The sequence below is a fragment of the Aeromonas sp. 82P genome, from assembly GCF_051919365.1.
GTDB lineage: Bacteria > Pseudomonadota > Gammaproteobacteria > Enterobacterales > Aeromonadaceae > Aeromonas > Aeromonas veronii.
Map to the genome: position 1 here is coordinate 2429831 of NZ_JBQBEV010000001.1, position 57671 is coordinate 2487501.

Annotated in this window: 44 protein-coding genes, 1 tRNA gene and 3 pseudogenes (2 of these 48 running past the window's edge); 13 read left to right on the forward strand and 35 right to left on the reverse strand. The window is 58.4% G+C overall.

The genetic code is table 11. The annotated features are described in order from the left end of the window. The 15 genes from selB to ACTG2S_RS11210 form a co-directional block, all read right to left on the reverse strand. Positions 1 to 1211: the 5' portion of a selenocysteine-specific translation elongation factor gene (gene selB / locus ACTG2S_RS11140; protein WP_274161554.1), read on the reverse strand. 673 nt of this gene lie to the left of the window's left edge; the window shows 1211 of its 1884 coding nt (coding positions 1-1211); it begins with the start codon at positions 1209 to 1211; its stop codon lies off the left edge, out of view. A gap of 4 nt (positions 1212 to 1215) precedes the next feature. Then, positions 1216 to 2694 carry an L-seryl-tRNA(Sec) selenium transferase gene (gene selA / locus ACTG2S_RS11145; protein ID WP_274161553.1) on the reverse strand — a complete coding sequence of 493 codons (1479 nt, stop codon included), beginning with the start codon at positions 2692 to 2694 and terminating at the stop codon, positions 1216 to 1218. Between the two features lie 314 nt (positions 2695 to 3008). After that, a tRNA-Sec gene (locus tag ACTG2S_RS11150) sits at positions 3009 to 3100 on the reverse strand. 213 nt (positions 3101 to 3313) lie between these two features. After that, a complete protein-coding gene (hycI, locus tag ACTG2S_RS11155) occupies positions 3314 to 3805 on the reverse strand; it encodes a hydrogenase maturation peptidase HycI (RefSeq protein ID WP_274161552.1) in 492 nt (163 codons plus the stop codon). Further along, positions 3805 to 4218, reverse strand: coding sequence for a formate hydrogenlyase maturation HycH family protein (locus ACTG2S_RS11160; protein WP_108613205.1), 414 nt, complete (start codon positions 4216 to 4218; stop codon positions 3805 to 3807). The genes hycI and ACTG2S_RS11160 overlap by 1 nt, the downstream gene beginning before the upstream one ends. After that, entirely contained in the window at positions 4211 to 5026 is an 816-nt protein-coding gene (locus ACTG2S_RS11165; protein WP_274161551.1) for an NADH-quinone oxidoreductase subunit B family protein, read from the reverse strand. Before ACTG2S_RS11165 ends, ACTG2S_RS11160 begins: the two co-directional genes overlap by 8 nt. Beyond that, the gene (locus tag ACTG2S_RS11170) at positions 5023 to 5571 is read right to left on the reverse strand and encodes a formate hydrogenlyase complex iron-sulfur subunit (protein WP_439982518.1); all 549 of its coding nucleotides are present in this window, start codon (positions 5569 to 5571) and stop codon (positions 5023 to 5025) included. Before ACTG2S_RS11170 ends, ACTG2S_RS11165 begins: the two co-directional genes overlap by 4 nt. A 9-nt stretch (positions 5572 to 5580) precedes the next feature. Further along, positions 5581 to 7299: a hydrogenase large subunit gene (locus ACTG2S_RS11175; RefSeq protein ID WP_439982519.1), complete on the reverse strand. Its 1719-nt coding sequence runs from the start codon at positions 7297 to 7299 to the stop codon at positions 5581 to 5583. 80 nt (positions 7300 to 7379) lie between these two features. Further along, positions 7380 to 8333, reverse strand: a complete 954-nt coding sequence (locus ACTG2S_RS11180; protein ID WP_439982520.1) for a respiratory chain complex I subunit 1 family protein — start codon at positions 8331 to 8333, stop codon at positions 7380 to 7382. A gap of 1 nt (position 8334) precedes the next feature. Continuing rightward, positions 8335 to 10206 carry a hydrogenase 4 subunit B gene (gene hyfB, locus ACTG2S_RS11185; protein WP_439982522.1) on the reverse strand — a complete coding sequence of 624 codons (1872 nt, stop codon included), beginning with the start codon at positions 10204 to 10206 and terminating at the stop codon, positions 8335 to 8337. Further along, entirely contained in the window at positions 10206 to 10871 is a 666-nt protein-coding gene (locus ACTG2S_RS11190; protein ID WP_439982523.1) for a 4Fe-4S dicluster domain-containing protein, read from the reverse strand. Before ACTG2S_RS11190 ends, hyfB begins: the two co-directional genes overlap by 1 nt. Before the next feature lie 597 nt (positions 10872 to 11468). Next, positions 11469 to 13337 (reverse strand): low affinity potassium transporter Kup, encoded by a 1869-nt coding sequence (gene kup, locus ACTG2S_RS11195; protein WP_104014706.1) that lies wholly within the window; start codon positions 13335 to 13337, stop codon positions 11469 to 11471. A gap of 576 nt (positions 13338 to 13913) precedes the next feature. Beyond that, complete coding sequence (locus ACTG2S_RS11200; RefSeq protein ID WP_376901103.1) at positions 13914 to 15650, reverse strand: ATP-dependent nuclease; 1737 nt, start codon at positions 15648 to 15650, stop codon at positions 13914 to 13916. Positions 15651 to 15762: 112 nt separating this feature from the next. After that, positions 15763 to 16797, reverse strand: coding sequence for a restriction endonuclease (locus ACTG2S_RS11205; RefSeq protein WP_376901102.1), 1035 nt, complete (start codon positions 16795 to 16797; stop codon positions 15763 to 15765). A gap of 233 nt (positions 16798 to 17030) precedes the next feature. Further along, positions 17031 to 17177: a hypothetical protein gene (locus tag ACTG2S_RS11210; RefSeq protein ID WP_376901101.1), complete on the reverse strand. Its 147-nt coding sequence runs from the start codon at positions 17175 to 17177 to the stop codon at positions 17031 to 17033. 157 nt (positions 17178 to 17334) lie between these two features. Between ACTG2S_RS11210 and ACTG2S_RS11215 the strand changes: the two genes are divergently transcribed. From ACTG2S_RS11215 to fdhD, 5 genes are all read left to right on the forward strand, one after another. Further along, complete coding sequence (locus tag ACTG2S_RS11215) at positions 17335 to 17934, forward strand: 4Fe-4S dicluster domain-containing protein (RefSeq protein ID WP_005333302.1); 600 nt, start codon at positions 17335 to 17337, stop codon at positions 17932 to 17934. A gap of 46 nt (positions 17935 to 17980) precedes the next feature. Further along, on the forward strand, positions 17981 to 20125 hold the full coding sequence (fdhF, locus tag ACTG2S_RS11220; RefSeq protein WP_080771385.1) for a formate dehydrogenase subunit alpha: 2145 nt from the start codon (positions 17981 to 17983) through the stop codon (positions 20123 to 20125). 253 nt (positions 20126 to 20378) lie between these two features. Continuing rightward, positions 20379 to 20621, forward strand: a complete 243-nt coding sequence (locus ACTG2S_RS11225; protein ID WP_234881962.1) for a hypothetical protein — start codon at positions 20379 to 20381, stop codon at positions 20619 to 20621. A gap of 429 nt (positions 20622 to 21050) precedes the next feature. After that, the gene (locus ACTG2S_RS11230) at positions 21051 to 23183 is read left to right on the forward strand and encodes a sigma 54-interacting transcriptional regulator (protein ID WP_439982524.1); all 2133 of its coding nucleotides are present in this window, start codon (positions 21051 to 21053) and stop codon (positions 23181 to 23183) included. Then, a complete protein-coding gene (gene fdhD, locus ACTG2S_RS11235) occupies positions 23180 to 24013 on the forward strand; it encodes a formate dehydrogenase accessory sulfurtransferase FdhD (protein ID WP_274161859.1) in 834 nt (277 codons plus the stop codon). Before ACTG2S_RS11230 ends, fdhD begins: the two co-directional genes overlap by 4 nt. A 101-nt stretch (positions 24014 to 24114) precedes the next feature. On the opposite strand, the gene asd is transcribed toward fdhD, so the two are convergent. The 4 genes from asd to ACTG2S_RS11255 all read right to left on the reverse strand — a co-directional run bounded on the left by asd (position 24115) and on the right by ACTG2S_RS11255 (position 28735). After that, positions 24115 to 25227 (reverse strand): aspartate-semialdehyde dehydrogenase, encoded by a 1113-nt coding sequence (asd, locus tag ACTG2S_RS11240; protein WP_005345266.1) that lies wholly within the window; start codon positions 25225 to 25227, stop codon positions 24115 to 24117. Between the two features lie 361 nt (positions 25228 to 25588). Next, positions 25589 to 26896 carry a D-amino acid dehydrogenase gene (locus ACTG2S_RS11245; RefSeq protein ID WP_337993052.1) on the reverse strand — a complete coding sequence of 436 codons (1308 nt, stop codon included), beginning with the start codon at positions 26894 to 26896 and terminating at the stop codon, positions 25589 to 25591. A 154-nt stretch (positions 26897 to 27050) separates the two neighbouring features. Next, the gene (locus ACTG2S_RS11250) at positions 27051 to 28571 is read right to left on the reverse strand and encodes a cryptochrome/photolyase family protein (protein WP_274161862.1); all 1521 of its coding nucleotides are present in this window, start codon (positions 28569 to 28571) and stop codon (positions 27051 to 27053) included. Further along, complete coding sequence (locus ACTG2S_RS11255; RefSeq protein ID WP_074042620.1) at positions 28571 to 28735, reverse strand: DUF2256 domain-containing protein; 165 nt, start codon at positions 28733 to 28735, stop codon at positions 28571 to 28573. The genes ACTG2S_RS11250 and ACTG2S_RS11255 overlap by 1 nt, the downstream gene beginning before the upstream one ends. 460 nt (positions 28736 to 29195) lie before the next feature. Here ACTG2S_RS11255 and ACTG2S_RS11260 point away from each other — a divergent pair, with 460 nt between their 5' ends. Next, positions 29196 to 30581 (forward strand): tryptophanase, encoded by a 1386-nt coding sequence (locus tag ACTG2S_RS11260; protein WP_274161863.1) that lies wholly within the window; start codon positions 29196 to 29198, stop codon positions 30579 to 30581. A gap of 134 nt (positions 30582 to 30715) precedes the next feature. On the opposite strand, the gene cdd is transcribed toward ACTG2S_RS11260, so the two are convergent. The 3 genes from cdd to ACTG2S_RS11275 form a co-directional block, all read right to left on the reverse strand. Next, positions 30716 to 31600, reverse strand: coding sequence for a cytidine deaminase (gene cdd / locus ACTG2S_RS11265; protein WP_005333283.1), 885 nt, complete (start codon positions 31598 to 31600; stop codon positions 30716 to 30718). Positions 31601 to 31797: 197 nt separating this feature from the next. Then, positions 31798 to 32484, reverse strand: coding sequence for an LrgB family protein (locus ACTG2S_RS11270; protein ID WP_274161864.1), 687 nt, complete (start codon positions 32482 to 32484; stop codon positions 31798 to 31800). Continuing rightward, positions 32481 to 32837, reverse strand: a complete 357-nt coding sequence (locus tag ACTG2S_RS11275; protein ID WP_005333279.1) for a CidA/LrgA family protein — start codon at positions 32835 to 32837, stop codon at positions 32481 to 32483. Before ACTG2S_RS11275 ends, ACTG2S_RS11270 begins: the two co-directional genes overlap by 4 nt. A gap of 160 nt (positions 32838 to 32997) precedes the next feature. Here ACTG2S_RS11275 and ACTG2S_RS11280 point away from each other — a divergent pair, with 160 nt between their 5' ends. Next, positions 32998 to 34707, forward strand: coding sequence for a glycoside hydrolase family 36 protein (locus ACTG2S_RS11280; RefSeq protein WP_274161865.1), 1710 nt, complete (start codon positions 32998 to 33000; stop codon positions 34705 to 34707). 78 nt (positions 34708 to 34785) lie between these two features. Here ACTG2S_RS11280 and ACTG2S_RS11285 read toward each other — a convergent pair whose 3' ends face one another. The 3 genes and pseudogenes from ACTG2S_RS11285 to ACTG2S_RS11295 form a co-directional block, all read right to left on the reverse strand. Next, the gene (locus ACTG2S_RS11285; RefSeq protein WP_005360277.1) at positions 34786 to 35286 is read right to left on the reverse strand and encodes a hypothetical protein; all 501 of its coding nucleotides are present in this window, start codon (positions 35284 to 35286) and stop codon (positions 34786 to 34788) included. A 155-nt stretch (positions 35287 to 35441) separates the two neighbouring features. Continuing rightward, positions 35442 to 36867: pseudogene (gene sbcB, locus ACTG2S_RS11290) on the reverse strand (exodeoxyribonuclease I). Positions 36868 to 37187: 320 nt separating this feature from the next. Next, a pseudogene (locus ACTG2S_RS11295) lies at positions 37188 to 38037 on the reverse strand (IS5 family transposase). A 201-nt stretch (positions 38038 to 38238) separates the two neighbouring features. Between ACTG2S_RS11295 and ACTG2S_RS11300 the strand changes: the two are divergent. The 5 genes from ACTG2S_RS11300 to rplY all read left to right on the forward strand — a co-directional run bounded on the left by ACTG2S_RS11300 (position 38239) and on the right by rplY (position 45601). Then, the gene (locus tag ACTG2S_RS11300; protein WP_274161511.1) at positions 38239 to 39516 is read left to right on the forward strand and encodes an HD-GYP domain-containing protein; all 1278 of its coding nucleotides are present in this window, start codon (positions 38239 to 38241) and stop codon (positions 39514 to 39516) included. Positions 39517 to 39636: 120 nt separating this feature from the next. After that, a complete protein-coding gene (locus ACTG2S_RS11305; protein WP_021230185.1) occupies positions 39637 to 40059 on the forward strand; it encodes a CBS domain-containing protein in 423 nt (140 codons plus the stop codon). 240 nt (positions 40060 to 40299) lie between these two features. Beyond that, positions 40300 to 44214: an ATP-dependent RNA helicase HrpA gene (hrpA, locus tag ACTG2S_RS11310; protein ID WP_274161512.1), complete on the forward strand. Its 3915-nt coding sequence runs from the start codon at positions 40300 to 40302 to the stop codon at positions 44212 to 44214. Positions 44215 to 44309: 95 nt separating this feature from the next. Then, positions 44310 to 45197: a hypothetical protein gene (locus ACTG2S_RS11315; protein ID WP_274161513.1), complete on the forward strand. Its 888-nt coding sequence runs from the start codon at positions 44310 to 44312 to the stop codon at positions 45195 to 45197. A gap of 116 nt (positions 45198 to 45313) precedes the next feature. Beyond that, positions 45314 to 45601, forward strand: a complete 288-nt coding sequence (gene rplY / locus ACTG2S_RS11320) for a 50S ribosomal protein L25 (RefSeq protein WP_005333252.1) — start codon at positions 45314 to 45316, stop codon at positions 45599 to 45601. A 106-nt stretch (positions 45602 to 45707) separates the two neighbouring features. On the opposite strand, the gene ACTG2S_RS11325 is transcribed toward rplY, so the two are convergent. Further along, positions 45708 to 46100, reverse strand: a complete 393-nt coding sequence (locus tag ACTG2S_RS11325) for a MerR family transcriptional regulator (RefSeq protein WP_005360322.1) — start codon at positions 46098 to 46100, stop codon at positions 45708 to 45710. 122 nt (positions 46101 to 46222) lie between these two features. Here ACTG2S_RS11325 and ACTG2S_RS11330 point away from each other — a divergent pair, with 122 nt between their 5' ends. After that, positions 46223 to 47398, forward strand: coding sequence for a thiolase family protein (locus ACTG2S_RS11330; protein ID WP_274161514.1), 1176 nt, complete (start codon positions 46223 to 46225; stop codon positions 47396 to 47398). Here the strand turns inward: ACTG2S_RS11330 and ACTG2S_RS11335 are convergent. From ACTG2S_RS11335 to ACTG2S_RS11375, 9 genes and pseudogenes are all read right to left on the reverse strand, one after another. Then, complete coding sequence (locus ACTG2S_RS11335; protein WP_005333249.1) at positions 47395 to 48618, reverse strand: EAL and HDOD domain-containing protein; 1224 nt, start codon at positions 48616 to 48618, stop codon at positions 47395 to 47397. The genes ACTG2S_RS11330 and ACTG2S_RS11335 overlap by 4 nt on opposite strands. A gap of 115 nt (positions 48619 to 48733) precedes the next feature. After that, on the reverse strand, positions 48734 to 49978 hold the full coding sequence (locus ACTG2S_RS11340; RefSeq protein WP_274161515.1) for an OmpP1/FadL family transporter: 1245 nt from the start codon (positions 49976 to 49978) through the stop codon (positions 48734 to 48736). Between the two features lie 252 nt (positions 49979 to 50230). Continuing rightward, entirely contained in the window at positions 50231 to 51547 is a 1317-nt protein-coding gene (locus tag ACTG2S_RS11345) for an outer membrane protein transport protein (RefSeq protein ID WP_201946388.1), read from the reverse strand. Between the two features lie 402 nt (positions 51548 to 51949). Next, a complete protein-coding gene (locus ACTG2S_RS11350) occupies positions 51950 to 52726 on the reverse strand; it encodes a DUF3379 domain-containing protein (RefSeq protein WP_439982529.1) in 777 nt (258 codons plus the stop codon). Then, positions 52719 to 53318, reverse strand: a pseudogene (locus tag ACTG2S_RS11355) (sigma-70 family RNA polymerase sigma factor). The gene ACTG2S_RS11350 and the pseudogene ACTG2S_RS11355 overlap by 8 nt, the downstream one beginning before the upstream one ends. Before the next feature lie 13 nt (positions 53319 to 53331). After that, on the reverse strand, positions 53332 to 54843 hold the full coding sequence (locus ACTG2S_RS11360) for a hypothetical protein (RefSeq protein WP_322112680.1): 1512 nt from the start codon (positions 54841 to 54843) through the stop codon (positions 53332 to 53334). Positions 54844 to 54863: 20 nt separating this feature from the next. Then, complete coding sequence (locus ACTG2S_RS11365) at positions 54864 to 56315, reverse strand: VWA domain-containing protein (RefSeq protein ID WP_439982532.1); 1452 nt, start codon at positions 56313 to 56315, stop codon at positions 54864 to 54866. Beyond that, positions 56306 to 57298 carry a VWA domain-containing protein gene (locus ACTG2S_RS11370; RefSeq protein WP_274161517.1) on the reverse strand — a complete coding sequence of 331 codons (993 nt, stop codon included), beginning with the start codon at positions 57296 to 57298 and terminating at the stop codon, positions 56306 to 56308. The genes ACTG2S_RS11365 and ACTG2S_RS11370 overlap by 10 nt, the downstream gene beginning before the upstream one ends. Beyond that, positions 57295 to 57671, reverse strand: the 3' portion of a protein-coding gene (locus tag ACTG2S_RS11375; protein ID WP_274161518.1) for a DUF4381 domain-containing protein. 163 nt of this gene lie beyond the right edge of the window; the window shows 377 of its 540 coding nt (coding positions 164-540); its start codon lies off the right edge, out of view; the stop codon is at positions 57295 to 57297. Before ACTG2S_RS11375 ends, ACTG2S_RS11370 begins: the two co-directional genes overlap by 4 nt.

Below are 57671 nucleotides of genomic sequence, written 5' to 3' on the forward strand. Positions count from 1 at the left end.
GTGACCTGCTCTGGCTGCTGGTCAAAGCGGCTGGCCAGCACATAGCCGTTGAGCCCCAGTTGTAGGGTGGCCGGGTTGTAGTGTTCGAGCTCATCTGGCAGCTCACCCAGTAGGGCGTGCAGCGCCTTGCGTCTGGCGGGATGGATGTCGCCGCACCAGACGATGCGGGCGCCGTGCAGCAGTTCGCTGCTGCCGTGGCGAATGATGGCGAGCGGTTGGCCAAAGAAGCAGGGGATGGGGCTGGCAAAGATCAGCCGTGCCAGCCGGGTATCCTTGATGGGCACGAAACGGGCGCGGCCATGCCAGCTGCCAAGGGCCACCTCCACTTCCTGCGTGCGTAGCGCCTTGCTGCTCAGACTTTCGGCGTTGAGTCGCACAATCAGGTGAGTTGCCGCCTCACACTGGCCGACAGTGCTGGTAAGGCAGTGACCGCGGGCCACCTCCTTGTGAGGCACTTTTTTCAGGCCCACCGCCACCCGACAGACGGCGCCAATCTCGTCGACGCTCTGGTGATAGGCCTGCAGGGAGCGAACCTGCACCTCCCGATCGGCGGGGTAGAGGCGCAGCTTGTCCCCCACCTTGAGGCAGCCCTGCTGCAAGGTGCCGGTAAGCACGGTGCCGGTGCCATTGGCGGTAAAGACCCGGTCTACATAGAGGCGCGGGGCGGCCTGTTCGCGGAGAGCATGATGCTCGGCCATATCCCCCAACTGGCGCACGATGGCGGTGTGCAGGGCAGCCATATTGGCGCCGGTTTTGGCGCTGACGCTGACGATGTCGGGCACCATGCCGCTCTCGTCCATTACCCGCTCCAGCAGGCTCTCCTCCAACAGCAAAAGCTCGTCGGGGGAGACCAGATCGCACTTGTTGATGCAGACCAGGAGGCGCGGCACCCCCATCGCCTTGAGCAGGCGCAGGTGATCGCCGGTCATCGGCATCCACCCCTCGTCGGCGGCAATCACCAGCAGCACCAGATCCAGACTCCAGAGCCCCGCCACCATGTTGCGGATATAGCGCTCGTGGCCGGGCACGTCGATGACGCCGATGGTGTTGCCCTGACCGTCGTCGAAGTGGGCAAAGCCGAGATCCTGGGTCATGCCGATGGCCTGCTCGTGGGCGCGGGCGGTGGTGATGCCGGTAAGGGCCTTGATCAGCAGGGTCTTGCCGTGATCCACGTGGCCGGCAAGGCCGATAACGGCGCGATAGGGGGTCATGGGATCAGGGCTCCTCGGTCGCATTTGTTGCATTGAACGGGGTGGGCAGCAGCAATTCCCTGAGTTGGGCGATCAGCAGCTCCATCTCGGTCGGCAGCAGAGTGGCCATATTGAGCAGTACCTTCTGCTGGCGCACGGTGGCGATGACAGGGACGGGCAGTTCGCGCAGAGCATCGAGCAGCTGCTGGGCCGGACGCGGGTCGGTGCACTCGAGCGCGGGCGCCGGGTAGAACTCGTCCGGCAATGTGCCGCCACCTACCACCAGCTGGGCGGGGACCGGCACAAAGCAGCCGGGCAGGGCGGCCATCAGCTGATGGGCTCTCGCCTGCATGGCGGCCGGGTTGCTCAAGGTGCGCTGTGCAATGCCCTCACCGATGGGAGATTTGTTGAGTTTGTGGATGAGCAGGCGTTCGAGCAGGGAGTAGACGATACGGCTCGGGCGGAAGGTGCGCATCATGGGGTGCTTTTCCAGCCGCTTGATAAGATCGCTACGGCCGCTGATGATGCCCGATTGCGGGCCCCCCAAGAGCTTGTCGCCTGAGTAGCAGACCAGATCCGCCCCCGCCTTGATGTACTGACGCACCGAGGTTTCATCCGGCGCAAACTCTTCGCATGTCAAGCCGGAGCCCTGATCCACCGCCAGCACTACATGTTCGGGCAGGGCGCGGGCCACCTCGCCGATATCGGGGGATTCGGTAAAGCCGCGAATGGCGAAATTGGATCTGTGCACCATCAGCACCAGCGCGGTCTGATCGGTGATGGCATCGAGGTAATCTTTGGCGGTAGTGATATTGGTGGTGCCCACCTCCACCAGTTTGGCGCCGGAGAGCGCCAGAATGTCGGGAATGCGAAAGCCGCCGCCAATCTGGATCTGCTCGCCGCGGGAGACAATCACCTCGCGCCCCTTGGCCACTTCTTGCAGTAGCAAAAAGAGCGAGGCGGCGTTGTTGTTGACCACCAGCGAATCCTCGGCCTGGGTGAGGCAACGGAGCAGGGGAGCGATCAGCCCCTTGCGTCCGCCGCGCTTGCCGGTGGCGAGATCCAGCTCCAGATTGTTGTAGCCGGTGTTGAGGTCACGCACCTCGTCCCACAGCTCGTGACTTAATGGCGAGCGCCCCAAATTGGTATGCACCAGGGTGCCGGTGGCGTTGATCACCCGGGTTTGACGCTGGCGCAACTGCTGTCGGCAGCGTTTGGCAATCAGCGCCTCGATCTGCTCGGGGGCGACGCCATGCTGGCGAAAATCTTCGCTCTGGCGCAGCTCGCTCAGGGTCTCGCGCACCGCCTGAGTCACCAGCGGGCGGCTCAGCGTCTCGATAAACCCGGCGAGAAAGGGTTGCTGCAGCAGCTGTTCCACTTGGGGCAGACGGCGCGTTTGTTGCTGGCTGGGCAGTTGCTGTGAATCTGGCTGTGAATCGTCGGCAGCCGTACCTGATGCGGGCTGGCGATGGGGGATGGCTGGCGCGTGAGACGAGTTCGGCATGGGATTACCAGTGCAGTGCGTGGGTTCTGGATGCGCACCGGTTTGCCGATAGAGAGGCCGAGCTGACGGGTTATGGCAGTGCTGGCGATTTGCGGATGACTGCAAACTGGGTGCATCAATGAGCGGGTATAAATTAATGCTGCATCGATGCTGATAAATTAATTTTTGGCCAGCGAGATAACCTGAGTTCGGATTATATTGGCAAGCGGCAAGCACCTTTTTTAAGGTATTACTTCAAACATATTGAACAAGCGATGAAAATAATATTCAGGCCGACAAACTCAGCGAGAGAGTATTTGTTCAATAGGTAAATTTGGCGGAAGAGGCAGGAATCGAACCTGCCAGAGCCTTCTCGGCTCACATCGGTTTTGAAGACCGAGGAGGCCACCAGACCCCATCAACTTCCGTAACGGTCGCCATTTTGTGGCAAATTTCTGTGACTGGCAACGCTTTTTTTGTCATAAAAAATCGAGAGTTATCGGTTTTTTGAAAAAATCAAAGAACCTTGTTTTATATCAAGTTCAGCACAATTAGCCCGATGTTTTTAATTTAACATCGGGCCTCGATCACATTGCCGGAACCGTCGGTCAATAACGGTCGTTAACAACTCGATAAATAATCACCTCTTGGAATTGTCAATATTCCACTGATCCAGTTTATCTATTAACAGACTGGTATCCTTGGCGGCATCAAGGTGCTGATAAAGATAATCCATCGCCTCGCTCACCATCTCGGTCATCGGGAAAGAGAACGCCACGATGGCCGGTTGTACCCCGACAAAGATCACCTCGGGGACAAAGGTCTTGAGCTCGTCGATCAGGAAATTGAGCGGCATATTGTGGGTCGAGAAGATAAACATCTCGGCGATGGTCTCGGGGGGGATCACCTGCAGGGTTCCCGCCTTCTCGCCGATCTCGGCGGCATCCACCAGCACCACCCGCTCCGGTTGCAGCTCCCGCACCTTGTAGACCACATTTTCCGGCGCGATACCGCCGTCGATATGGATCCAGCCGGGCAGGGGGGCGGCTTGCAGTTTGTCGGCAAGATAGGGGCCGGCACCGTCGTCCCCCATCATGGCATTGCCCACGGTCAACACGAGATTGCAGCCCATCAGCGGCTCCTTACCATCAGGTACATATGGGGGTCGTTAAAGAGGGCGGTGAGCTGATCCATAAAGGTGTTGGTCCAGCCCAGCTCCTGCTCATCGAGCACGCCTTCGGCTTTGCGCAGTCGGTCGAAGGCGCAGGCCAGCATATGGCAGTGCTCGCGATAGATGGTGATCTCGCCAAAGGTGAGAAATCCCTCCATCTTGCGGCGCGCTTCACTTCCCTCTGGCAGCTTGGCTACCCAGTCGCGATAACCGATCAGCGAGCAGACCAGGTCTGCTCGCAGGCAATCGACGATGCCGAGGTGGTGGCCGATGGCGAGGCTGTAGTACATCACCTCTTTAGCTTCCTCGGGGACGTCGAACTGCTCGTCGACGAACTTGCGCGACAGGCGATAGAAGAAAACCTCGTCAGCCATGCACCGCCTCTCCCTTGCCGGCCGCCCGGTTGAGGCAGGCGTTTGCGAGGTTGTTGACGATCTCCGAGAGGCGCGGATCGTCGTGCTGATCGAGGTAGCTCTGGATGCGCAGATCCACATCCTGCTGGGTCGCCCCTTCGAGCAGGGCCATGAACTCGTCGGCGATGATCCGCCCCTGACGGTAACCGGCCATGCGGCGCGCTTCGCGTTCGATCATCACCCGAATTTCGTTGGGGATGCCGGTGTGGCGCAGCTCGACCCGCTCACCCTGTTGCACCTCGTGGCTGGTAGCTTTGAGTTTTTGTTCCAGCAGACCGAGCGCCACCGCAAAGCCGTAGATGGTGGCGGCGGGAGTAGGCGGGCAGCCGGGGATATAGACATCCACCGGCACGATCTTGTCGGTGCCGCCCCAGACGCAGTAGAGGTCGTGGAAGATGCCACCGTCACAGCCACAGGCACCGTAGGCGATGCAGATCTTGGGATCGGGCGCCGCCTCGTAGGCGCGCAGGGCGGGTACCCGCATCGCCCGCGTCACCGCGCCGGTAAAGAGCAGGATGTCGGCGTGGCGGGGGGAGGCGACCACCTTGATGCCGAAACGCTCGGCATCGAACAGCGGGGTGATGGTGGCGAAGATCTCGATCTCGCAGGCGTTGCAGCCGCCGCAATCGACCCGATAGACATAGGCCGAGCGGCGAATGTCTTTGAGCAGGGTCTTCTTGAGTTTGGTGATCTCGGGATCCTGTGCCAGCGGCACGGCGCGGGTATGGGCATGGCCGACAACCGGTTCTATGCCTTTGATCTTGCTCATAACATCCACTCCTGTTGTGTGGCTATCGGTGTGATCAGGGCCGAGTCAGGCTGGCTCAGCATGCTCTGTTTTCGTTTGCAGTCGGGGCAGTGGTGCAGCCGCTCCGGGGTGGCCAGCGGTGTGCCCGCCTGCTTGAGGGTATCCTCCACCAGCGCCACCAGCTTGCTTGGGGCAAAGTAGGTGCCGCACAGGGTGCAGGGGGCCAGCGCGAAGCGGGCCTCCTCATAGAGATCCGCCTTGTTGGTTACCGCCAGTTCGAACTCGGGGGAGAGGGCGATGGCGCGGGTCGGGCAGACCTCCTCGCAGCGGCCGCAGAAGATGCAGCGCGCCATGGAGATCTCCCAGCGCCGTTCACCGGTCTCCATGTCCACTTCCATTACCAGCGCATTGGCCGGGCAGGCCTTGGTGCAGGCGGCGCAGGCGATGCACTGATCCGCCTGATATTTCGGTTTGCCGCGAAAATCCCGATTCACCTCGTAAGGGGCGAAGGGGTACTTGGCGGTCGGGGTGCCAGCCTTGAGGATGGTCTTGAACAGCTTGATCATGATGACCCCTTATTTCAGCGGAGAGTTTTTGCGATCGATGCCGTAGCGCTCGATCTCCTTGTAGGAGACCACGGTGGATTTGCCCTTCTTGGGGTCGACCAGGGTGACCCGGTCGGTACAGGAGTAGCAGGGATCCAGACTGCCGATGATGAGCGGCGCGTCTGCCACGGTATTGCCGCGCAGCATGTAACGCAGGGCAGGCCAGTTGGCGTAGGTGGCGGCGCGGCAGCGCCAGCGGAACAGCTTCTGGTTATCTCCCGTCATGCTCCAGTGGACGTTCTCGCCGCGGGGCGCCTCGGTAAAGCCCAGCGCAAACTTGCCCGGCTGGTAGGTGAAGCCTTCGGTGAGCAGTGGCCCTTCCGGCAGGTGCTCCAGGCCGAACTCAATCATGTCGAGGGAGTCGTAGAGCTCGTGGATGCGCACCAGCACCCGGGATTGCACGTCGCAACCCGCCTTGGTCTGGATCTCCATCGGCAGCTCGCGGTAGCCGGCAAAGTCGTGGACCCGGCGCACGTCCCGCTTGAAGCCACTCGCCCGCACCATGGGGCCGACGCAGCTGAAATCGCGGGCAATTTGCGGCTCGAGCTTGCCGATACCGATGAGGCGGGAGGAGATGTTGGCGGTATCCAGCAGCATGGCCACCAGGGGTTTGAGCTCATCACGGAGCTCCCGCACCAGCTGGGCACCCTTGATGCGATCTTCCTTGAAGATATCGCGGCGTACCCCGCCAATCAGGTTGAGGCCGTAGGTCTTGCGGGCGCCGGTGAGCAGCTCGGCCAGGGTCATGGATTTCTCCCGCACCCGGAAGAACTGCATAAAGCCGGTGTCGAAACCGGTGAAGTGGCTCGACAGGCCGATGTTGAGGATATGGCTGTGCAGGCGCTCCACCTCCAGCAGCACGGCGCGGATCATCTTGGCCCGCTCCGGCACCGGAATACCCATGGCGTTCTCTACCGAGGTGGTGTAGGCGACGCTGTGGGTAAAACCGCAGATGCCGCAGACCCGGTCGGTCAGAAACGCCACTTCGTTATAGCCCATGCGGGTTTCCGCCAGCTTCTCCATGCCCCGATGGACATAGAAGAGGCGGTAGTCGGCATCGATGATGTCTTCCCCATCGACGAACAGACGAAAGTGGCCCGGTTCATCCGAGGTGATGTGCAGCGGGCCGACCGGCACGATGCGGTTGGCATCATAGCCGAGTTCGTTGACGAAGGGGTAGGTCTCGGTGTCAGTGGTGGGCATAGGGCGCTGGCGATAATCCATGGCGTCCTTGCGTAGCGGGTGGATATCCTCCGGCCAGTCGTCAGGCAGCACCAGACGGCGTTCGTCCGGCAGGCCGATGGCGCGCAGGCCGTACATGTCGCGGATCTCCCGCTCGCCCCACACCGCCGCCGGAATGGTCGGGGTGATGGAGGGGTACTCCTGGGTATCGGCATCCACCAGCACCTTGACGGTGATCCAGCACTTGGTGTCGCCCTCCATGGAGAAGACGTGGTAGACGGCGAAGTGGCCGTTGAGGCTGCGCTCGTCATTGGCAAAGGAGAGCGGAAGCCAGCCCCCCAGCTGATGGAAGATCAGGCTGGCAGTTTCGACCAGACTGGTGGGCTTGACGGTGATGGTGGCCTGATCGGCGGTTTGCCACTCCTCGTCGACGATGGCGTGGGGCAGTTGTGCTCGCACCTGCTGGATGTAGTCGCAGCCGATGCGATCCGAAATGGCGATGGTCATGCAGTTCTCACTTTAATGTTCGGGAATGAGCATTCACAAATGATGAAATCGGAAAAAGTTGCTGTGCTGGCGGGCATGGTTCAGATCCCGACCAGATAGGCGAGCAGCGCCAGCAGGGCCAGCCCCAAGCCGTAGCGGGTGAGCCTGTGGGTGCGCACGAACTGGGTACGGGCCATGGCGTTTTCGATGATGCCGGCCAGCAAAAAGGCCACCAGCAGCTTGCAGACGAGGATCAGCGCTGCGCCGATGAGCGCAGGCAGACTCCAGTTGGCCGCCTTGCCAAAGGGGAGGAAAATCACCAGAAAGAGCTGCACCACCACCAGTTGCTTGAGGCCGATGGAGAGCTTGAGCAGGGCGAGGCCCGCACCGGAATACTCGGTAAGCGGCCCCTCCTGCAGCTCCTGCTCGGCTTCGGCGCAGTCAAAGGGCAGCTTGCCCATCTCGACAAACACCGCGAAGGCGCAGGCGGCACCGGCCAGCAGGGTGGCGATGGGGGCGGCCAGTGGCTGGGTCGCCACATAGCTGCTGATATTGCCCAGATCCGAGCTGCCCACCATCATCGCCATGATGAAGCAGGCGAGCACCAGAATGGGTTCCACCAGAATGCCGAGGGTCAGTTCGCGGCGGGCACCGATCCCTGCAAACATGCTGCCGCTGTCGAGCCCCGAGAGGGAGAAGAAGAAGCGGAAGATGGCGAACAGATAGATGTCGGTGATGAGATCTCCGGCGATGGGGAAGGGGGACTCGTGAGTCAGGGTCGGCAGCGCCATCCCTACCAGCAAGAGGGCGGCGATGAGCAGCGCAGGCATCAGGTTGAAGATGATGCCGGCAGGCTCGGGGGCCACCTCCTGACGGCGCAGGAGCTTGGCAATATCCCGGTAATCTTGCAGCAGGCCCGGCCCTTGGCGGGAGTGCATCTTGGCCCGCAGCACCCGGTTAAAACCGGTGGCGAGCGGCGCCAGCGCCAGCATGGCAATGGCCTGGGTCAGGGCGAGGGCAACCATGCCCCAGCTCGGCATTTCAAGAACAGGCATATCAGACTCCTACAGCCATCAGGATAAAGAGCGCCAGCACAACGCCGTGCAGCAGCCAGCCGGTCGTCCCGCTGGTATCGCTCAGCCCGTGCAGGGCGCTGGCCAGATCGAGCTGCGGCTGCTTGCGATAGAGCGGCGCGCAGAGTTGGCGCAAGGTGTGGGTGACACCGCCAGAGGTGAGGCTCATGCGCTCCTCATAGGCGTAACCACAGGCCCACGGGGTGCCAGCGTGACGACGACCCAGCTTGGGCCCCTTGAAGATGGCCAGTACCAGCAGCGGAATGAGGAACAGACCCAGCAAGGTGATGGCGATAACGGGCGGGGAGAGGATCGCTTGTGAGCTGTCGAGCGGCAGCAGGGTGGCGCCAGTGGCCACGTTCATTTGGCCGCTTACCAAGGCTTGGCCATAGCTGGCGATATGGGGGGCAATCCAGGGGGCGCCCAGACCCAGCACCAGACAGACAGCAGCCAGCAGCAGGGTGCCTGCCACCATGGCGCCCGGCACTTCGCGGGCGTGGCTAGCTTTTTCGCTGCGCGGGGCGCCGCAGAAGCAGATGCCATACACCTTGACGAAACACATCACCGCCATGGCACCGGTCACCGCCAGCATCACCACCGCGAGCGGCGCAACGACAGAGGTGCCGAGCTTGGTCATGGAGAGCAGGGATTGGTAGATAAACCACTCGCTGACAAAGCCGTTGAGCGGCGGCAGCGCCGAGATGGCCATGGCACCGATGAGGAACGCCAGCGCAGTCCAGGGCATCAGCTTGGCCAGCCCACCCATCTTGTCCATGTCACGGGTGTGCAGGCGGAACATCACAGAGCCGGTGCCCATAAAGAGCAGGCTCTTGAAGATGGCGTGGTTGAGCAGGTGATAGAGGGCGCCGAGCAGCCCCAGCACCACCAGCGCTGGCTGCTGGCTGGCGATGCCGAGCATGCCGATCCCCATCCCCATCAGGATGATGCCGATGTTCTCCACCGTGTGGTAGGCGAGCAGCCGCTTGAGGTCGTGCTCGGCCAGCGCAAACAGCACCCCGAGCACCGCTGAACAGGCACCAAAGATCAGCACCACATAGCCCCACCAGAGCTGGCTGGCGCCGAGAAAATCGATGCTGACTCGCAAGATGCCAAAGAGACCCAGCTTCACCATCACACCTGACATCAGCGCCGAGATATGGGACGGCGCAACGGGCTCGGCCACCGGCAGCCAGCCGTGCAGCGGCACGAAACCGGCGCGCAGGCCAAAGCCGCAGAAGCTGAGCAGGAACACCAGCGAGGCCAATGCGCCCGCCAGATGGTGCTCGCGCAGCGCGGCAAACTCCAGCGAGCCGCTTTCGCGGCAGAGCAGCCAGAAGGCGACAAGCACCAGCGCCATGCCGATATGGTTCATCACCAAGTAGAGACGGCTCTGTTTGGCAGCATCCGGGTTGGTTTTGACCAGCCAGTAGGTGGTGAGGGTCACCAGCTCGTAGCAGAGCAAGAAACCGAGTGCGTTGTCGGCCAGCACCATGCCCACCATGGCAAAGAGGAAGAGGTTCATCAGCGCGCCGATGGCCACATCCCCCTTGCCCTGATATTCGCGGATATAGGCAAAGGAGTAGAGGGCGACGGCGACGCCGACGGTGCTAATCACCAGCAGCATCAGCGCGGCCAGCATGTCGAGATGAACCGAGCCCAGCAGCCAGAGCTGGCCGTCGACGGGGGCGCCCTGGGCAAAGATCTGGATGGCGGCGACCAGACCCGCGAGCGAGCCCAGCAGGGCAAAACCGCTGTTGAGACGGTTGGCCAATGCGGGCAGCTTTTGCAGCAGCAAACCGGCGGCAGCGCCCAGCAAAAAGAGCAGGAGCGTGGCCATAACAAGGGGGGACAACATCAGCGGGCTCCCTCTGTGGTGGATAAATCGGAGGCAGGGAGCATCGTGGCAGGCGCCGAGAAGGCGGAGGCCCCTTGCGGGTTGGTGTCGGCCGCTTGCTGGCGACGGATACGGGCGGCGCGTTCGGTGTCGCCGTCATTGACCAGCTTCAGTGCCTGGGAGGGGCAGGCACCGACACAGGCCGGACCGTCGGTGCGGAACTCGCACAGGTCGCACTTGACCGCGATGCTGCGCACCCCCGGCTCCCAGCTCAGCAGATCCTCACCAAAGCAGCGCAGGCCGGCTGAGGTGGAGGGGTTGCTGGAGCGGATGGAGCAGGGGATATAGGTGTCGTAACTGGTGGCCACGGCCACCGGACGGCTGCCGCCGCTCTGGATAGCGCCAAAGGGGCAGGCCACGGCGCAGAGATTGCAGCCGATGCAGAGCGACTCGTTGAGTTGCACGCAATCGCCGGTCTGGCGAATTGCCTCGACCGGGCACACCTTGATGCAGGGGGCATCGTCACAGTGACGGCACTGAACCGGCATGGTCGCCTGCTCGTGTCGCATAACGGTTAAACGGGGGGCTTGCTGCAAACCTTGCGCCTTGTGTACCTCGCTGCAGGCCGCCATACAGGTGCCACAGCCGATACAAAGCTTGGGGTCAGCGATAACGAAGCGGTTCATAGCCTACCTTGTCGTGTCGCGAACGGAGAAAGTAGGGGCAGGTTGGCAAGATACGGGCCAGATTGGTTTTTGCAGCGAAATTGGTTTTAAGTGGCTGTTTTTAAATAAATAAAAATCCTCATGTAGTTGAGTGAACGCGCTGATGTGGCTGTCGAACTGTGACGTTCGTCACTTGTGACGAAGCCGCTGGGAGGGTTCGTCACCTTGGAAAACGCAGCATAAGTAGGGTGCAATGAACGCAGTGAATTGCACCTCTCCGACATATGTTCGTGGTGCACGGCGCTGCGCTTGTTGCACCCTACGGTGGGATGTCTGAGGGGGCGATGTGGTTTGCTCCCTTCTCCCCTTGCGGGAGAAGGGCTGGGGATGAGGGGGGAGGTCAGCCATATGTTCGCGGTGCACGGCGCTGCGCTTGTTGCACCCTACGGTGGGATGTCTGTGGGGGGCTATGTGGTTTGCCCCCTTCTCCCCTCGCGGGAGAAGGGTTGGGGATGAGGGGGCCGGTAACTGAGTTAACGGAAACAAGAGAGGGAGGCCAATGCCTCCCTCTCTATTTGCTGAGGTTTTCTATGCCAATAAGAGGCCATCAACCCGCCATCAGATATCCACCTGGGAACCCAGCTCGATGACCCGGTTGGGCGGGATCTCGAATTGATCCGGGGCGCGCAGGGCGTTGCGCTGCAGCAGCATAAAGAGCTTGCCGCGCAGATAGAGATACCAGGGGCGGTCTTTCATGATGAGTGACTCGTGGGCCATAAAGAACGAGGTCTCCATCATCCGGCAGCTCAGCCCCTCGGCGTTGCAGCGGTGGAAGATCTCCTCCACGTTCGGGGTCTCGCGCCAGCCATAGCTTGCCACCACCCGCCAGAAGGTGGGGGAGAGCTGCTCGATGCAGACCCGGCGCACATTGTGGACGTAGGGCACATCCTCCACCCGCAGGGTGAGCAGGATGATCCGCTCGTGCAGCACCTTGTTGTGCTTGAGGTTGTGCAGCAGCGCATGGGGGATCACGTTGACCACCCGCGACATATAGACCGCAGTACCGGCCACCCGGGTCGGCGGGGATTTTTCCAGCGAGGCGATCATCGGCTCAAGGGAGTTGCCGTGCTCGTTCAGGCGGCGAATAAGCTGGAAACGCTCGCTCTTCCAGCTGGTCATCACGGTGAACATCACCGCGCCCAGGGTGAGCGGCAGCCAGCCACCGGAGAAGATCTTGGCGAGGTTGGCGGCAAACAGCGGTACGTCGATACAGAGCAGTGCGGCAAACAGGATGGCCACCAGATACTTGTTCCAGTGCCAGCTGTTCTTGGCCACCGAGCAGGAGAGGATGGAGGTGAGCACCATGGTGCCGGTCACCGCGATGCCGTAGGCCGCCGCCAGATTGCTGGAGTGCTCGAAGCTCATGATGACGATTACCACCGAGATATAGAGCATCCAGTTGATGACCGGAATATAGATCTGGCCGGACTCCTGCTCGGAGGTGTGAACGATGCGAATGGGGGAGAGATAACCGAGCCGCACTGCCTGACGGGTCAGCGAAAAGACCCCGGAGATCACCGCCTGCGAGGCGATCACCGTCGCCATGGTTGCCAGCAGCAGCAGCGGCACCAGCGCCCATTTCGGCGCGAGCAGGAAGAAGGGGTTGGCAATGGCGGCGGGGTTACTCAGCAGCAGCGCCCCCTGACCGAAGTAGTTGAGTACCAGCGACGGCAACACCACGATAAACCAGGCGAGGCGAATTGGATTCTTGCCAAAGTGGCCCATATCCGCGTAGAGCGCCTCCACCCCGGTGATGGCCAGCACCACGGCGCCGAGGGCAAAGAAGGAGGTGGTCTGGTACTGGACAAAGAAGCGCACCGCCCAGATGGGGTTGAGCGCACCCAGCACCTCGGGGTTGTGGATGATGCCGCGCAGCCCCAGCACCGCCAGCGTCATAAACCAGATCAGCATGATGGGGGCAAACAGCTTGCCCACCATGGCGGTGCCATGTTTCTGGATGGCGAACAGCAGGGTCAGCACCAGCACCGAAAGAGTGACGATATAGGGGTCGAGGGCGGGGGTGAGAATGCTCAGACCCTCGATGGCCGACATCACCGACATCGCCGGGGTGATCACCACCTCGCCATAGAAGAAGCTGCCGCCAATCAGGCCGAGGATGATCAGCAGCGGCGTCCAGCGGGTGGAGGCGTTGCGGGTCGCCAGCGACATCAGGGTGAGAATGCCGCCCTCGCCGGCGTTGTCGGCCCGCATGACAAAGGAGAGGTACTTGACCGACACCACCAGGATCAGCAGCCAGAAGATCAGCGAGAGAAAGCCGAGAATGGAGGCTGGCTCGACGCCGAACCCGAATTGACCTGACAGGCACTCGCGCAAGGTATAGAGCGGGCTGGTGCCGATATCGCCATAGACTACGCCAATCGCCGCCAGCATGACGCCGGACATGGCTTGTTGTTTATCACAGTTCATGAGTTCATCTTGTCAGTTTGATGTTTACACGTTTGCCACAGCAGATCGCCCCGAACACATCAGGTATGTGTGGATACAACATCGGGGGGAAATCAAAGGATTGCGATGGGAAGGGAGCTAATCGGATATAAAGATGCGTTTCATGGGACACAGTCTGTTCATCTGTCGTTAAGCTTATAATGACACACACTCCGCGGGTTCATGCTCAGGTATAAATAATCAAAACGTCCTTTTGAGTAAGGTTATTAATTGGCCGTTGATTGAAATATTCCCCCGCTCTGCGGGCAACCGTTTGTTTTATCTGAGGAAGTGCTTTGGCCACTATTTTTTACCGGGTTGAGTGAAAAATAGACGATAAAGTAGTGACTAATTAATTGCTGGCAGGATGAGAAAGGGGAAGTTGTTGGATAGCAATAGAGTCTTTATTTGGAAGGGAAAAATGTAGGGTGCAATGAACGAAGTGAATTGCACCGCTAATTAAAAATGCAAGAGGTGCAATGCGCTGCGCTTATTGCACCCTACTATGCTTGTGATTATTTTATGTTTAATATTGAAATGGCCGATGGCTTAAAGGTGTTATCGTAGCCATTTTATCAATGCATCAACGCTATTAAAATCAGCACAAGAATTTTTTATTCCAATATCTGTGTTGTCGATGCTGGATTTAAATCTAGCCCATTCATTTTCATTTTTAGAACGAAGGCCAAGGTGTGATTCTATAGCTCCACGCTTCCAGAGCCAAATGTTTTTCTCTAATAGCCTATCGTGTAATGAATTAATGGCGCCATGAGAGCTTGGATCTTCCGCCATAATGGCGCAATGCTTTGCATTAGGTATTTCACCTTTCATTTCAATTTTCTTTTCACTCTGAAGTTTTTTCAATATTTCATTTAAGATGATTAGAGCTTCGTCATCACGGCTGATATGTCCGTTGTGAATTGCACCTTTAAATACATAGTCTAAATCCACTATACCTTTAGAAGGTAAGTCCATTTCATGCAATATTCGCATTGTTTTACCAATATTATCGACCGATCCTGTTTCAATTAACGCAATATTATGTTGGCCAAGTGTTTTATTTGTGATTTTTTGATATATAGAAGGCAGCAATCTTAATTCTGTCTTACCTTCGGTTAGAATAACTGCGTTTGCAAATAAAATTTGGGTGGATTGACTTAGGGAAAATAGATGGCCGGCTTGAGCTGCTGCATCTGGAACTGCAATGCTAAGGGCTTCACGTAGTGGTGTTCGGATATGCGTGCCTAATTCACCTGATTTTCTAACAAATAATGTATGCTGTGCACGATCAGCTGTAATCATTTGAGCTGAATGAGTGGTATAAATTACTTGATATCCATGCAAAGATAATTGATAGAGAGCCTCTCTAACCTGTTCAATAGCAAATGGATGTAAATAAAGTTCTGGTTCATCAATCAATAATAGAGTTGTTGTTGGGGAGTCTGAGCTTTGCTTAATCTCGGCAAGGTGTTGTATTAACGCCATCTGAACTGATCTTTGAGCACCATGGCCATATGATGCAATATCTCGTCCGTCTAATTTATTCTCATAGACTTTTACTGTCCCTGCGTTAAATATATCTTCAAAATCAGGAACGTCAAAATGTAGTTTTAAACTGATTCCAGGAAATAGATTTTCAATTTTGTCATTTATGGATTTATCAATTTCTGCTAATTCATCTAACCGTCTTTCCCCATCCGCACTCATCCTTCTTCTTATTGCATTTAAATTTCGATTAACGACTTTCGAATGTTGTTCATTAAGTGCAGAGCAAAATTCTTTTAAAAGTTTACCTATAGTTGAAGTGCTTTTTGCTTTTCCTGCATCTTCAGAAGCATTTTCCATTGCGCCAACTTTAATTGGCTCCGGAAATAGACATTTGATTGCATTCCATATTCCACGAGGATTGTTTTTAAACTCGCCTGACTCGAAATTGAAAATCTCCAATAATAAATCAGCTTTTTTTGTTGCACCAGTAGGCTGGGTTCTTTTTATTATAGCAACGCCATCTTGAATGTATGGCTGTAAAGATGCTCGATGCTCCTCACTGAGTCGTAGAATTATCTCTTCGGAGATGCCACATATTTTACCTTCAACAATAATATCTGTATCAATATTATTGTAATCCTCACTAGATAGTACTCTTTCTTTTACTAGCCATTCTAATGCAGAGAGAATATTTGATTTGCCAGCGTTATTATAACCTACCAATGGTGTATAGGGGGTCAATGTTATATCAAGGCTTTTACAAGATTTGTAGTTTGTAATCGAAAGTTTTTCAATATAATGAGACATTTATTCTTATCCTGAAATGATTTATGTGATAACGATGTTTAATTGCACAATAACTGCACATATGAATTTTTATTATGGTACCGTTGCTCGGCACTGTATCTATAGCTCTTAACTATCGAGGTAGCCTTAGTAGAAAATCATCTGCAATTTCAAAGAGAAGATCAGAAGGATCTTCGCCTTGCTCTTTCATTTTGAGCATCTCGCTTACCTTTTCATCATTTAATACAAGCATTAATTTACCATGTTCTCTCATTGCGCCCTGCATCATGGTAATCGCATTCTGATCTGCTCCGACTCGAGTGATAATAAATGCCACGCGTCTAAGTCCTCGTTCTAATAAGTACTTCTCTGTTGTAAGCACTTGTCCTTGCTTTATTTTCCCAGAATAGTTTTTAAACTCAAAAAGAACATATCGACTATCAAGGTGATCAATGACAAATTTCCAAAATTCAGTCGTAGGCTTTACACGACATACATAGTCATATCGATGAAGCCCATCATCCGTTCTTTTTTGAGAATGCCACCCATGAAGATCATTTGAAAACAGGTATCTAAGTATTTTGTCACATATTTTTTCATATGCAGACCAACTGGTCTTTCCTTTTTTTATAAGACCTAGTTCTTGTATTAGGGTAGTCCCTCTAGTATCTAATGCCTGTGGCTTGGTGAGGCTAAGGGAGTTAAGAGTAAGAGGTGATTTCGAATTCTTATTTACAGGTTTTACATCTAAAGATTCGTAAGGTGTGGATTCTAATATAGTACCTAACTCTTCGGCCAGAGATGGATTGTTTTTGCACCATGATTTTAAATCTACTCGGTCGATTAGAGTAATATTAAACTTATCTTGGATAATAACTCTTAGTTCTGATGGTATAATACAAGAAACAACTAGCATGCCTTTCTGGACTTGCGCAGAAGCACCATTTATAGCTAGCCGACTAGCTGCTGCATCAATAAGCGAGTATTGAGCTCGAGCAGTACGATAAAATTTTACTTCAATAGCCCAGTCTTCATTTTTATAGCGAGCTAACAAGTCAAAACCATTATCTCCCCTAACATCATTTTTTATAGCTATAAAATCATTTTCTTCTAAAATCTTTACAACTAGCTGTTCAAATAATTGCCACGTTCTTGTTGGTCGAATCATATGCTAAATATAACCTGTTTTAATTTTACTCTGGCGTTAAAAAATTGTGTGTGACAGCCAGTAACCCTAATCACTCTGTAAGCTAGTCACAGTCTGCTGTTCTGAGTTGAGGAGTACTTTGTGCTTCTGTATGGAAAAAACTCAACGGAGCTGGTTGCCAACTGAAGCATGCTATCCAATCGGGTAGGGGGTAAAAAGGGCAATCGGCGCATAATCTGTCCGAGATCAATAAATTAGTCATTGATTGGTTGTTGTTTGTTCGCTTGAGCTGAAAGGGCAGGGTGATAGCCTTTGTCAGCCGGTGTCGAGCTCGTCACTTTTGTCGTGTCGATCACACTTCCCACCCCGTCGTCACCCTCATCAGTATCGGTAAACAGCACGCTGCTCTTGCTGATTACTCCTTTATTTTCAGATGGTTGTGAATTTTTATCGCACCCTTGGCCCGTTTTGGTCTGATAAATGCTTTGTGGGGGGCTGGCCGCCTCTTTGCCTGTCGGCGGGCGGCCCGGTGTAACGAACCATTTAGGATCCCTCTCTATGAACAGCTTCGTGATTGCAGATCCCAGTCTCTGTATTGGGTGTCGTACCTGTGAGGTGGCCTGCGCCGTTTCACACCAGTCAGGGTCTTGCAGCGGGACCCTTGAGCGGGAGGGCGGCCTGCATCTTGCCATCGAGGATGGACATCTGGTCTCCAGGGACAGCTACTTTCAGCCGCGCCTGAAGGTGATCGTGGGCAGCAAGGTGACCACGCCGGTGCTCTGTCGCCAGTGTGAAGACAAGCCGTGCGCCATGGCCTGCCCGAACAATGCCATCGTCAGTGAGGATGGTTGCGTCAAGGTGTTGCAGGAGCGCTGCATCGGCTGCAAGTCCTGCGTAGTGGCCTGTCCTTACGGCGCCATGGCGGTGGTGCTCAAAGAGGTGGCACCCGCTGCCGATTCGCTCTTCAAGCGTCCGCAGACCAAGGCGCAGGCGCTCAAGTGCGATCTCTGCCGTCACCGCGAGGCGGGCCCGGCCTGTGTCGAGGTGTGTCCGACCCAGGCGCTGCGGCTGGTCACGCCGGAGCATCTTGAAACCCTGAACCGGCAGAAGCAGCTGGCCAGTGCCGAGGCACTGCTGGCGATGCCGGCGCGGGTGTGAGCGGGCTTGCCGAGCCGTTTTTCGTTAACAAACAAGAGTGTGAGTCATGAAAAAAGTCATTACCGTGTGCCCCTATTGCGGCACCGGTTGCAAAATCAACCTGCTGGTTGAAAACGACAAGGTGGTGGGGGCCGAAGGCGCCAACGGCCGGACCAACGAGGGGCAGCTCTGCCTCAAGGGCTATTACGGTTGGGATTTTTTGAACGACACCAACCTGCTGACCCCCCGTCTCAAGAGCCCGATGATCCGCCGCGAGCGCGGTGGCAAGTTCGAGGCGGTCTCCTGGGATGAGGCGATCGAGTTCGCCAGCAGCCGTCTCTCTGCCATCAAGGCGAAATATGGCCCGGACGCCATCATGACCACCGGCTCTGCCCGTGGCCCCGGCAATGAAGCCAACTATGTGATGCAGAAATTTGCCCGTGCAGTGATTGGGACGAACAACGTCGACCACTGCGCGAGGGTGTGACACGCACCCTCAGTCTCCGGTCTGGAGACAACTGTAGGCAACGGCGCCATGAGCAACGCCATTCCCGAAATTCAAGAGACCAAGTGCCTGCTGGTGTTTGGTTACAACGCTGCTGACTCTCACCCCATCGTCGCTCGCCATATCCTCAAGGCGAAGGCAAACGGGGCCAAGGTGATTGTGTGTGATCCCCGTATGGTGGAGACCGCCCGCATCGCCGATCAGTGGCTGCCGCTCAAAAACGGTTCCAACATGGCGCTGGTTAACGCCTTCGCCAACGTGTTGATCAATGAAGGGCTCTACAACAAGGCATTTGTCGCCAACTACACCGAAGGGTTCGAGACCTTCAAGGCGACAGTGGCCAAGTACACCCCGGAATATGTGGAGGGGATCACCGGCCTGAAAGCCGCCGATATCCGCGCCGCCATTCGCACCTACGCCGAGTCGCCTGCTTCCATGATCCTGTGGGGCATGGGGGTGACCCAGTACGGTCAGGCAGTGGACGTGGTCAAGGGGCTGGCGGGTCTGGCGCTGCTGACCGGCAACTTTGGTCGCCGCGGCACCGGCTGCGGGCCGGTACGTGGTCAGAACAACGTGCAGGGCACCTGTGATATGGGGATGCTGCCCCACCAGTTCCCGGGTTATCAGTCGGTGGCCGATCCCGCCATCAGCGCCAAGTTTGCCAAGGCGTGGGGCGTGGCGTCGCTCTCCCAGAAACCGGGATACCGCCTGACCGAGCTTGGCCACAAGGTGGAGGAGGGCAAGTGCAAGGCCTTCTACATCTTCGGTGAAGATCCGGCTCAGACCGAAGCTGACTTGGGTCAGTTCCGCCGCACTCTGGCGGGGATGGAGCTGGTGATCGTGCAGGATATCTTCATGACCCAGACTGCCGAGATGGCCGACGTCATTCTGCCCGCCACCAGCTGGGGCGAGCACGAAGGGGTCTACAGCTCGGCAGATCGCGGCTTCCAGCGCTTCTACAAGGCGGTGACGCCCCCTGAGAACGTGAAACCGGACTGGGCCATCTTCTCGTTGATGGCGACCGCCATGGGTTATCCCATGGAGTACCACAACACCGAAGAGATCTGGGACGAGATGCGTGCGCTCTGCCCGCTCTACGCCGGGGTCAGCTACGACAAGATGGCCGATCTCAAGAGCGTGCAGTGGCCCTGTCCGACCGAGGATCACCCGGGCACCAGCACCCTGTTCGAGGGGAATGTGTTCACCACCCCGAGCGGCAAGGGTCAGCTGATTGCCTCCGAGTGGCGGCCGCCGCTGGAGCAGCCCTGTGCCGAGTACCCGCTGGTGCTCTCCACCGTGCGCGAGGTGGGTCACTACTCCTGCCGCTCCATGACCGGCAACTGCTCGGCGCTGCAAACCCTGGCCGATGAGCCGGGTTATGTGCAGATCCACCCGAGCGATGCCAAAAAGCTTGGGGTGAAGGATCAGGCGCTGGTCTGGATCTCGTCGCGCCGTGGCAAGGTGATCACCCGGGCCAACTACAACGACCGGGTCAACGCCGGGGTGGTCTACATGACCTACCAGTGGTGGATCGGGGCCTGCAACGAGCTCACCATCGAGCACGTCGATCCCGTCTCCCACACGCCGGAGTACAAGTACTGCGCGGTGAAGATCGAGCGAATCGACAATCAGCCTGAGGCGGAAGTGTACGTCCAGACTGAATACAGCGCGCTCAAGGCGAAATTGCGCAGCGCAGCCAAAGGCTGACCCGCCCTAAAAAAGGACGTTCTGCACAAATAAGGGAACCCGACTCGGATTTATCGAGTCGGGCACCCTTTTATTACCCAAAAACAGGGGATAAATGATGCAACATGAAATTGGTCGCTTATTCGGAATTTTCTATATTGGTACCTATCTGGCGGCGATATTGCTGGGAATAGGTTGCTATATTTGGCGCGACGAGATGATATTTCTGCTCGGCTTCGGTTTTTTCGGCTGTTTTATGGCAGCAAGGCTTGCCATGAGCAGCGTATTTTCTGCCTTGAGTATTTCCAGTGCCTGGCTGATCGGGTTTATCTCCACAACCTTGATCAACGGCCTGCTGCTGGGGGTGATCACTCTGCTGGTCTACCTCACGCACCAGAGCGTCACCGCCGAGCTTGCCGACAACGCCAGCTGGCTGCTGATGGCCTTCCAGAGCCTGTCGGCCCTCTTTATCTTCGGTGGCCTGAAGTGCTGCCACAGCCGGATCATCACCTCATAAATTGCCGATAAATGGGCAGCAAACGCCATCTTGAAATCCGCAGCCAGTGAAGCAGCCAGCGAAGAGGAAAGGGCAGATCTGACAGTTGACGGCGGCCCACTTTTCGGGCGCCTTAATTGAGATCAAGAACTGATGAAATAACCGGTTAAATATGGCCATCAGATATATTAAATCGGATTGTAATGAAATTTGAGCTCATCTATGATGAGTCGCCATTCCAATATATCCCCCGATAACGATGTTACTTTTTGTTGTCGTTCGTTAATAACAACTCTGGAATTGCAACATGCGACAATTTTCGTCACCGCTTTTCTTATTGGCAGCCGCTTTTACGGGCTGCGGCTATTTATTTTGGTGACGGGTGCTTGTCGTGATGCGATGGCATGGACAGCCTGACTGGTGACTAAATCGATATAACGTGAGGCCGCAATGCTAAATGTGAGTGCCATCCCCCTGGACGAGATCTCTCCCATCTGGGACGACGGTTTCCTCCTGCTCTCCAAATCCCTCCTGTCGGCCGTGACGCTCGATGATTTTATCCACAAACTCAACAAGATAGATGCCAGCTTCGGCGGCGTAACCCGGGTCAACCTGATCCTCAACATGGGTGCGGACGAGGAGGCCATCTTCTACTTCATGGGACATTCCGGCCCAAAGCATCTGGTCTGCCCCAAGGCAGAGCTGCACCTCTCCCCCCGTCCTACCAAAGAGACCCCGGAACAGGCCATCATTCTCGCTGCCGCCCGCTTTGAGAATCGCTACCCGGCGCTGGATCGCGAAGGGGTCTACGGGGGGCTGCGCTCCTACTGCCAGCTCCCCATTACCACCGCCCGCAGCCATCTGGGTGGGGTCGAGTTTATCAACACCCAGCTCGACAGCTTCACCATGGAGACCCTCGCCAAGCTGACCCAGCTGGCGGCCATTATCGCCATTGCGCTGGAGAACGTGCTCGACAAGGAGCGCACCCTTGAGCAGGCGAACTCCCTGCGCCTTGAGCGCGACAGCTGCAAAATTCTGGTGGATGTGACCAACGCGGTAATCAAACTGGTGCGCATCGCCGAGCTGCCAAAGAGCCTGTTTACCATCCTGCACCACCACTTCGGCATCAGCAGCTTGTGTCTGGCGGAGTACAACGCCACCTCCGACAGCTTCAAGAGCTATCTGGTCAATCAGCACCAGAGCGAGCAGCCGGGGATCATCGATCACTCCTGTTTTGAAAAGAAGTGTCTGCAGGGGGCTCTTGGTCATAGCGAGCCGTTTTTCGTCTATCGCGAACATGGCCACGGCTGCAGCAATCGCTGCCGCTTTACCTCCCAGATCCTGCCCCCCGAGGCCGACAGCTCCTGCATTTTGCCGCTGCGCTATCGGGGCAACCTGCTGGGGGTGTTGATCCTCTCGCACCCCAACGCCGACTTTTTTGCCGATATCGATATCTCCTTGCTGGAGCAGGTGGCGGCGCGCACCGCCATTGCCATGAACAACGTGCAGGCGCAGCAGGAGATCTCTAACACCAACGGCGCCAAAGAGAAGACCATTCGCATCAACGAGCCGCAGATGCAGGGGGAGTTCCCCCACATCATCTACCAGAGCGCGGTGATGGAGAGTGTGCTGGAGAAGGTGCGGCTGGTGGCCGAGAGCGACAGCACCGTGCTGATCCTCGGCGAGACCGGCACCGGCAAGGAGCTGATCGCCCAGGCCATTCACGCCCTGAGTGCCCGCCACGACCACGAGATGGTGAAGGTGAACTGCGCCGCCATCCCGACCGGCCTTATCGAGAGCGATCTGTTTGGCCACGAAAAGGGGGCCTTTACCGGCGCCCTGACCCAGCGCATCGGCCGCTTCGAGCGGGCCCACAAGGGCACCCTGTTCCTCGACGAAGTGGGGGATATGCCGCTGGACTTGCAGCCGAAACTCTTGCGGGTATTGCAGGAGCACGAGCTGGAGCGGGTGGGCAACAGCAACCCCATCGCAGTGGATGTGCGGTTGGTGGCCGCCACCAACTGCGATTTGCTCTCCATGGTCAAGAACAAGCGCTTTCGAAGCGATCTCTACTACCGCCTCAACGTCTTTCCCATCGAGCTGCCGCCGCTGCGCGAGCGCCGCGAGGACATTCCGCTCTTGGTCAATTTCTTTATCAAGAAGATCGCCAAGCGGATGCGCCGCACCATCACCTCCATCCCCGCCGATGCCATGAAAATGCTGGTGTCACTCCCCTGGTACGGCAATATCCGCGAGCTGGAGAACGTCATCGAGCGCGCCGTGGTGATGACCCGCGGCCATGTGCTCAACCTCTCGCCCGATGAGCTGATGCCCCTCAAGGGTTACCACAAGATTGAGACCCTGGTGTATGACGAGCCCGCCACGCAGCTCTTTGCCGAGGAGGGGCCGACCGATGAGCGCGAGGCGATCATCGCCGCCCTGCGTGACTGCAACGGCATCGTGGCTGGCGAGCGGGGGGCGGCCAACCGCCTTGGTATGAAGCGCACCACCTTGCTTTCGAAAATGAAGCGGCTCGGCATTTCGGCCAGAGATCCCGAGATCATTGACGGGGTCGCACCATGAGAGAGCTACTTGAGCTGGAGGCGCAGAACGAACTGGCCCGCTGCGCCATCCACCGCGAGGTGGTGCACTACCGCGCCGATACACTGACCTGCGACAGCGAGATGGCGCTCCCCTCCGAGACGCCGGTGGCGCTGGTCTACAACGGCATCGCCCACAGCGTGATGATGTGCTCGGCCTCCGATCTGGAGGATTTTGCCATCGGCTTCTCGCTATCCGAGGGGATCATCGACAGCCTGCTCGATATCCACGACATCGAGCAGATTGATGGCTGTCAGGGGATTGAGCTGCATATCACGTTGGCCAATCGCTGCGTTTATCGCCTCAAAGAGAAGCGGCGCACGCTCGCGGGGCGCACCGGTTGCGGCATCTGCGGCAGCGAGAGTCTGGAGCAGGTGATCCGCACCCAGCCAAGCTTGCCCGACAGTCAGCGTCTGGCGGTGGGCCATATCGATAAGGTATTGAGCGCGCTGCGCCCGCTCCAGCTATTGGGTCAGCGCACCGGCGCCACCCATGCGGCTGTGCATCTGGACGGGGAGGGCAATATTCTCGCCATTCGCGAGGATGTGGGGCGCCATATCGCGCTGGACAAGCTGGTGGGTCATCTGTGCCGCACGGGTCGCCGTGATGGCGCCATTCTGGTGACCAGCCGCGCCAGCTTCGAGATGGTGCAAAAGTGCGCCAGCGCCGGGGTCGAGATCTTGCTCGCCATCTCGGCCGCCACAGAGCTTGCGGTCGAGCGGGCCGAGCAAACCGGGCTCACCCTGGTGGGCTTTTGCCGCCCCGGAAGGGCCGAGATCTACAGCGGCTGCCAGCGAATCCTGCTCAAGTAATGGCAAGGCCGTGAACCCGTTAAACGGGTCATAAAAACAGGCAATGAAAAAGGGCGGGGAGTGTGACTCCCCGCCCTTGTTGTATCTGCTTCTGTGGCGGGTTAACGCGCCAGCAGGATACGCAGCATGCGGCGCAGCGGCTCGGCGGCGCCCCACAGCAGCTGATCACCCACGGTAAAGGCGGCCAGATACTCAGGGCCCATATTGAGCTTGCGCAGACGACCCACCGGAATGCTGAGGGTGCCGGTAACGGCAGCCGGAGTCAGCTCGCGGGCGGTGATGTCGCGATCGTTGGGGATCACTTTTACCCAGTCGTTGTGGGCAGCCAGCAGCGCTTCGATCTCCGCCAGCGGCACATCCTTTTTCAGCTTGATGGTGAACGCCTGGCTGTGGCAGCGCAGGGCGCCGATCCGCACGCAGAGACCATCCACCGGAATGACGGCGTTTTCGATACCCAAAATCTTGTTGGTCTCGGCCTGACCCTTCCACTCTTCACGGCTCTGGCCGTTGTCGAGCTTGGTGTCGATCCAGGGGATAAGGCCACCGGCCAGCGGCACGCCGAAGTTGTCTACCGGCAGGGTGCCGGAGCGGGTCTTCTCGGTGATCTTGCGCTCGATGTCGAGGATGGCGGAGGCGGGGTCCGCCAGCTCGACCGCCACTTCGTCACGCAGCATCCCCATCTGGGTGACCAGCTCGCGCATATGGCGGGCACCGCCACCGGAGGCGGCCTGATAGGTGGCCACGCTCACCCACTCCACCAGATCGGCCTTGAACAGGCCGCCGAGGGCCAGCAGCATCAGGCTGACGGTGCAGTTGCCGCCGACGAAGGTCTTGATGCCATCGTTCAGGGCCTGCTCGATGACGTCGCCATTGACCGGATCGAGAATGATGACGGCGTCTTTCTCCATCCGCAGGGAGGAGGCGGCGTCAATCCAGTAACCCTGCCAGCCAGCGGCTTTCAGGCGCGGATAGACATCCTTGGTGTAGTCGCCGCCTTGGGCGGTGATGATGATATCCTGCTTGGCCAGCGCCTCGATATCGAAGGCGTCCTGCAGGGTACCGGCATCGACGCCGAAGTTGGGAGCGGCCTCACCGGCCTGGGAGGTGGTGAAGAATGTGGGTTGAATATGGGCGAAATCCTGCTCTTCCTGCATCCGGCTCATCAGAACCGATCCCACCATGCCACGCCAACCGACCAAACCTACTTTTTTCATATTGTCCTACCCTGGATTGCTGCTAAAGAAACTCGCGGTGACACCCGTAACCCCTTGTCTGGCGACGCCTGTTTACAAGCGGTTTACAGGCCATTTAAAAAATATGCGCTGCGAAAAATGCGTCTATCCACATTACGGATTGTGGCGGCTTGCGCAAGTCGAATTGCGCAATATTCTGTGCCGTTTGCTGCATTAACCGGCAGCCAGCGCACCGCTCAGGCAGACGGGGAGGGAGAAGGTCAATATCAGACGAAAAGGCCACCGTTTTTGGCGGTGGCCTGTCAATAAAGCGGTTGAGAACGTCCTCTGCTGTTGTCTGAGGGCGTAGTTGGCGAGTGAAACAGCCCGACAGCTTGGGCGCTTAGCCGTAACGGGCCAAAGTGAGCCCCTCATCGCTGATGGCGGGCTCGCTGCCGCTGATCAGATCGCACAGAAGCTGACCCGAACCGGCCGCCATGGTCCAGCCCAATGTGCCGTGGCCGGTATTGAGCCAGAGGCCGGGAATGGGGCTTGGCCCCACCAGCGGGGTGCCGTCCGGCGTCATGGGACGCAGGCCGGTCCAGAACTCGGCCTTGCTGATATCGCCCCCTGCGGGGAAGAGATCGCCGACCACCATGGCCAGGGTGTCGTGACGTCTGGGGTTGAGAGCGAGGTTGTAGCCCGACAGCTCCGCCATGCCGCCGACCCGGATCCGCTCGTCAAAGCGGGTGATGGCCACCTTGTAGGTTTCATCGAGCACGGTACTGCGCGGCGCGGCCTCGGCATTGATCATCGGCAGGGTGAGGGAGTAGCCCTTGACCGGATAGACAGGCAGCTCCAGCCCGAGCGGGCGCAGCAACGGCCGCAGAAAACCGGTGGCATAACTGCCAAGCGCACAGACGATGGCATCGGCGCGATAGCGCTGCTCGCCCGCCCGCACCGCCACGGCGCGGCCGCGGGCTTGCTCAATCTCGTCGATGTCGCAGTTGAAGACGAATTTGACCCCGAGCTTCTCGGCTTCAAGGGCCAGGGCCTTGGTGAAGCGGAAGCAGTCGCCGGTCTCGTCGCCGGGCAGACGCAGGCCGCCGACGATTTTGCCGCGCACCCGCGCCAGCGCAGGCTCTGCCGCTTCGCAGCCGCTGGCATCGAGCGACTGGTAGGGGACGCCATACTCCTCCAGTACCTCGATGTCGCGCTGACTGGCATCGAGCTGGGATTGGCTGCGAAACAGTTGCAGGGTGCCGAGCTGGCGCCCTTCGTAATCGATGTTCAGCTCGTCGCGCAGCAGCTTCATGCAGTCGCGGCTGTATTCGGCCAGACGCACCATGCGCCCCTTGTTGGTGGCATAGGCGGTCGGAGTACAGTTGGCGAGCATTCTGAGCATCCAGCGTAGCTGGAAGGGGTCGGCGGTGGGGCGCACGGTGAAGGGGGCATGCTTTTGCAGCATCCACTTGGCAGCCTTGAGCGGGATGCCGGGGGCCGCCCAGGGGGCTGCATAACCGGGTGATATCTGCCCGGCGTTGGCATGGCTGGTTTCAAGGGCGACGCCACCTTGTCGCTCCAGCAGGGTCACCTTGTGACCCGCCTTGGCCAGATACCAGGCGCTGGTTACCCCAATCACGCCGCCACCGAGAACCACTATCTCCATATCGTCTTTCCTTGACTGATCTCCTGATGTGGCCACCACCATAATCAGCCGCCACAGGATATTCAACCGCTCTACGCAGGATTGGGATCTCCGTCTGCTTGCCGGTCACAGGCTGGTGTTTGGTGCGATGACGAGCCTGATTGCCAGCGTAAATCGCTGCGCTGTTTTCAGGGCAGTGTCAGGGGACATGGCCCGCTTACAACTGCTCCAGCTTGATCAGGTAGTGCTCCGCTGTTGCCAGAATGGCCTGCTGCTGCGCTGCGGCTTGGCCATCCCAGTTGGCATAGGGGAGGGCGAGGCGGGGATTGCGGCCAAGTTTGTCCCGATTGCGCCAGAGAAAGTGCCAGTAGAGGCTGTTGAAGGGGCAACTTCCGTCGCCGTGGCGGGCTTTGACCTGATAGTGGCACCCCTTGCAGTAGTGGCCCATCCGTTCGAGATAGGCGCCGCTGCTGGCGTAGGGCTTGCTGCCCATCAGGCCGCCGTCGGCAAACTGGCTCATGCCGCGGGTGTTGGGCAGCTCCACCCACTCGATGGCATCCACATAGATACCGAGATACCAGGCATCCACCTCGTCAGGATGGATCCCCGCCAGCAGGGCAAAGTTGCCGGTCACCATTAGCCGCTGGATATGGTGGGCGTAACCGTGCTCAAGAGACTGGCGAATGGCGTGACGCACGCAGGCCATCCTGGTTTCGCCGCTCCAGAAGAAACCGGGCAGCGGCCGGTTGGCCTCGAGAAAATTGGCCTGCTTGTAGTCGGGCATCTTCTCCCAGTAGAGGGCGCGGACAAACTCGCGCCAGCCGAGGATCTGGCGAATAAACCCCTCTACCTGCGCCAATGTGATGGTGGCCTGATTGGCCTGCCAGTGGGATTCGGCGGTCCGAATCACCTCAAGCGGATGAAGCATCTTGCTGTTGAGGGAAAACGACAGACGGCTGTGAAACAGGCTCCAGCCCCGCTCGCTCAGGGCATCCTGATAGCGGCCAAAGTGGGGCAGGCAGTGGGTGAGAAAATGGGCGAGCAGCTCACGACTCTGGCGCCTTGTGATGGGCCAGGGCAGCCTGCTGGCATCTGCCTCGCCTATGGTACTGATCCCGTGGCGGGTCAGCATGGCGTCAATCTCGCTCACCTCGTTGGCAAAGGTGAGGGGGGCCGGGATAGGCTGGCGATCCGGCAGTTTGGCGCGGTTCTCGTCATCAAAATTCCAGCGCCCGCCAAGGGGTTGGCCGCGCTCATCGAGCAGCACTTGGTATTGCTTTCGCAGGGCGCGGTAGAAGAACTCCATCCGGCTGTGGGGGTAGCGCTGCCAGCCATCGCGGGGGGTGAGAAAATGTTCGCTCTCCACCTCGGTAGCAGGGATGGCAAGGCCCGCCGCCCAGCTTTTCAACTGGCTGGCGAGGCGCCACTCATCCGGGCTCTGCCAGGCAAAGCTGCTGGCCTGATGTGCTTCGAGCTGAGCCTCCAGCAAGCCGGGCAAGTCGGGCCAGCGGGTACTCTCATCCAGGGTCAGGTAACAGACGCGGTGGCCCGCTTGGGTGAGTGCCGCTGCGAAGGCGCGCATGGCGGCAAAGAAGGACAGCACCTTCTGGCGATGGTGGCGGCAGTAGTCGGTCTCCTGGCGCAGCTCCGCCATCAGGTAGCAGACCGCCGGATCTGGGGTGCGAAACCAGCTGTGAGCGGCGTTCAGCTGATCGCCGAGAATCAGGCGCAGCTCCATCAGGCTGGCTCCTCATTATGTTGATGGCTACGGAGACGAGCGTGGCGACAGCGTTCGCTGCAGTAGCGAACCTCCTCCCAACTGCGCGCCCACTTGCGCCGCCAACTGAAGGGGCGCTGGCAGACGGGGCAGATCTTCTCGGGCAGATGGGGTTTGCGATGCATGATGGCTTCCGGCCTTGGCTGATGGGGGATGTGGCGTGTGGGTAGGGAGAATAACGAAGCGGGGGCGCGGGCGGATCAACCTCGCTGCCGGTTTGCCGCGCAGATGCCCACTTTGTGAGCGGGCGCACAGCCCGTCGGTGCGCCCCTTGTTTGCCAATTAACCAGCCGTTAACGTGGCGAGGCTGCCCGTTGGCAGCATCCATCTATGGATCTTGTTGGCCACCGACTGTCTACAACCGATATGGAGGGGAGTGATGCCAATCATGACAGCTACGCCCCGGGCAGCTTGCCTGCTCGCCCACTGGTATACCCGGGATCCCATTCTCACCTTCGACTTTCCTCACCGCTGATTGGCGGCACCCGCCGTTTGAATTTGTCAGCCGGACGACCCTGATCGCCCCGGCCTCTTTGCCAATCCCGATTTCATACACACTGGCCTAGCGCCGGTGAGGAGTCTTTTATGCGTCGTATACCCGAGCCGTTTCGTATCAAGATGGTCGAGCCCATCAAACAGACCACTGGCGACGAACGCCGTGCCGCCCTAGAGGCCGCTGGCTGGAACCCCTTCCTGCTGCTGGCCGAGGATGTCTACATCGATCTGCTGACCGACAGTGGCACAGGTGCCATGTCCGATCGCCAGTGGGCCGGCATCATGATGGGGGACGAAGCCTATGCGGGCAGCCGCAACTTCGTCGAGCTGGAGCGCACGGTGCGCGACATTTTTGGTTACCAGCATGTGATGCCCACCCACCAGGGGCGCGGGGCGGAGCAGATCCTCTTCCCCGAGCTGGTCAAGCGCTGCAAGGGCAAGGCGCCGGTCTTTATCTCCAACTACCACTTCGACACCACCAAAGCCCATGTGGAGTTGGCTGGCGCGCGGGCCATCAACCTGCTCACTCCGAAAGCCCTCGACACCACGGCCCCCTATGCCTGGAAGGGGGATTTTGATCTCCCTCGCCTGAGCGACACCATCGAGACCCTGGGGGCCGCCAATGTAGCTGGCATCATCATCACGGTGACCTGCAACAGCGCCGGTGGCCAGCCGGTCTCCATGGCCAATATGGATGCGGTCTCAGCGCTGGCCCGTCGCCACCAGATTCCGGTGGTGATCGACGCCGCCCGCTTTGCCGAGAATGCCTGGTTTATCAAGGAGCGGGATCCGGCCTATGCCAAGTGCAGCATCAAGGAGATAGTGCGCCAGATGTTTGCCCTGGGGGACATCTTCACCATGTCGGCCAAAAAGGACGGGTTGGTCAATATCGGCGGGTTGTGTTGCTTCAAAGAAGACCTCGACCTGTTCCGCGCGGTGCAGGTGCGCTGCGTGGCGATGGAGGGGTTTGTCACCTATGGCGGCCTTGCGGGGCGGGACATGGCGGCGCTTGCCATCGGTCTGCGGGAGGGGATGGATGAGGAGTATCTCACCTATCGCATCAGTCAGGTGGCTTATCTCGGCGAGCGGCTGGCCGAGGCGGGGATCCCGATCCAGACCCCCACCGGTGGTCATGCGGTGTTTGTCGATGCTAAAAAGCTGCTCCCCCATATTCCGGCCGAGCAGTTTCCGGCCCATGCGCTCGCCTGCGAGCTCTATCTGGAAGGGGGCGTGCGCGGGGTGGAGATTGGCTCCCTGTTGCTGGGGCGCGATCCCGCCACCGGCAAGCAGGAGGCGGCGGACTTCGAGCTGTTGCGCCTCACCATTCCGCGTCGGGTCTACACCCGGGATCACATGGACTATGTGGCCGACTGCCTGATCGCGGTAAAAGCGCGGGCCAGCGGCATTCGCGGGCTCACCTTTGACTACGAGCCGCCGCTGCTGCGCCACTTCACGGCGCGGCTGAAACCTGTCTGATCAGCAACCAGTCAGACTGGGTGATCAACCCAGCCAAGCCGTGAGGATAACCGGCTGCTCCCGGTTAAACGGCCCAGTAAAAAAGCCCCCGCACCAAGGTGCGGGGGCTTTCATTTATCGACGCAAAGCAGGGGTCAGACCGCCTGATACTCCAGCTCGACGGAGCCCAGCGCCTTGAGGGTGGACTGGGCGGAGTCACGCTGGCTGATCTGGCCGTTTTTGTTCTCCAGCAGTACTGCGCGGCGGATGGTGGCGAGATCTTCACCGTTAAGCACCGCATGGGCGCAGGCCATCTGCATCGGCGGCAGGCTGGGGTTGAAAGCGGCGTTCTCGGCGTAGCGGCCAGAGAAGATGCGGCCATCGGCAAACTGCAGCGCCACCGCGGCATAGCCCTGGCTATAGGGGGCGTAGCTTTGACGGGCTGCGGCCAGCGCGGCTTGCCACAGCGGGTCTTCGCTTTGAAGTTCAAGCTCTGCGTGATCCTGCGGGCTCATCAGCGCATCTGTGATGTCGAGATCCGCCGGGCCAAACGAGTGGGGCAGGAAGGATTGCAGGGCGCTCAGGTCATCGGGCAGGGAGACTTTCAGGATCTTGGCGGTGCTCAGCTCGTTCATGAACTGACGGCAGTGGCCGCAAGGGGTGTAGTTGACGGTGATTTCAGAGATCCCGGTCTCGCCACCCAGCCAGGCGTTGGAGATGGCGGACTGCTCGGCGTGAACCGAGTGGAACAACCCTTGCCCCGCGAACTCCATGTTGGCACCGAAGTACCAGGTGCCGCTCAGGCCGCAGGCGATGGCACCGACGTAAAATTTGGAGATGGGGGCCACCGAGCAGGCAGCCGCCAGCGGCAACAGGGCGAGGCGCAGGGCGCGATCATCGAGACCTGTGGCGGCTTTCAGGGTGGCGACTTGCTCCGGCGTGAAGCGGGCGTTGAAGTCGGCACTATCCAGCATGGGCTGCACGGCTGCTTTGAGCGGGGCAGAGAGGGTATCGAATGGCTTGGCAAAACGGGGATGCATAGTGTGTCCTCAAAGGCCAATTGGGCGGCCATTGTAGGGAGCAAGCTCGGGTAAATGTGTGAGCAGGCTCACGCCCTGACGGGCAAACGGAGGGGGATGGTAATGGAAACGTTTGTCTTGTGCAAATTGTGCGGCAGGTCGCACCCCGAGAGGCCAGCAGGCCCCCCGGAATGGTCAACAGGTGGTCAATGGGGTGATCAGATCAGCCAGTGATAGATGGCAAACAGCAGCGGGGCGACGGCCGCGGTGAGGATCCCGCACACCACCATGGCGAGCGATGCAAAGGCCCCCTGGGTGATCCCCTTCTCGGCGGAGGTGGCGGTGCCGATGGCGTGGGCACAGGCCCCCATGGCGAGCCCTTGCGCTTCCGGATCAGTCACTTTGAACAGTTTGAGCAGCGGGTAGCCGATCAGGGCACCGACAATCCCCACCACCACCACCACTGCGGCCGCAATGGCGGGAATGCCGCCGATGGACTGGCTGACGCTCATAGCGAGCGGGGTGGTAATCGATTTGGTCGCCAATGAGGCGAGCAGCGCCGGATCTGTGCCCATAAAATGACCGATCAGCAGGGTTGTGCACACCGAGATCAAGACGGAGGCGAGGGTACAGATTAGGATGGGCTTGAGCTTGGCCTGGATCTGGCGCGCCTGCTGATAGAGCGGCAGCGCCAGCGCCACCACGGCGGGCTCCAGCAGCATGGTAATGGGGCTGCTGCCGCGCTCGTACTGCTCAAGGGGCAGGTTGAACCAGAGCAGCAGGCCGATGATCACCCCGGTCGGCACCAGCACCGGATTGATGATGGGCCAGGGCAGGCGTCGATAGAGGGCGCGGGTGGCGAAATAGAGCGCCAGGGTCAGGGGAATGGCGAGCCAGAAGATCATTTGTTCATCCTCTGGTAGAGCCGACCGACGGTGGCGAGGATAAGCACGATCCCGAGCACGATGCAGAGCATGATGACGCCGAAGGATTGGCGCAGGGGCTCAAGCCAGGCCACCAGTCCGACCGCGACCGGCACGAACAAAACGCCCATGTGGCGCAGCAGCAAACCTGCGCCCAGCTCGACCCAGTGCAGCTTTATCAGCTGAAGGGAGAGCAGCACGAACAGCAGCAGCATGCCGATGATGCTGCCGGGAAAGGCGAAAGGCAGGATGGCTGCCACGGATTTGCCTGCCAGCAGGCAGGCGACGATGACCATAAAGTCACGAAAGTACAGCAAGGCGCGTTGCGCGATCACGTGAACCTCATCGACTGGGAAGAAAAATCGCAGTTTACCAGAGAGGCCGGGTCGCGGCATTAAAACAATAACAACTGAAATCAGTTCGTTTGAAGCTGATTTGATTGGCAATTTTTGAAAATTGTCTGATAGAACCCTTTTCGAACTACAAGGAGTAGTGATGACATCCCTCTTGTCCCGAGTTCGCCAGCTGGCGAACGATAATGTGTTGCCACCCCATCTGCTGCAAACCCGTCAGTGGGAAGGGCCCATGTGCCGGGTGCGACTCGACAACACTGGAGTTGATGCCACTCCGGTTGACCGCTGGGTGCTGTTTGATGGCAAGCTTGGCCTGCCGGTGGAGAGCGCCATTTATGGCGAAGGATTCCAGATGCTGGCCCAGACCATGGGTAGCTGGCAATCACCGCAACATGTCGGCCGTTGCCCCGATGCCAGCGTCTATCGCATCACTGATGACAAGGACTATCACACCATTCACAACCTGTTGCTGGTGGAGCATGGCAAGGGGTGGCTGCTGCTCGCCTTTGCCAGCTGTCACCGTTTTGGCGGGGAGTTTCGCCTCTACCCTGATGGTCGCCTGCAGATCCTGATGAACTGCGAAGGGCGAAAACTTGCGGCTGGTGGGCACTGGCAGAGCGAGGCGCTGATCTGCCTTGAAGGGGCGGAGCGCGAGGATCTGCTGGCCGAGCTGGCACGGTTGATCGAGGCCGAGCACGGCTCGCTGATCGGCAAGGTGAGTGAGCGCCCGAGCGGCTGGTGCTCCTGGTATCACTACTACGCCGAGGTGAGCGCTGCCGATATTCGCGAGAACCTGCAGGTGCGTGCCGAGCGTTTCCCGGCCCTGCGCTATGTGCAGATCGACGACGGCTATCAGGCCAAAATGGGTGACTGGCTCACTCCATCGGCCAAGTTCGAGCAAGGTGTTGCTGCATTGGCTGCGGAGATCAAACAGGCTGGCTGCGAGCCCGCCCTCTGGGTCGCTCCCTTTATTGCAGAGCCCACTTCGCAGCTGTTTCAGGATCACCCCGACTGGTTTGTGAAGGGGGATGACGGTCTGCCGTTGCCCTCCGAGCGGGTCACCTATGGCGGCTGGCGCTGCACCCCCTGGTATGTGCTGGACGGCACCCACCCCGAGGTGCAAGCGCACCTTGAGCAGGTGTTCCGCACCCTGCGCGAACAGTGGGGCATCCACTACTTCAAGCTCGATGCCAACTTCTGGGGCGCCATCCACGGTGGCCGTTTCCACGATCCGGCTGCCACCCGTGTTGAAGCTTATCGGCGTGGTATGGCCGCCATCCTGCGTGGTGCTGGTGAAGGCGCTTTCCTGCTCGGTTGCAATGCCCCCATCTGGCCAAGCCTTGGGCTGGTGCACGGCATGCGGGTGAGCGATGACGTGGAGCGCAATGGCCACCGCTATCGCCAGATTGCCCGCGAGGCCTTCTGCCGCGCCTGGCAGAATGACAAGCTCTGGGCCCTCGACCCCGACTGCATTTGCCTGCGGGATCTACCGAGCCAGCAGGCAAGTAAGGCTGAATACAGTTTCCATCTGGCTGCACTGGTGGCGAGCGGTGGCATGATGCTGGCGGGTGATCGACTGCAGGATCTCGATGAGGAGCAGGCGGCGCACCTTCGCAAGCTGTTGGCGCTCTGTGCGGCCCGGTCACCCTCTGCCCGTTTCGAGTCGATGGACTTTGCCTGCGGTGAAGTGAGCCTGCCCGAGGGCGGCACTCTGCTCTGCCTCTTCAACTGGGAGGGGCAACCACAGGAGTTTCTGCTGCCGGAAGGGGGAACTGATTGTTGGCAGGGGCAGGCAGTCGGCACAACCGTGACCCTGCAAGGGGGCGAGGGGCGGGTGATCCACTACACCTGATCACAGCCTCACCATAAACAATTCAGGCTCCATCACGGAGCCTGAATTGTTTCAATTAGCGGTTATCAGTCACGTTTTTCAGTAACGCCACTCAAAACCAACGGCGTATTTGGCAGAGCCATAGCCCGGGATATCACTGCCGGAGGCGATCGCCTTGAGGGTTAGCAACGGGGTGATGGGCACCCCCAGACCAAAACCGATGGCCAGCTGATCATTGGGGTTCCCCATCAGATCGACCCGCATCACTCGATAGAGGGACATATCCTCGCTCAGGTGCATATAGGCTTGCGAAGCGCGGTTATAGACCTGACCAAACACCTCCAGCTGGAAACCTGACTGGGCGCTGATGGCCAGCGGTACCCCGACAAACTTGTAGAGATGGGAGCCGTTGAAGTAGCTGTTGGTGATCAGGGGAGTGAAATCAGTCTGCTGATAAAGGGTGTTGAAGTTCTGTTCTACGATGCGATAGGTCTGCTCGGGCAGGCGAGCAAGATAATCCGGCACATCGAACCGGTATGCGGCGTTGGCTGCCAGCGGCAGCAGGGCCAGTAATCCGAGCAGTGCGTGGTGACGAGGCATCAGCAAATGGCTTCCGTTCGGCCAAAGAGATCTCTTGCTTGGGAGACATCCGCTCAGGATGTTGCAAGATATTGGTTTTTGGGGAAATCCCCTTCGTCATTATGACCTGAAGAAGGGGATGGGCGGGAAGGATTTATTGTGAAACTACTCACAACTCATAAATCTTCCAGATAGTGATAAAGACTCTTTAGAATCGCAAAGTTCCGTTCGTTACTCTGGTTGCTCGGCCAACGCCTCGAGACGGGGCACATAGTCCGGCAGACGGCGGCTGAAGTAGTCGCTGCAGTGCAGGCGCCAGCGTTTCTGCTCCGCTTCGCTCAAGGTGTGCGGCCAGTTGCGGGCGCGGTAGCGGAACAGCATCTCCGGCAGCCGGGAGTCGGTAAAGGTGAACTCCCGCTCACCCAGCAGATCCGCGGGGGTGGCACGCACCAGATCCATGGTGGACTTGTCGCCATGGCCAAAGAATCCGGCGTAGAGCTGGGTATCGGGGTCGCTCTCATTGCTGCCGGCGAACTCCTGATTGAACACTTCCACCAGTTTTTCCCGCACTTCGGGGTGGGCGCGCAGCAGATCCAGGCTCTTGCGGCACTGCTCCCGATCGATGCCGAGCTCGTCGGCGCGCTCCGCCGTCAGGGTGGCGGCCGGCGCCAGCACCGGGCACTTGTTGATGTGCACCAGTTTGACCGGAATGCCCGCCAGATCCCCCAGCTCCTCTTTCTTGGTGTAGAGGCGCTCGCGGATCTCCTCGCTGGAGAGTTCAATGAGCGGGGTGGGGTCGCGGGTCAGATCCACCATGATCACCGCGTTCTGGTTGTTGGGGTGCCAGGCGAGCGGCGAGACCCAGCTTGCACAACCCTGCCAGGGGGAGAACATGCCGGAGACATGCACCAGTGGCTTCATGGTCACCACGTCAATCAGCGCCTTCACCTTGTTTTTGTTACGCAGATCAAAGAGATAACCAAACAGCTTGGGTTGGGCTTTTTTCACCAGCTTGGCCATCTCGATGGTGGCCAGCACGTCCGAGAGTGCATCGTGGGCATTGGCGTGAGTAACGCCGTTGGCGACCGTCAGCTTTTCAAGTCTGAAACTCGGTTTTCCTTCATCGTCAAAGGCCCACTCGATCCCCTCCGGCCGCAGGGCATAGCAGGCCCGCAGCATGTCGAGAATATCCCATCGGGAGTTGCCGTTCTGCCAGCTGTAGGCATAGGGGTCATAGAAGTTGCGATAGAGGGTGTAGCGGGTCACTTCATCATCGAAGCGGATGCTGTTGTAGCCAAGCACACAGGTATTCGGCGTGGCGAACTGCTCGTGGATCTGGCGAATGAAATCCGCCTCGCACAGCCCATCCTTCATCGTCTTCTGTGGCGTGATACCGGTAATCAGGCACGCCTCCGGATCCGGCAGATAGTCCGCTGGCGGCTTGCAATAAATGACCAGCGGCTCGCCAACGATGTTGAAATCTTCATCAGTACGGATACCGGCAAACTGCGATGGCCTGTCCTTGGCGGGGCTGATGCCGAAGGTCTCGTAGTCGTGGAAATAGAATGTTGGCTCATTGCCCGCGTGTGCTGTTTTGCTCATGTTGCTCGAGATGAGGTATCCGATGACGGTAGCGCCTGGCGCTAGGGTGGGCGGTGCCAGGCACCACAATTGTGTGCATGGTAAACCATAGCGCAGGCAGAACGAAGGGCGAGCCGTGCAGGTGGCGGTTTATTGGGCGGTTGCTCCCGATATCTTATGCACTTCTGTCTTGCTTACCGAGTCTATAAGACCCATCTATTTCTCAGGATATGATGATTGTTTAGTGATATCTGTGGCGTTGTTTCCCAAATCAACCATCAAGCTGCCCCTGCCCCTGCCCCTGCCCCTGCCCCTGCCCCTGCCCCTGCCCCAAGTGACCGCTAAACTCGGGGCTTTCTGACAGGTAGGCCAAGGGTATTCAGTTTGTTTATGGCGCTTACATACGTCATCACCTCCCCCACTTGGCCGTTGTAGTTACGCAGACTGATTTTCCCCGCCAGTAACTGCTTGAACCGATACAACCGATACATTGCCGTCTCTGCCAGCGAGCGACGGTGATACCCCGATATCTTCTTCCAGTGCGCCAGCCCTTCTTTGCGCATCAACAGCACGGTCTCATTTCTTGGATGCCCCTTTTCCATAACCCCGCGCTCTTGCGAGGCGGGATACAGGCTGTCGCCCTTTTGCGCGAGATAAGCTGATGACTAGCTTTGCTGTCATAGGCACCATCCGCATAAACACGTCCCAGTTTGCGCCGCAGTGGCTTGAGCAGAGTCGGCAACACCTCGACATCATGGACATTCTCCAGTGAGATTTCCGCGGCCACGATATCGTGGGTCACCGGGTCTACTGCCAGATGCAACTTGCGCCAGACTCGCCGTTTCTCGGCGCCGTGTTTTCTGACCTTCCACTCGCCTTCACCAAATACCTTCAGCCCGATTGAGTCGATGACCAGGTCGGTGATACGCCTCTTGGCGGGTTGTCGATAGGACACTTTCACCGTGCGATGGCCCACAGAGTGAGGTTAAAAATCCTCTTGAGCATCAGGAAGGTACAAATAGTCTGGTCGGTGTAGAGCTGGCTGCAGCCCCGCTGACCATGATGATCGTGGTGGAACCAGTTGTTCATGGCCTCTGTATCAACACAGAAGGTGAGGGAACCACGGTTAATCAAAGACTTGTTGTATTGAGGCCAGTTGGTGATGGGTGAAACGACGTGTCCATGATGCAGACCTGAAGAGGATGGTGGTGATCAGGTCACCAAACCCTCAGTTAGCATTCAAGCTGCATCTATTTGGGAAACAACGCCGGTACCAGGGTCATAAATGCCTATAAAAACAAGGTAAAAGGCTCGGCTATTGACTAAGTTGATAGAAGGCGAAGCATAAAACAGCGCCAGTTTGATACGACAACATCGCATGGGACCCGGATCATGGACAGAGCGCAGGGCGCAGCCCCCTTTTCGTTGCAAGTGGATCTAAGGCAGGTGGTGTATGCCCTGTCAGCCTCGCTGGATCTGGTGGGCATTGGCGATGTGGCCCACGGTAAACGGGTCGGGATTATGGCTGCCGAGTGCAGCCGGGAGCTGGGAATGAGTGAGGCCGAACGCTGTCTGCTGTTCGAGCTGGGGGTGCTGCATGATATCGGTGTCTCCTCGACCATCACCCATCACCATCTGGTCAGCGAGTTCGATTGGGAGTCCTCCCAGCGTCACTGCGAGGTGGGATATCAGCTGCTCAAGGATTTCCGTTTGCTGGCCCCACTGGCCCTGCCTATCCGTTATCACCACACCCACTGGCACCTGTTGCGCGAGATGGCTGATGTGGACCCCAATGTGGCCCGTCAGGCCAACCTTATCTTTCTGGTGGATCGCTGCGATGCGTTGGCGGCGCCCTACTATGGCGATGGTTCATTGTTGATGCATACCAACGAGATCCGCGCACGCCTGCAGGATTTCCGTGACGAGTTCTTTGCCCCCGAGCTGGTGGATGCCTTCCTCAAGGCGTCTCGCTCTGAGGCATTCTGGCTGCAGCTGGAAGCGCGCTCCATCAATGATTACATGCTGGAGATGCTGCAGGTGCGGGAGCCTTGTCTGACCTTCAACGGGGAGCTAAAAGCGCTGGCGCAGATCTTCTCCGGCATTGTCGACGCCAAAAGCCCATTCACGATGATGCATTCACTCGGTGTGAGCAGGTTGTCTCGGGCATTGGCCGAGCAGATGGGAGTCAGTGCCATCCATTGTGACATGCTGGAGATCGCCGGTTTGCTGCACGATTTGGGCAAGCTCAGGGTGCCGGACGAGATCCTCGACAAGCCTGCCAGTCTGACGAAAGAGGAGCGGGCAATCATCAATACCCACAGCTTCGAGACTTACCAGATCCTGCGCCATATCGAAGGGTTTGAAGAGATTGCCTGTTGGGCGGCCTATCACCATGAGGAGCCTGACGGGGAGGGCTATCCGTTCCACCTGCCGGCATCCGCCATGGCGCTCGAAGCGCGGATCCTGCGGGTCGCCGATATTTTTCAGGCCATGGTGCAGGACAGACCTTATCGGCCCGGCCTGCCTGCCCGTGACGCATTGACCTTTATGCAGCAACTGGCGGATCAGGGGCGGGTCGATCCCGCTGTGGTGGCGGTGCTGGCCGATCACCTGCCGCAGATGATGATGGCAGCCATTCCGGATCGCGAGCCGGCTCATGCCATCAATTGAGGGAGAGGCTGGCCGCTGACTCATACCGCCGCGAGCCAGCTATGCTTGGAACAAGCCGAGCATGGTGCCGGTACCGGCGCACAAGACGCCAGCTTGATGGACTACCTTAGGGGAGCAGATATGGAATCGCTAAAAGCCAAGGATTATATGCAGAGCAGACCCATCACCTTCACTGCCGACATGATGGTGCAAGCTGCGGTCGAGAAATTTCTGAACAGTCATCAGCTCGGTGGCCCGGTGGTGGATGGGCAGGGCCATCTGATTGGCTGGATCTCCGAGCAGGATTGCATCGCAGTGCTGCTTAAGGAGGCCTATCACTGCGAACAGGTGGCGCAGGTCAAGGATGTGATGCGCAAGGAGGTGTTGTCGGTGGGACCCGATACCAGCATTTTGAGCCTGGCGGAGATGATGATGGGGCAAAAGCCGAAAATCTATCCGGTAGTGGAGGAGGGGCGTCTGCTCGGTGTCATCAATCGCCACAACGTCATGCAGGCCATTCACGCCCAGCTCACCACCTGTTTTGTCCATCACTCCCACGGTTAACCCTGTTTTTCTCTCTCCCAAGGCAAGCTTCGGCTTGCCTTGGCTATTTCATATGCTGCCATTTATTCATGTTATGCCATCTTACAATGGTTGTTTTGTCATGTTTGAGGAGCGGCCAATCTCTCTGTCTTCCCATATATAACGCTACGTTAAGGCTTGCACCGCCCCCGCTCGCTCTTTAGGATCGCTCCCAGCTTATCGATATGGCCCCTCTGGGCACCTATTTAAGGAATTCGTACCTTGTCTCTCTCTATCGAGGCGCTGCGCCGCCGTCTCTCTGCCTGCATGAATCTCGACGCCCGCCGCCTTTCCAGTCGTCTGCACGGGGTCAAGAAGCTGCCTGAAGGCAAACAGGCCGCCGTGCTGGAGACCATTGCCGCCGATCTGGATGCCGCGCAAGCGCGTTATCAAACCCGTCTGGCCGGAGTGCCCAAGGTCACTTATCCGGACAACCTGCCGGTCAGCCAGAAGCAGGCTGAGATCGCCAAGGCCATTCAAGAACATCAAGTGGTGATCATTGCAGGGGAAACAGGCTCGGGCAAAACCACCCAGATCCCCAAGATTTGTCTGGCGCTCGGGCGCGGGGTGAAGGGCTTTATCGGCCACACCCAGCCACGCCGTTTGGCAGCCCGCACCGTTGCGGCCCGTATTGCCGAGGAGATGGAGTCCGAACTCGGTCACTACGTGGGTTACAAGGTTCGCTTTACCGATCAGGTGAGCGAGCAGACCCACATCAAGCTGATGACCGACGGTATCCTGCTGGCGGAGATCCAGAACGACCGGATGCTCACCCAGTACGACACCATCATCATCGATGAGGCCCACGAGCGCAGCCTCAATATCGACTTCATCCTGGGCTATCTTAAGCAACTGCTGCCCAAGCGCCCCGATCTCAAGGTGATCATCACCTCGGCCACCATCGACCCGCAACGTTTCTCCCGCCATTTCAACAAGGCGCCGGTGATCGAGGTCTCCGGCCGCACTTATCCGGTGGAGGTGCGCTACCGTCCGCTATTTGTTGATAAAAAAAGCAGTGACAAGAGCGAAGGGCTTGAAGAGCGCGATGAACTGCAGGGGATCTTCGACGCGGTGGAAGAGCTGGCCCGCGAGGGGCTCGGGGACATCCTCATCTTCATGAACGGCGAGCGGGAGATCCGCGATACCGCCGATGCCTTGCGCAAGCTCAATCTGCGCGATACCGAGGTGTTGCCGCTCTACGCCCGTCTCTCCAACGCCGAGCAGAACAAGGTGTTCCAGCCCCATGCTGGGCGACGCATCGTGCTCGCCACCAACGTGGCGGAGACCTCGCTGACGGTGCCAGGCATTCGCTACGTCATCGATCCGGGCACCGCCCGTATCAGCCGCTACTCCTGGCGCACCAAGGTGCAGCGCCTGCCTATCGAGCCTGTCTCCCAGGCCAGTGCCAACCAGCGTAAAGGGCGTTGCGGCCGGGTGGCAGACGGTATCTGTATCCGCCTCTACTCGGAGGAGGATTTCAATAGCCGTCCCGCCTTTACCGACCCCGAGATCCTGCGCACCAATCTGGCCTCGGTCATCCTGCAGATGCTGGCGCTCGGCCTTGGCAACATGGAGGCGTTTCCCTTCGTCGAGCCACCAGAGTCCCGCCATATCAAGGATGGCCTGACTCTCTTGAAAGAGCTGGAGGCGGTGCGCGAGCTGCCCGCCACCGGCGAGCGCGAAGCCAAGTTGCAGCTGACCGAGACCGGTCGCCAGCTCTCGCGCATCCCCCTTGATCCGCGTTTGGCGAAGATGGTGATCAGCGCGGCGCAAACTGGTTGCCTGAGCGAGGTGATGGTGATCACCGCGGCCCTCAGCATTCAGGATCCCCGCGAGCGACCCATGGAGAAGAAGCAGGCCGCCGATGAGCAACACAGGCGCTTTGAGGACAAGGATTCCGACTTCTTCGCCTTTGTCAATCTGTGGAACTATCTGAAAGAGCAGCAGGATGCCCTTGGCAGCAACCCGTTTCGCCGCATGTGCCAGAAGGAGTTTCTCTCCTACCTGCGGGTGCGTGAATGGCAGGACATTCACTTCCAGCTGCGCCAGACGGTCAAGGAGCTTGGTTTTAAAGCCAACCATGAACCTGCAGATTTCAAGACGGTGCACTGCGCGCTGCTGACCGGCCTCTTGAGCCATATCGGCAACAAGGATCTGGAAAAGCCCGAGTTCCTTGGTGCTCGCAATGGCCGCTTCCACCTGTTCCCGGCCTCGGGCCTGTTCAAGAAGCCGCCCAAGTGGGTGATGGCCGCAGAATTGGTGGAGACCTCGCGCCTCTACGCCCGCATCAACGCCAAGATTGAACCCGAATGGGTGGAGCCGCTGGCTGGCCATCTCATCAAGCTGCACCACAGCGATCCTCACTGGTCGAAGAAAAACGGCGCCGTGATGGCCAAGGAGAAGGTGACCCTTTATGGCCTGACGCTGGTCAATGAGCGCATCATCAACTTCAGCCGCATCGATCCGGCGCTGTGCCGCGAGCTGTTTATCCGCCGCGCGCTGGTGGAGGGGGATTTCGAGACCCGTCACCGTTTCTTCAGCGATAACCGCAAGCTCCTGGCCGAGGTGGAGGCGCTGGAGCACAAGTCCCGTCGGCGCGACATCCTGGTGGATGATGAGGACTTGTTCCGCTTCTACGATGCCCGTCTGCCGGAGGATGTGATATCAAGCCGTCACTTCGACAAGTGGTGGAAAGAGGCGCAAAAGCGGGATCCCGAGCTGCTCAACTTCGAAAAAGAGATGTTGATGAAGGGGGATGCTGCCCACATCAGCGATCTCGACTACCCCAACTTCTGGCAGCAGGGGCGTCTCAAGCTCAAGCTGACCTATCAGTTCGAGCCGGGGGAGGCCGCCGATGGCGTGACCCTGCATATTCCGCTGCCGCTCCTGAATCAGGTGGAGGTGAAGGGGTTCGAGTGGCTGATCCCGGGGCTGCGCCACGAGCTGTTGGTGGCCCTTATCAAGTCGATGCCCAAGCCGATGCGCAAGAACTTCGTGCCGGCGCCAAACTATGCCGATGCGCTGCTTGCCAGCATCAACCCCGAGCAGGGACCGCTACTGGACGAGATGGAGCGTCAGCTGCGCCGCATGACCGGCGTCACCGTACCTCGTGAATCCTGGGACTGGACTGCGGTGCCCGATCACCTGAAACTCACCTTCCGGGTGGTGGACGACAAGCACAAGAAGGTGGCGGAAGGCAAAGATCTGGAGGCATTGAAAGAGTCCCTGCGTGGCAAGGTGCAGGAGACCCTGTCGCAGGTGGCGGACGATGACATCGAGCAGTCTGGCCTCACCCTGTGGAGCTTTGGCGAGTTGCCGCAGGAGTACAGCCAGAAGCGTGGCGGCTTCGAAGTGAAGGCCTATCCGGCGTTGGTAGACGAGAAAGATTCGGTCGCCATCCAGCTGGTGGAGAGCCCGGTGGTGCAGCAGCAGCTGATGTGGGCCGGTCAGCGTCGGCTGGTGCTGCTCAATGTGCCATCACCCATCAAGTATCTGCAGGAGAAGCTGCCCAACAAGGCCAAGCTCGGGCTCTATTTCAACCCGTTTGGCAAGGTGGCGGAGCTGATTGACGACTGCATCGCCTGTGGCTGCGACAAGCTGATCGAGCAGCATGGCGGGCTGGCTTGGGACGAGGCCGGTTTCGAGGCGCTCAAGGAGTTTGTTCGCGCCGAGCTCAACGATGCGGTAGTGGAGGTGGCCAAGCAAGTGGAAGCCGTGCTGACGTTGTCCCATGAGATCAAGAAGCGGCTCAAGGGCAAGATGCAGCTCGATACCGCCTTTGCCATGTCGGATATCCAGCAGCAGCTCGGCAACCTTATCCACAAGGGCTTTGTCACCGAGACCGGCTGGCAGCGGTTGCCTGATTTGCTGCGCTATCTGCGGGCCATCGAGCGTCGCCTGGAGAAGCTTGCCATCGATCCCAACCGGGATCGGGTCTACATGCTCAAGGTGCACAGTGTGGAGTCGGAGTACAAGGCGCTGCTGGCCAAGATCCCCAAATCCCAGCTTGTTCCCACCGAGGTGGCCAATATTCGCTGGATGATCGAGGAGCTGCGGGTATCGTTCTTTGCCCAGAATCTGGGGACCCCTTATCCGGTCTCCGATAAACGGGTGCTTAACGCCATCGCTCAGTGCTAAGCTGCTATCTAACTGTTTTAACAGCATGATAGCGGGTGCTGAGAAGGGGTTGCCGGTCAGGTAGCCCCTTCAAACCGCAAGTCAGGGAGGCAAGGATGCTGGGGATCTGGTTGAGTGTGGCGCAGGTGGTGATCAGCGGTTATCAACCCATCGCGGAACAAACCTGGGTGCAGTTGAACCCGGAATATTACCCGCTGGCGCGCACCCCGCCTGCGATGTTTGTGGCCTGGCGTGGCAATCAGTTTCCGCCGCTGGCCCAAAAGCAGAAGCAGGGTCGCTGGCAGATCCTCTTTCCAGCCAGGTTGGTGCCCCCCTTCGATCTGTTCGAGGGGGAGGCGCAGCTTTCCAAAACCTATCTGGCAAGGCTGCGGCGCATCGACGAGATGGCTTACGGGGTCGTCCCCGCGCAGGCTGTTGCTGCTGGTGCAATCGTGCTCCAGGGGAGTGGTTTCTCTGATTATCTCGCGCAACCTGTCGCGCCCTTTATTGCCGAGTTCCGCACACCTCAAGACGCGTTCAGTGGTGTTGATATGCTCACCGACCCCGCCGAGAGCGAACCTCTACTGGCTCAGCTGGGGGTGACGTTTCGCACTGCGGGGATGAGTGGTGCCCAAGGAGATGAGGGAGTAGCGATCGCCGATATGGCCTTGGCCAGTCACACGGCTAGCTTATCCGCAGGCAGTGACGTCATGCTTACCCTCTCGGCTCCTGCGGCCGGCGGTTCACAAACCGTGTGTCATCAGGTCGCAGCAGGGGAGACCCTGTGGCGCATTGCCAACCAGTTATCCAGTGCCCGGGGAGCCGATACCTACAGCTATTTGCTGGCGCTGGTGGCAGAGAACCAGCCGCGGCTTGGCAAGAGCATTCGGGTCAGAACGGGGGAGGGACTCTACTGCCCGCGCGCCGAAACCCTGGCGCGGTTTGATGCCCTGAGCCCGGCCCAGCGTCAGCAGCAATTCGCCCGGTTGGAGCAGGGGCACTAAATGCAGAGTCGGTACCTTGTATCCGAATTTGGCCCGTGGTAGTATTCGCGCTCGTTTTGCGAGGTGCTGACCGGTCGCAGTTAGCACCATAAATTCATCCAAAAGAGATACATACTATGTCTTTCGTATTCCAAGCTGAAGTCCGTTCTGACCTGGGGAAAGGTGCGAGCCGCCGCCTGCGTCAAGCTGACCAAGTTCCTGCCATCGTTTACGGTGCAGGCAAAGAAGCCCTGTCCATCACTGTTGACCACAAGAAAATGATCCTGGCTCAAGAGAAGCCGGAATTCTATGAGTCTGTACTGACTCTGGTTATCAACGGTGAAGAAGTTAACGTAAAAGTGAAAGCTATCCAGCGTCACCCGGTACGTTACAAGCTGATCCACCTGGACTTCGTTCGCGTTTAATAGCGAACCGTCAGGTTGAAGAAAAGCCACTCTCAGGAGTGGCTTTTTGCTATCTGGCATCTTGTGATCGGGCTGAAAGAGCTACCTGGTCAGCACAGCAAGCCGGTTATCCCAGCTGGCTAAGGGCTTGTTGGCAACGCTGCTCGGCGGCATCCAGCTCCAGCAGCACCATCCTGATATCTTCCATCTGCTGTTGCAGTGTCTCCCGTTTCTCCTCAACCAGTCCCAGCATGGTCTGTAACTGGGTGCGGCTGCTCTTGTCGGCATCATAGAGATCAAACAGCTCGCGGATCTCGGCGAGGCTGAATCCGAGCCGCTTGCCGCGCAGGGTGAGCTTGAGGCGAACCCGATCCTGCTTGCTGTAAATGCGGGTCTGTCCCTCTCTGGCGGGATTGAGCAACCCCTGATCCTCGTAGAAACGGATACTGCGCGTCGTAATATCAAATTCCCGGGCCAGCTCACTGATGCTGAAGCGCCGTCCTTCATCCTTGTTGTTCATACAGACTTCTTGGCGAACTAAATCCTGTCTGCACCTTACCTAAACGTAAACTGCACTGCAACTCTTGTTCCATCGCGTCAGAACCCCTATGTTATGGCCATGTAACAAACAGAGGCAGGCAAATGGATATTGCAATTGTGGCGGCAAAACGGACTCCGATGGGGGCGTTTCAGGGGGCATTGGCAGAGGTAACTGCGCCTGAGTTGGGAGCCTGTGCCATCGAGGCGGCACTACAGCAAAGCGGGCTGAGTCCGGAGCAGGTCGATGAAGTGTTTATGGGCAATGTGCTGGCGGCGGGCGTGGGGCAAGCGCCAGCCCGGCAGGCGTTGTTGAAAGCAGGGTTGCCAGATAGTGTGCCTGCTACTACGGTCAACAAGGTGTGCGGTTCCGGCATGAAAGCAGTGATGCTGGCGGCGGATACCATCCGCCTTGGTGACAACAGGGTAGTGGTCGCGGGGGGGATGGAGAGTATGAGCCGTGCCCCCTATCTGCTGGATAATGCCCGCAGCGGCTTTCGGATGGGGCATCAAAAGGTGCTGGACCACCTATTCCTCGACGGTTTGCAAGATGCCTATGATGGCCAGCTGATGGGGGTACATGCTCAGCGCAGTGCCGATCTTGCCGGTTTGACCCGCAGTGCCATGGATGAGTTTGCCCTGGCGTCATTGCAGCGTGCCCGCGATGCGCAGCACGCCGGTGCGTTTGTGTCCGAGCTGACAAGCGTCTATCGCGGTGAGCGCTTGTTGCTGGTCGAAGACGAGCAGCCCGGCAAGGGCAGACCGGAGAAGATCCCTACCCTGAAGCCAGCGTTTGGCAAGGAGGGCACCATTACAGCGGCCAATTCAAGCTCCATCTCGGATGGTGCGGCGGCGCTGATATTGATGGATGGCGCCACGGCGCAAGCCTGGCAGGTACAAGTGCTGGCACGGATCGTCGGTTATCAGAGCCACGCGGCATTGCCCGCCGAATTTACCTCTGCGCCCATTGGCGCCATTTCACGCTTGTTGGCGAGTCTGGCATGGTCGGTGGAAGAGGTGGATCTCTTCGAGATCAACGAGGCCTTCGCCATGGTCACCATGCTGGCCATGAGCGGGGTCGGCATCCCTCATCACAAGGTCAATGTCCATGGAGGGGCCTGTGCACTTGGTCATCCGTTGGGGGCGAGTGGCGCACGCATTCTGGTGACGCTGATCGCCGCGCTGCGGCAACGGGGTTTGCGGCGAGGCGTGGCAGCGCTCTGCATCGGGGGCGGGGAAGCGACCGCTATCGCGGTCGAGGTGAATGACGAGACGAATTAATTGGTGGCTTCCATCGCCAGCAGTTGTTCCGTGACCCAGGTGGTGGCGGCCAGATAGAGGTGACTCACCTTATCCTCGCTCAGCCCCAGGCGGGCTGTTCTGGCCGTTACCCGTGACCAGTTGGCGCTCTCGTAATCTTCACAAAACGCGAGGTAGAAACCCAGATTGCCTTTGCGCTCCAGCAGCGCCAGCCGAATATCGTCGATAAGAGGGATAGTGCCGAGCAGCTTGTCCATCGGCTGCTCCATCAGTACATCCAGCAGGGAGAAGAGACCGGTGATAAAGGCTTGTTGTGCCTGCTGGCTCGGAGCGTGGGCGTGGGCCAGCAGTTCACAGAATCGGGCTCGGATCATCGACATCTGGTAGAGCTCGGCGCTCTTGCCCTTGCCGGCGCTGGTCGCGGCTACCAGCGAGACAAAGCGCTTTAGCTGGGTGTTGCCCAGATAGATGGCAGCCTGGCGAAATGACGAAATAGGGTTGGTGTGACCTTTGAGATGGTTGACATAGCGCAACAGCTTGAGAGAGAGGGAGATATCCTGACCGAGTAGCTGCTCAATCTTGTTGATATCAGGCTCTGCCTCGTTGACCACGTTGAGCAACTGCATCACCACGACTTGCGCTGGCTCCATGGTGGCTTGCTTGACCATCTCGGGTCTGCTGAAGAAAAAGCCCTGGAACAGCTGGATCCCCAGCTGTTTGACCCGCTCGAACTCCGCCTTGTCCTCTACTTTTTCCGCCAGATAGGTGAGCCCTAGGGTCTGATGCCGCTGGATAAACACTTTGATCTGCATCAGGGGGGTGGCACGAAGATCAAACTTGATGATGTGGATAAAAGGGAGGAAGCGCTCCCAATCCGGTGACATGGTGAAGTCATCGAGTGCCAGCTGATATCCCAGCTTGTGCAGCTGTTTCACCTTTTCCAGCAGGGCATCATCCGGTGGGGAATCTTCCAGGATCTCAATCACCACTTTTTCGGGCGGCAGGCACTCTGCCAATCCCTCCAGCAGCAGTGAGTGGGGGAAGTTGATAAAGCAGGGGCGGCCGCCCAAGAGCTGATCGATATTTTGTTGCAGGAACTGTTCGACCACCAGGCGTGACGTCGCCTGTTGGGAGGAGATGCTCGGGAAGACATTATTCAGACTATCGCGAAAGAGCAGCTCATAGGCATGAGTTTTGAGGTCTCTGTCGAGGATCGGCTGTCTTGCTACGTAGGAATACATGCCTTGCTCCAGTAAAGGTACTGGGTTGATTTTATGGTGTTGCAGAACACTATGCCAGTGTTCACCTTATTGAGTAAGGCAATAATTGGCATAGCGTTTTTTGCAGGGAAGGAATTTAGAAGAGATAGCTCAATTGTGCACCAGCCAGCCAGGCATCCCCTTCGGAAGTGCCCTGGAAGGTGGAGGTCGTCATCGGATTACCCGGTTGCAGCTCCATTTTTTCAGTGACATCCACCTTTTTGCCATCGATCAGGGTCAGCCCCAGATCCACGGTCAGGTTGGGCGTGAACTGATACCCCATTCCCAGGCTGTACCAGAGCCGATCGGCATCCGGGATGGAGATGGTACGACGATCGGCTGGCACCGGGCTGGCGTCATAGGCCACACCGGAGCGCAGTTGCCACTTGGGAGTGACCTGATAGGTCATACCGATGGCGTAGCGCCAGCTATCTTCCCAGTGCTCGTCCTTGATGTGCATTGAGCCTTGGTGATCCAGCTCTGCTTCCAGTTGCACAAATTTACTCCAGTTGGTCCAGTTCAGGCTGCCATGGAGTGCGAGTTTGTCGGTCAACTGATGGAAGAGAGCCAATTCAGCGGTTGCAGGCAATGGTAAATCAAGGCGTCCGGTATCCTCGTATGGAGTCAATCCGTTTGCTCCTTGAGCATTACCTTCGAGCGTCAGTGTTGTATCGTGGCGATATGACAGCCCTACCCGTGTATTTTGCGATGGAGTTAGCAGCATCCCCGCGTTCCAGCCTAAAGCCCATCCATCGCCTTCCAGATGTTTCACTATCTTATGTGGGCCGACATTAAATACACCGCCAACCTCGCCTTCGCCCTGAATAGCAGAGATCCCGGCACCAATTGACCACATCTCATTGATGCGATAGGCGAGTGAGGTACCCAGATCCATGGTCTTGATATCGGAGACATTGCCAAAGTGGCCAGCGCTGTAGTTATCCGGCATCTTGACACCAAGACCATAGTAAGAGGTTGCCGAGAAACCGAGGCGCCACTGCTCGCTGAGTGGAATGATGAGATAAGCGTTGGGAACCCAGGCTGCGGCGGCGATATCGTGTGCTGTAGCATCAGCATGAGTTAGTAAACCGGCCGTTTTTCCTTCGATATTGACGTCAGGACTGACATAGATAGCGCCGCCAGAGAGCGCCATCTTATCGAAGCGGGTCATGGTTGCTGCATTGCGGGAGAGCACACTGGCGTTGTCCGCGATGGCGGCCTCACCGGCAAAGGCGCGTCCCAGTCCTGTAGCGGACTGTTCAGCCAGCTGGAACCCGGCGGCATGAGTCTGACCTGCGATCACCAGCAGGGCGATGGCGGACGGTTTGATGATGGGATGCATGGCAAAATCCTTGCTGTTACCCGAAGGTTCAATCGGTCATATGAATGGAGGCAGGATTTTATATGGTATGACCAGTAAGGCAACGGTAATGGCCAGTATCTGGATAAAACAAGATTAAATGCTGCAAGGATGCATTCTAATAGCTTGATTAAAAAATAAAAATAAACAGGTGTGTGCTACATGTGTGCGCTGAACTGGCTTTTCCGGATAAAAAAAGAGCGCCTGACGGCGCTCTTTCAATTCTATCAATAATCAGAACTTCATGTTGAACTGGGCAGAGGCCAGGAAGGCGTTGCCGTGGGAAGTACCTTTCCAACGAGACTGGCCTTTGTGGTCAGAGGTCAAACTCTCGTCTACATCAACTTCTTTGCCGTCCAGATAAGCCATACCGAAGTCAACACTCATATCAGTGTTGATATGATAGGTGGCTCCGGCGCTATACCAGATGCGGTCTGAGTCGGGGATGCTCAGGCTGCGGTATTCAGGTTCGATAGGGCTGTTGTCATAGGCAAAGCCCAGACGAGCTTCCCAAGCAGGGTTGACATACCAAGTACCGCCGATTGAATAACGGAGTGAGTCTTTAAATTTTTCTGGTTTTTGCAAACAGACACCCGGGTTGGCTGTACCAACACCACACTGGGAACCAGTTGCTTTAAGTTCTTCAAAGGCACTCCAATCAGTCCAGTTAACTGAATAGTGCACTGCAAATTGTTGGTTTAGACGATGGTAACCTGCGAACTCAGCTTGAGCAGGCAAATCAAGGTTTAGTTGTCCATCAACAGTTTTACCTCCAAGGCCACCTAAACCTGGGATTAGTGGGTTAATGTCATTGCTGTAATCACCTTTAAATTTGAGGTCAACTTGAGAGCGATATGTGAGAGCTAAACGGTTGTTTTCGTTGATCTCATAAAGTGTCCCAATGTTCCAGCCAAAGCCCCAAGTATCACCTTTCATCGATGAAATTTTGGAGTCGGTGTTTAAGCCAGGGATCGGTAATGAGCCTTTGTATCGATTCAGCTCGGCCGCGCCGTAAACTGCGTTGATACCCGCACCAACACTGAACTGTTCATTAACCCTATAGGCGATATTCGGGTTTATGTTAAAAGTTACCAATTCTGTATCGCCAGCAGCCGAGCCTGCTGTGAAGGTTTTGGAGTATTCGGTGGAGAGACCGTAGTTGGAGAAAAGGCCAATACCCCAAGCCCATTGGTCATTCAATGGTTGGATAAAATAGGAGGCAGGTACGAATGCTGCGGGAGCAATGCCACTTTGACTGGCATCCTTACCGTTTAGAAGGGGGCTTGGAGATGAAAGCTTACCCTCCACATCCACATCCGGTTTGATGTAGGTGCCGGAGACAGAAACTGCCATCTTGTCGAAGGTGGTCATGGCCGCCGGGTTACGGGCCAGGACGGAGGCGTTGTCGGCGATAGCTGCTTCACCGGCATAGGCGCGACCCAGACCGGAGGCCGAGTGCTCGTTCAACTGGAATGCCGCGGCATGGACTTGACCGGTGGCCAGCGCGATGGTGGCGGCAATCAGGCTCTTCTTGAAAATAGTTGTCGTCATGGTGTTCTCTCTTGTAGGCAGATTTTTTTGCCGATATTGGCTGCACGTTCAATGCAAACCTCGACAAAATCCGTTTTTATTTCAGCTTCTTCCCAATCAATTCTGGCGTGATTCTATGGATCTGGTAGGAGGTAAGAAATCAGACCAGTGACAGCAGAATACATAAAAGTGATCGATGTGTTAATCATTTGTTTTAACCTGCTGTTTAATTCATCATTTTCAGGGTCTAAAGGTGGATTATTGACCTGGATTGCCGATCTCCGTCACAAAAATAATTTTGTCAATTTTTCGAAATCTTGAGGCAAATGAGTGACAAAGGGGAGTAAACAGGGAGAGAACAGGCTGCGGCTCGTGACCGCCGCCTGCTATTGAGGATGGTTCTGAGGTTGTTAACCGGCGATGTTAAATGTCCCACTGCAGACGTGACTGCAGAGCATTGGCAACGGGGGCAGCGTCTTTCATCTCGCCAATCAGTACCATATTGGCGCCTTTGAGCTGGACAATCTCCCCTTTGAGGGTGCCATCTTCAAAGGTGGCCTGTTGCAGGGTTAATGGAACATGTTTGGGCACTAAAAAGAGGGTGACTGGCCCCATCTTTCCCTGGATCACCATGTGCAAGGCCGGTCCCTGATAAAACGAGCAGTGATTGACATAGGTCACCTTGAGCCCATCCATCCCGCTTAAGGTGGCGCCATACTTCTCCATCTTGGCATTGATGTTATGCAGATTGACCTGTTCATCGACACCTTCAATAAAGGGTTCTTCGCCATAGACATGAGCCATCGCCACCTGTGCGAGGGAGAGGGCCGCAGGAGCCGTTTCTGGCAGCGTGATCCAGCGGGTGCTCATTCCCAGCAGGAAGGCGACCGATGCAGCCAGGGCGATCTGGCGCCAGGATGTTGATGTCCGGATCTTGACCGGCGCCGTGCCAAGGGGGCGGGATGGCGGCAAATCATCTGGCGCGTCACTGTCTTTCTGCATGGCTTGCCTGAGCAGGATCCGCTCGGCCAGTCCGGCGGGAACCTCTACCTGCATGGCGTGCTTGAGAGTTCTGTCGAACTGCTTCATCTCGTCGAGATAGTTCCGATTGGCCTGGCTTGCTTCAGCGGCTTTGAGAAAATCCGGCAGTTTATCGTTGGGCTGGATCATGGCGTTGCGGCGAAATTCGAGTTCATCCATGTCCGTGTCCTCTTGCTTGGTTCTTCTGCTCCATCGCCTCCTTGATCTGGTTGCGGGCGCGAAACAGTCGGGTCATGACGGTGTTCTTGTTGAGGCCGAGCATCTCGGCAATCTCCTCACCACTGAATCCTCCCACGACTTGCAGCAGCAGTGGCTCCTGGTACTCCTCGGGCAACCGGGCGATGTGACGGTGCAACCACTCGTTCTCCATTTCCTGTTCGCTGTGCAGCGCATCGTGCTGGGGCTGAGGGTGATCGTCGAGATCCACCAGCTCCAGCTGTTTGCGTTCAAAGCGGCGGGCGTTCTCCCGTCTGAGGATGGTGATCAGCCACCCTTTGGCCGCCTTGTCATCCTGCAGGGTGTCGATAGCCTTTCAGGCACGCAGGAAGGTCTCTTGCACCAGATCTTCCGCCACGTTGGGATCCCGGGTCAGCCAGTAGGCATACCGGTAGAGATCGCCATGCAGCGCATGAACCAGTGCTTCAAATTTGGTTTGTTTGTCAGCCATGGGATCAGAGACCGGCGAAGTGGCCGGATCATTTCCACCAATATGCTGCTGAGCACGTTTTTTTCTAAAAAACAGCAGTGCCATAGGGCAATCCTTGTCAGGGGGCGTGGCGGCGGGAGCGGGAACTCCCGTGCGCTAGCAGGTAAATCAGGTACGCAATACCGGCCGTTTCATCAGCCCTGAGGGTATGCGCTAGAGCGCGCCACTCGATGGGCGGGCTAGAAGAGGGCCGTGCAAAACAGGCTCGCTCGAGTGCGGCGAGCCCGTTGCCGAGCCGATTATGCCCAGCGTCAGGCAACTGGCCTAATTGATAATAGGAGACCTGCCAGCGCATGGTCGCCCACTTGATCAGCGCCTTGCGACTGGCATCCGGCTGTTGTCGGGAAAGGGCACGTTGCAGTTGATAGAAGGCGTGCCAGCGGGGCCAGTGGCGCCATAGCGCACGCAGCGTTATGGCCAGCACGACCCACCAAAGGCTCTCTCGCAGTGCCATCTGCGATGTCTGCTGATCAGGTTGCCGATTTGTCGTTGCCTGAAACGTCAGCGTGATGGCAGGGAGGCTGGCCTGCTCAATCCGGCCACTTTGGGTATTAAACCAGGGCAGAGCAATGGGGGGCAGCTGGTAGTCGCCGCTCTGCTCCGCGACCAGAGTCTGGCGCCACTGTCGCTCAAACAGCAGCTTGCCATCTCGGTAACGCTCCTGCTGTTGCTCGCCATCGGGATGTGCCTGTATGCCGTTTGGCAGTTGATGGGCCATCAGGGGGGCAAGCTGTATCTGGCCGCTGTCACCATTTTCCATGGTCAGGGTGAGGATACGGATCAGTGGTTCACCCACTTCCCCCGTGGAGGCCGGTTCAAGCCGTTGACTCAGGGTCAGCCGGGTGGCCACCGGCGTGGCGGGGGCTTTGTCGACCCGAACCTCGAGTGGTGCCGCGCGGGCCGAGAGTTTTTGCGGCTTGTTCCCTTGCTGCGTGAGCTGCCCCTGCAAGCGGGGTGAGTCGAGGTACCAGAGTCCCGGCGCTTTTGCCTGAATGAGCCAGCTGCGGGTGAGCCGGCCGGGTAGACCAGCCTGAGCGGGGGCGATCCACTCGTCGCTACCGAGGCGACGGATGGTGAAGTGGGCAGAGCTAAGCTCGCTCAGGGCCGGGTTTTGCATACTGGTGGGCAGCCACAGTGTCAGCCGGTAGATCACCGGTTGGCCGGGATAGAGCGGGCCCTGATGCTCAAGGCTGGCCTGCATCTCGAGGGGCGAGGGGGCTGCGGGTTGTGGCAGCGCCGCTGTTTTCACCTCTCTCAATGGCAGGGTGAGCGAGGGGGTGAACTCATTTCCCAGCTTGAGCGGGGCAATCACCACCTTTGTATTAGCGGGTGAGTCGCTCTGGTGCAGCGGGATCTGCCAGCGAGTCAGTTGTTGTACCGGGGTGGTGACCCGGCTCATGGTCACTCTGCCCACTGCAAACTGGCGCAGTAGGGGGGTGATCTCCAGTTCGCTGCTCTGGCGCTCGCCATCCGCTTCGATGATCAGCAGCCAATCGCTGGGGTCAGCCCCCGGCAGCAGCTCTGCCCTAGGGGGCAAAGCCCAGCAAAGTTGACTCGCGAGTGCGAGCAACAGCCCCCATCCTGCTCGCGTCACCAGGGCTCCTCCACTTTGATAAGGTCCCGGCGCAGCGCCTCTTTACGCAGTCGCTGTTCCAGCAGCAACACAGGGGGAGAGGGGGGCAGGGGCATTGCCGTCGCCTGCTGAGCTGCCGATGGATCGGGCTGCTTGCTGTTGCTGGTATCGGGAGCGGCGGCCGCACCGCCTTGCAACAGATAGAGGTTATAGAGCGCATCTTCATGGCCGGGCTCCAGTGCCAGAGCGGCCAGATAGGCCTCTTTGGCTGCGGCAAACTCCCCCAGTTGCAGCAGGGCATTGCCGCGGTTGTAGTGGGCGGTGGCGCTCGTCGCTTGCTGATAGGCTGAGATAGCTTGCCGGTAGGCTCCGGCCCGATACCAGGCGTTGCCGCGCCAGACTGGATCGTTGAAGGTGCGGGCAGCCCGCTGAAAATCCCCCTCTTGATAAGCCTGCATCGCTTGCAGATCCCCCCTCTCTGTTGCTTGCAGATCTTGTGGCGCAAGCAGCTGAGCTCCCACCATCAGCGCCATCATCAACCGGGCGCCGACTCTGGCCAGAAAGGCCAGTGGTAACAAGGGGATCAGCAGCCAGGGGCCAAGATCCAGTGGCGCCGGGGTGAGGGCCGAGGTCGTTGTGGGCAGCGGTGCAAAGCGGGGGACATCGCTGCCAAGCCACTGCAGCTCACCGCCGAGACGGTTGGCCAGAGCGGCAATGGCCTGACTATCGGGGACGGGCAACTGCGCGGGCATGCGGGTGGCAAACCCCAACTCATTGGCCGGAATGGCGGGCATGGGGGCCGGTTGACCACTGCTGGCGAGCAGAATATCGAGGCGTGCCGACTGGGTGTCGCGGCAGAGAAGGCGTTGTTGGCAGGGCCACAGAGCAGCGATTTGGGCCATCTGATTCTGGGTGAGGTCGTCGGTGATCAGCAGCAGACGGGCCTGCTCACCGGGGGCCAGCTGCTTCATGGCAAGTTCCACCGCCCGTGCCGGGTTGCTGCCCTGCAGCGGCATGATATCGGGGCGCAAGTCGGGCAGTAGCAGCGAAAGGGCCTGATGATCCCGGGTGGGCGGCATGGCGAGGTAGGCGTCGCCTGCGTAGAGGATCAGCGCAATGCGCTCGCCCTTGGCGCGGCTCAGCAGCTGCTGTAATTGCCATCTGACCCGGGTTGCCCGATCCGGTTTGAGATCGGTGGCGGTCATCGAGCGTGACAAGTCGAGTAGCCAGATATCGAGCGGTGCTGCAGGCTGCTGTTGCAGCTCACCGCGCAGTGCCGGTCCACTCAGGGCCAAAATGACGGGCAGGGTTGCCAGCCAGAGCCAGGGACGTTGAGGACGGGATGCTGGCAGCAGATAAGCCTGCATCGCAGGTGCGAGCAGCGGGGACTGGCGACGACGGTGCCACCCTTGCCAGAGCCAGGGGATGAGTGCGATCAGCCACAGAGGGCGGAGCAAGATCAGCTCCATCTGCGCGCGCCTCGTGCCAGCCAGTTACGCACCATGCGAAACTCCAGTCTGCCGTGCCCTGATGGCAGAAGCAGCAAGCCACAAAGCAGTGCCAATGGCCAGGGGTAGAGCTCGATCACCGGCTGGTACTGGGCAATCGGCATGGGGGCAGGTTCAAGGGCATTGAGAGTCGCATTGATAGCATCGAGATCGCTTTGGGTTCGCGCCCTGAAATAGCGCCCCTGTCCTGTTTTTGCCAGCTCTTTCAGGAGCGGTTCGTCCAGTTCGCTGCTGGGATCGGCCTGACCGCTGCCCGCCTCATCGTAGGGTTGGATAAAGGTATCGGGATCGGCCCCGACCCCCAGCGTGTAGATCCTTATTCCCTGTGCCGCGGCGAGTTTGGCCTCCTGCAGCGGGTCGGCATTGCCTGCGGTATTGCGGCCATCAGTGACCAGCAGCAGGGCGGTGGGGCGACCCGGATCTCCATGCTGACGTGCCAGCTGGATGGCTTCGCCAAGGGCGGTGGTTCGGCCGACCAGATCAAAATCGAGCTCGTCGCTCAAGGTCAACAGCGCCGGGATCTCCTGAGTGAGGGGAGAGAGCAGGTAGGCGTGATCGGCAAATACGATGAGGCCCACTCTGTCTCCGGCCCGTTTGGCGATCAGCGCCTTGATCTGCTGGCGCACCGCCGTTAGCCGTGCTTGCTGCTCGCCGTTATCGAGCATATCCGGGGTACGCATGCTGTCTGACAGATCCACCGCCAGCAGCAGATCCCGACTCCCCTCATATTTGATCACCGGTTCCCCCCACCACTGGGGGCGGCAGAGGGCGAGGATAAGGGCGCACCAGAGCAGCATGGAGCGCCAGAGCGGCAATCCGGCCTGAGGGCGCAGCAGCGCAAACCCGGGATGAGCCAGATAACCGCGGCGCAGGGGCGGCAAGCCGAAGCGCACCAGCAAGGGCAGCACCAGCGCCAGCGCAAACCAGGGCCAAGCCAGGATCATGGATGCCTCCGCGCGACTTTACGCCCAGAGCGGGGGGAGCGTTGCAAGAAGAGGGTTTGACCCCAGCGGCGATAATGTTGCCGAAGCTGTTCGCACTGCTCGCGAGTCGGGTTCTGGCTGCCATAGAGCCAACTGCTCCAGTGAGATGAGAACTGGCTAAAATCGCTGCCGCCGTGGCGATCGATGAAGGCTAGCCACGCCTCACCTTGCAGTTGGCGCGCCTCGGGCCAGCGCTGTAGCGCTTCATGACGCAGGGCCTCCTGTATTTGCGCCACCAGCAGCGCCGGATCCCCCTCCAGCTGGCGACACCAGCGGCGGTAACGTATCACCCTCTTGGCAATCAGGACGAGCAGCAGCAGAAGAAAACCGGCGA

Excerpts from the sequence above, each read along its gene's own strand:
- ACTG2S_RS11335 (WP_005333249.1), bottom strand. The coding sequence starts at position 48,618 with ATGTATTCCTACGTAGCAAGACAGCCGATCCTCGACAGAGACCTCAAA.
- ACTG2S_RS11340 (WP_274161515.1), bottom strand. The coding sequence starts at position 49,978 with ATGCATCCCATCATCAAACCGTCCGCCATCGCCCTGCTGGTGATCGCA.
- ACTG2S_RS11190 (WP_439982523.1), bottom strand. The coding sequence starts at position 10,871 with ATGAACCGCTTCGTTATCGCTGACCCCAAGCTTTGTATCGGCTGTGGC.
- ACTG2S_RS11230 (WP_439982524.1), top strand. The coding sequence starts at position 21,051 with ATGCTAAATGTGAGTGCCATCCCCCTGGACGAGATCTCTCCCATCTGG.
- hycI (WP_274161552.1), bottom strand. The coding sequence starts at position 3,805 with ATGGGCTGCAATCTCGTGTTGACCGTGGGCAATGCCATGATGGGGGAC.
- ACTG2S_RS11205 (WP_376901102.1), bottom strand. The coding sequence starts at position 16,797 with ATGATTCGACCAACAAGAACGTGGCAATTATTTGAACAGCTAGTTGTA.
- ACTG2S_RS11370 (WP_274161517.1), bottom strand. The coding sequence starts at position 57,298 with ATGATCCTGGCTTGGCCCTGGTTTGCGCTGGCGCTGGTGCTGCCCTTG.
- rplY (WP_005333252.1), top strand. The coding sequence starts at position 45,314 with ATGTCTTTCGTATTCCAAGCTGAAGTCCGTTCTGACCTGGGGAAAGGT.
- ACTG2S_RS11175 (WP_439982519.1), bottom strand. The coding sequence starts at position 7,299 with ATGACCATCGCCATTTCGGATCGCATCGGCTGCGACTACATCCAGCAG.
- ACTG2S_RS11225 (WP_234881962.1), top strand. The coding sequence starts at position 20,379 with ATGAGCAGCGTATTTTCTGCCTTGAGTATTTCCAGTGCCTGGCTGATC.
- ACTG2S_RS11315 (WP_274161513.1), top strand. The coding sequence starts at position 44,310 with ATGCTGGGGATCTGGTTGAGTGTGGCGCAGGTGGTGATCAGCGGTTAT.
- ACTG2S_RS11325 (WP_005360322.1), bottom strand. The coding sequence starts at position 46,100 with ATGAACAACAAGGATGAAGGACGGCGCTTCAGCATCAGTGAGCTGGCC.
- asd (WP_005345266.1), bottom strand. The coding sequence starts at position 25,227 with ATGAAAAAAGTAGGTTTGGTCGGTTGGCGTGGCATGGTGGGATCGGTT.
- ACTG2S_RS11250 (WP_274161862.1), bottom strand. The coding sequence starts at position 28,571 with ATGGAGCTGCGCCTGATTCTCGGCGATCAGCTGAACGCCGCTCACAGC.
- ACTG2S_RS11350 (WP_439982529.1), bottom strand. The coding sequence starts at position 52,726 with ATGGATGAACTCGAATTTCGCCGCAACGCCATGATCCAGCCCAACGAT.
- kup (WP_104014706.1), bottom strand. The coding sequence starts at position 13,337 with ATGAACTGTGATAAACAACAAGCCATGTCCGGCGTCATGCTGGCGGCG.
- ACTG2S_RS11270 (WP_274161864.1), bottom strand. The coding sequence starts at position 32,484 with ATGATCTTCTGGCTCGCCATTCCCCTGACCCTGGCGCTCTATTTCGCC.
- ACTG2S_RS11330 (WP_274161514.1), top strand. The coding sequence starts at position 46,223 with ATGGATATTGCAATTGTGGCGGCAAAACGGACTCCGATGGGGGCGTTT.
- fdhD (WP_274161859.1), top strand. The coding sequence starts at position 23,180 with ATGAGAGAGCTACTTGAGCTGGAGGCGCAGAACGAACTGGCCCGCTGC.
- ACTG2S_RS11255 (WP_074042620.1), bottom strand. The coding sequence starts at position 28,735 with ATGCATCGCAAACCCCATCTGCCCGAGAAGATCTGCCCCGTCTGCCAG.
- ACTG2S_RS11170 (WP_439982518.1), bottom strand. The coding sequence starts at position 5,571 with ATGATCAAGCTGTTCAAGACCATCCTCAAGGCTGGCACCCCGACCGCC.
- ACTG2S_RS11365 (WP_439982532.1), bottom strand. The coding sequence starts at position 56,315 with ATGGAGCTGATCTTGCTCCGCCCTCTGTGGCTGATCGCACTCATCCCC.
- ACTG2S_RS11215 (WP_005333302.1), top strand. The coding sequence starts at position 17,335 with ATGAACAGCTTCGTGATTGCAGATCCCAGTCTCTGTATTGGGTGTCGT.
- ACTG2S_RS11305 (WP_021230185.1), top strand. The coding sequence starts at position 39,637 with ATGGAATCGCTAAAAGCCAAGGATTATATGCAGAGCAGACCCATCACC.
- ACTG2S_RS11345 (WP_201946388.1), bottom strand. The coding sequence starts at position 51,547 with ATGACGACAACTATTTTCAAGAAGAGCCTGATTGCCGCCACCATCGCG.
- ACTG2S_RS11245 (WP_337993052.1), bottom strand. The coding sequence starts at position 26,896 with ATGGTGGTGGCCACATCAGGAGATCAGTCAAGGAAAGACGATATGGAG.
- ACTG2S_RS11260 (WP_274161863.1), top strand. The coding sequence starts at position 29,196 with ATGCGTCGTATACCCGAGCCGTTTCGTATCAAGATGGTCGAGCCCATC.
- selA (WP_274161553.1), bottom strand. The coding sequence starts at position 2,694 with ATGCCGAACTCGTCTCACGCGCCAGCCATCCCCCATCGCCAGCCCGCA.
- ACTG2S_RS11165 (WP_274161551.1), bottom strand. The coding sequence starts at position 5,026 with ATGAGCAAGATCAAAGGCATAGAACCGGTTGTCGGCCATGCCCATACC.
- ACTG2S_RS11160 (WP_108613205.1), bottom strand. The coding sequence starts at position 4,218 with ATGGCTGACGAGGTTTTCTTCTATCGCCTGTCGCGCAAGTTCGTCGAC.
- hyfB (WP_439982522.1), bottom strand. The coding sequence starts at position 10,206 with ATGTTGTCCCCCCTTGTTATGGCCACGCTCCTGCTCTTTTTGCTGGGC.
- ACTG2S_RS11200 (WP_376901103.1), bottom strand. The coding sequence starts at position 15,650 with ATGTCTCATTATATTGAAAAACTTTCGATTACAAACTACAAATCTTGT.
- ACTG2S_RS11300 (WP_274161511.1), top strand. The coding sequence starts at position 38,239 with ATGGACAGAGCGCAGGGCGCAGCCCCCTTTTCGTTGCAAGTGGATCTA.
- ACTG2S_RS11280 (WP_274161865.1), top strand. The coding sequence starts at position 32,998 with ATGACATCCCTCTTGTCCCGAGTTCGCCAGCTGGCGAACGATAATGTG.
- cdd (WP_005333283.1), bottom strand. The coding sequence starts at position 31,600 with ATGCATCCCCGTTTTGCCAAGCCATTCGATACCCTCTCTGCCCCGCTC.
- ACTG2S_RS11285 (WP_005360277.1), bottom strand. The coding sequence starts at position 35,286 with ATGCCTCGTCACCACGCACTGCTCGGATTACTGGCCCTGCTGCCGCTG.
- ACTG2S_RS11180 (WP_439982520.1), bottom strand. The coding sequence starts at position 8,333 with ATGCCTGTTCTTGAAATGCCGAGCTGGGGCATGGTTGCCCTCGCCCTG.